The following is a 55787-nucleotide window of genomic DNA, read 5'->3' on the forward strand; positions in this document are numbered from 1 at the left end:
AACAACGGCACCCTGCTCTGCAGCCACCACCACCACCTCATCCACAAGGAGCAATGGCGCATCGACATGACAACAGGAATCCCCTGGTTCATCCCCCCACCCCACATCGACCCCCACCAAAAACCCCGACGCAACCACCACCACACACCCCACCAAATATGAGGGGGAGTTGCCGGCCTGGGATCTCACGGCTGCGAGCCTGACGTGGAACTTTAGCGGAGCATCATTGGCTGCCCGTGACAGATGCTTCGACACGTACTTCCGTGCGCACGTACTTCCGTGCGCACGCCGGCAACCGCACGCCCGCGGGGCGTTCCGGTTTTCCTAGGACTCACAGGGCCTGCCTTAGGGGCTGCACTCAACAGACGTGCCACATAGGCTGGAAAACCTAGTCACGCTGAACCGGCGAGGAATCGCGGGTTAGGTCCAGCTCCATATCCAGGAGCACTAAATGTCGAGGAGCACTAAATGAGGATTGCTGTCACGGGCGGAAGCGGGAAACTGGGCAGAAGCGTGGTCCGGCGGCTCACGCAGGACGGCCACCAAGTGCTCAACATTGACCGCGTCGGAGCACGGGGCCGTGGTTTTGTGAACGTGGACCTTCGCAACTACGGACAGGTTGTGGATGTCATCCTGGGCCTGGACGATCAGCACCACGGCTTGGACGCGATCGTTCACTTGGCCGCCATCCCGGCACCCGGCCTGGCTCCCGACGCCGCGATTTTCGAGAACAACATGGTCTCCACCTACAACGTCTTCCAGGCCGCACGGAGGGCCGGCATCAAGAAGGTGGTCTACGCGTCCAGTGAGACCGTGCTCGGTCTCCCCTTCGACGTTGATCCGCCTTACATTCCCGTGGATGAGGAGTACGCGGCGCGACCGGAAAGCACCTACTCGCTGGTCAAACACTTGGAGGAGCAGATGGCCATCCAGCTGACCCGGTGGGACCCTGACCTCAGCATCACAGCGCTTCGCTTCTCCAATGTCATGGATCCCGAGGACTACGATGCCTTCCCGGCTTTCGACTCCGACGCAACGCTCCGCAAGTGGAACCTCTGGGGTTACATCGACGCCCGGGATGGTGCGCTGGCAGTGGTCCGGGCCCTGGAACATGGTGAACCGGGCTTCGAGACCTTCATCATCGCTGCCGCCGATACCGTGATGAGCCGAAGCAGCGCCGAACTGGCAGCGGAAGTCTTCCCCGGCGTCGAGGTCCTTAAGGAACTGAGCCAGAACGAAACCATGCTGTCCATCGACAAAGCCCGCAGGCTGTTGGGCTTCGAGCCGGAGCACAGCTGGCGCAACGTCCACTCCAACCGCACCACGCCCACCGAAGATTAACGCGCGACGGCCCACCCCTTAGCTGCAGTTACCTGCAAGCACTCGTAAAGGGATGGGCCGCCGCAGCCTTTAACAAGTTAGATCATGGTCATGACCATGGCGGGGTCGGCCAGTATGGCGCCGAGATCCGCGAGGAACCGAGAACCCTGTTCGCCATCCACCAAGCGGTGGTCGAAGGACAGGCTGAGGGACATGACCTGGCGGACGGCGAGTTCGTCGTTGACAACCCATGGCGCCTTCCGCACCGCACCCAAAGCCACAATGGCGGCCTCCCCCGGATTCAGGATAGGAGTCCCGGCGTCGATGCCAAACACGCCGATGTTGGTGATGGAGATGGTGCCACCCGACAACTCCGACGGCGAGGTTTTGCCTGCACGCGCGGTGTCCGTCAGGTCAGTCAGCGCCGTGGAAAGCTCCCGCAGCGTTAGGCGGTCAGCGTCCTTGATGTTCGGAACGGTCAGGCCCCGGGGCGTTGCGGCGGCGATGCCCAGGTTCACGTAGTTGAACTGGACAATCTCCTGGCTAGCCTCATCCCACCGCGAATTCAGGGTGGGATTGTTCCGCACTGCCACCAGCACTGCCTTGGCCGCAATGGTGAGCGGCGTCAGCTTGTAGCCTTCGAACGCCTTGTTGCCCTTGAGCCTGGCCAGCAATTCCATGGTTGCCGTGACGTCCACTGTGAGGAACTCCGTCACGTGCGGTGCCGTGAAGGCACTCTGCACCATTGCGGCGGCCGTGAATTTGCGAACACCCTTGATGGGCGTGCGGCTTTCCCGCTCATTTTGCCCGTCAGAAACAGGAGTTGCCTGGGCAGTTTCCGCTGCGCCGATGTAGCTTTGGACGTCTTCACGGGTGATGAGCCCGCCCTGACCCGTACCGGGCACCAGCTGAAGGTCGATTCCGAGGTCGCGGGCCAGTTTGCGAACGGGTGGCGTAGAACGCGGACGCTCGGAGGCCACGTCCGCCTGACGTGACAGGACGGGCTCGGCGATCGCCGGAGCCTCCGGCGTCGGGGACTTAACGTCCTGAACGTTTCCGCGGGCACGCCGTGTTGGGCGACCGGAATGTTCGACGACGGCCCCGTACCCCACCAGGTTCGGCTCTCGTTTCGCCGGGCTCCCCACGGCTTCAGCGGCGACAGCGGCCGGCGCACCATTCGCAGCCGTGTCGACGACGGACCGGTCACCAGCGGACCGGTCACCAGCAGCCGGTGCGCCGCCCCCGTTGGAGGATCCGGCGTCGTCCACCTCGAACGAAACGATTGGCTTGCCAACCTCCACCACAGTGCCGGGCTGCTCATGAAGTTCTGCCACCACTCCCGCGAAGGGAGAGGGCAACTCGACAACGGCCTTGGCAGTTTCAACCTCGGCGATGACCTGGTTCAGAGTAACGGTATCCCCCACCGCCACCTTCCAGCTCAGGATTTCCGATTCGGTCAGGCCTTCGCCAAGGTCCGGCAGCCTGAATTCCTTGATCATGGTGGCGGTCATCCTTCCAGTCCACTCAACGAGTTGCTGCGGCCCAGTGCACGGTCCACGCCGTCGAGAATCCTGTCCAGATCCGGCAAGTGGTGCATCTCGAGCTTCGAGTACGGGTACGGGACGTCGAAGCCAGTGATGCGGACCGGAGCGGACTCCAGGTAATGGAAGCAGCGTTCGGTGATGCTGGCCGCGATCTCGGCGCCCAGGCCACCCGACTGGCCGGCTTCATGGGTGATGACCAGTCGCCCGGTCTTGCGAACAGAAGCTTCGACTACCGGGTAGTCCACGGGGGCCAGCGAGCGCAGATCGATGACTTCCACCGAAAGGCCTTCGTCGGCGGCAGCCATGGCAGCGTCCTTGGCCGTCTTCACAAGGGGACCGTAAGCGACCAGCGTGACATCCGAGCCGGAGGTCACCACGGCAGCCTTGTCCAAGGGAAGGGCGGTGGAGAGATCAAGGGTCTCATCCACATCGCCCTTGTCGTGATACCGGCGCTTAGGCTCGAAGTAGAGCGCGGGATCATCGGAGGCAATCGCCTGCTGAATCATCGTGTAGGCATCCTGAGGGTTGGAAACCGCCACCACGCGCAAGCCCGAGGTGTGGGTGAAGTACGCTTCGGGTGATTCGGAGTGGTGCTCCGGTGATCCGATCCCGCCACCGAAGGGGACCCGGATGGTAATGGGCATCTTGACCCGTCCCTGCGTGCGGTAGTGCATCTTGGCTACCTGGCTGACGATCTGGTCGAACGCCGGGTAGATGAAACCGTCGAACTGGATCTCGCACACCGGGCGGTAGCCGCGGTAGGCCAAGCCCACCGCGGTGCCGATAATGCCTGACTCAGCGAGCGGTGAATCGATGACCCTGTGCTTCCCGAAATCTTTCTGCAGACCATCAGTGACGCGGAAAACGCCGCCGAGCGAGCCGATGTCTTCGCCCATGAGGACCACTTTGGGGTCGTTTTCGAGGGACTTGCGGAGGCCGGCATTGATGGCACGGGCAAAAGTGAGCTTGGACATCAGAGTGCACCTTCCTCGACTGGCTGGTTGAAGCTGTTCAGGTAGCGGGAATAGTGATCCTTCTGGCGCTCGATCCAGGAATTGGGGGTGCTGTAGACGTGGTTGAAAACGTCCAACGGTTGCGGGTCCGGCATATCAATGCAGCTGGCACGAAGTTCTGCGGCCACAGCATCGGCCTTCGCCTTGACACGGGCTTCAACGTCGTCGGTCAGCAGGCCTTTGGCTTCCAGCAGCTTGCGCAGCCTCAGGATGGGATCCTTGGCCGCCCAATCCTCCAACTCGATGGGGTCACGGTACCGTGTGGGGTCATCGGCCGTGGTGTGCGGACCCATGCGGTAGGTAACAGCCTCAATAAAGGTGGGGCCCCCACCCTTGCGCGCCCGGTCCAAGGCCACACGAGTCGCGGCCATGACAGCCAGGACATCATTGCCATCCACCCGCATGCTCGGGATACCGAATCCGGTAGGCCTGTCAGCGAGCTGAACGTGGGACTGTATGCGGACGGGCTCGGAAATAGCCCAATGGTTGTTCTGGCAGAAGAACACCACAGGAGCCTGATAGCTCGCGGCGAACACCATGGCCTCGTTCACGTCGCCTTCACTCGTGGCACCATCACCAAAGTAGGCGAGGACCGCGGTGTTGGCACCGTCCAGCTGGACACCCATGGCGTATCCAGTGGCGTGCAGGCTCTGGGAACCAATGATGATCTGGGGCGTCGCCAGGTTGATGCGCAGGGGATCCCAACCATAGGAGGCGTTGCCACGCCACACGCGGGCTATCTCAGAGAGATGGGCGCCACGCACATAGGCCACCCCGCTTTCGCGGTAGCTCGGGAAGACGAAGTCATCGTCCCTCAACGAGCGGCTGGAGCCGATCTGGGCCGCTTCCTGACCAAGGAGCGGCGGCCACAACGCCAGCTCCCCTTGGCGTTGGAGTGCCGTAGCTTCGGCATCAATCCGGCGGATAACGGTCATGTCCTCATACAGGGAACATAATTGCTCGTCGCCGATGTCCTTGACCCAGATATCAAACTCGGGATGGCTGATGCGCTCGCCTTCCGGCGACACCAACTGCAGCAGATCGCCGCCAGTCCTCAAGGGATTTTGTGCACTATGTCCTGGGCCCGGAGCTTCTTGATGAACTCCCTTGCCCGCCTGATCCGTCAACACAGGTGATCGCAACCTTCCGGCTCGTTTTCGTCGGCGCTGGCTGGACTTGTGATCCTGCCGCAGACCGGCCCTCCGGCACCTTCGCCGGAGTTAATTGTGACCCTACTCACAACGGGCATCGGGTACAACTACCCTCGTCGAAATTGAGCATTCTGCCCTGTTTCGGGAGGCGCAGCCGTGCTAATCTTGCGCATTATGCAACCCTTGGATGGCACTGACACCCGGCTCCTTTCCGCCATGGCCAAGGACCCCCGCGGGACGGTTGTAGCACTCGCGCAGAAGCTGGGTTTGTCACGCAATACCGTGCAAGCCCGCATGGCCCAACTGGAGAAGAAACACGCGTTCCTCTCGTTCGAGCGGCGCATCAACCCGGTGGCGCTGGGCTACCCGCTCACCGCATTCATCACGGTTCATGTGCAACAGCAAAAACTAGCGTCACTGGCTGAAGACCTGGCGAACATTCCTGAGATCCTCGAGGGGTTCGGCCTGACCGGTTCCGCGGACCTGCTGTTACGCGTTGTTGCCTTGGATGCGGAGGACCTCTACCGCATCAATGGCAAGATTCTCGGCTGCGACGGCGTGGACCGGACGGATACGGCGCTTGCCATGCGGGAAATGATCCCGTACCGGGTGCAGCCACTGCTGGGGCGGCGCACCGAGGCCTGAAACCCCTCCGCTGGCTGCAGTTTATTCCGGGCGCACTCTTGCCCGTGGAACCTGACATGCGATTTGATGCAAGAGGACGCATCGGGGCCGGCCAGAGGTCCCCGGCCAGGTGGTGGCGCTGCCGAAGGCTGCCGAAAGGGGCACTACCGTGAGCAACCCGCAAGAACCCAGCAAGCCCAACAACTCTCAACCCGGGTACAACCCGCCTCCGGTTCCGCCCGCACCCGGTTACGCCCCGCAAAGCGGTGGCACACCAGAGAGCGGCGTGTCCCCGCAGTGGCAACAACCGCCGTCGCCCACTGCTCCCCAAGGCAACCCGGAGTACGCGTCTCCAGGCCACGGCCCCTACGCCCCTAACCCAAACCCCCAGGGCGAAAACCCGTATCCGCAGGGCGGCTACCAATACGGCCAGCAGCCACCCAAAAAGAGCCGCAAAGTGCTGTGGATCGTGCTCAGCATTGTTGCAGGTGTGATCGTGCTGGCCGTGGTGGGCGTTTTGATCCTGGTCAACCTCGTGGGCAACGCAACGTCCAAAGCGAGGTCCCTGGCCGACGAATTCACCAATCTGGTGGTGCAGGGCGAAACAGAGCGGGCATACGACAACTACCTCAGCCAGCCGCTGAAGGACCAGTTGGACAAACAGTCGTTCTTGGACGGTATAGCCAGCCTGGACCTGGACAGCTCATGCAAGCCGAACTATAACTCCGTGAGCGTGAACTCGGAGAACGGAAACAACGAGGCTGACCTGGCCGGTACCTTGCAATGCGACGGCAAGGCGATCGAACTCCACTACATCTTTGAGGGCAGCAACGACCTCAAGATCAGCAGCATCCTCCTGCGCCCCTAGGCCCCGGTCCCAGGCGTCGGAAAAATAATCCGGTCCACCACCCATCCACCTGCACCAATGGTCCGAATCACTGCTTGAGAGCCCCAGCCGGGGCTCAGCAGGACGGCCGGGATTTCCGGCCATCACCGGAAGGTTCGGACCATGCGTACTTCGCCCAATCGCCTGATCGCCACCATCTTCGGAGCCGTTTACCTCTTGGTAGGCGTGCTCGGATTCTTTGTCACCTCGGGAATCGGCTTCTTCGCCACCGAGGGCGCCAACTTGATCATCTTCGCCGTGAACCCGCTTCACAACATCATTCACTTGGCCATCGGCGCTGCACTTCTCTACGCCGGCATGAACAGCGTCACGCTGTCCAAGTCCGTGAACACCGCTGTTGGTGGCGTCTACCTGCTGGTGGGTATCCTCGGACTCTTCCTGGTGGGTTCGTCGCTGAACATCATCGCCCTCAACGGCGCAGACAACGTCCTGCACCTTGCCAGCGCAGTAGTCCTGCTGGGCGTGGCACTGTCCCAGGACAAGGCCGCCGTAGCTTCCGCCCGCGCCTGATCACCCACTACGCCAGCAAGAGCGAAAGGACGGCAGGAGCCATGGAAAGCAGAAACCACCCCACATTGAAGGCAGCCGCCCTGCTGTTCGTGTACTTCGCGGCCATGGCGGCCGGGATGGTTGAGCTTTCCGTTGCAGCCGGGTACCTCACCGGAACCAACTCCGTAACACCCGGCTTGGTGGTTGCGGGCGTGGCTACCCTCACAGCTGGCCTGGCCTTCCTGGCTTGGTCACTGTGGGGACTTCACCGCAACTCACTTGTCTTCGACCGTTACGCGGTTCCAGCCCTGGCAGCCGCTGCCGCTGCGCACATCGCAGTCATGGCTGCCGGCGTCTCCACCCAGCGCTCACTCGACGTGAGCCACCTTGCCGCCCTAGGCCTGACGCTCATGGCACTTGCCGGAGCGGGCTGGTTGAGGCGGCAGCACAAGACCAACGACGGCGGCGCCCACGGCCAGCCAAGGACCGGGCGGCTTCTGGCAGCCGCGTTCGGAGCCGCCGTCGTTGTTGCAACAGTGGCAACACCCGGCCTGGCAGCATCAATGGCCGGCCAGCATGCCGTCCCGCACGGCGAACACGGCCAGGCCCCGGACGGAAAGAACGGCCAGGGCTACAATCCCGCCCTGGACCCGGGTCGCCACCACTAGGCGGCGACTGGACCGGCGCACCATCAACACTGCCCACTGTTGATGGTGCGCCTGGTTCGTGGATCATGGAGCCATGGATCCCATCGAGGCGCTCGACGAAATTTCCTTCTGGCTGGAACGAAGCCAAGCACCCACTTTCAAGGTCCAGGCCTTCCGTAAAGCAGCCGACGCCGTCCGACAGCTTCAGCCGGAGGAACTGGCGAAGCTGGTCAACAGCGGGCGGATCACGAGCCTCAAGGGCGTCGGAAGCCGGAGTGCGGAAGTCATTACGCAGGCCATGGAGAACAGTGTCCCCGACTATTTGGCTGATCTGCGGACGCGTGGCACCGAAGCATTGGCTTCCGGAGGTGACACCATGCGGGCCGCATTGCGCGGGGACCTTCACAGCCACAGCAACTGGTCTGACGGCGGCTCCCCCATCGAAGCCATGGTTGCCGCAGCCCGCACCCTCGGACGCGAGTACCTGGCCCTGACTGACCATTCCCCCAACCTCACCATCGCCAATGGTCTCAGCGTCGAACGGCTGGAGAAACAGCTGGGTGTGGTGGAAGGAATCAATTCCTCACAGGATGGCTTCAGATTGCTCAAAGGAATCGAGGTGGACATCCTTGAGGACGGCACCCTGGACCAGACCGCAGACATGCTGGACAAGTTGGACGTAGTGGTTGCCAGCGTCCATTCCAAGCTTCGCAGCGATAAGAAAACCATGACCGCGAGGATGCTGGGTGGCATCAGTGATCCTCATACCAACGTTCTGGGGCACTGCACGGGCCGCTTGGTCCAGGGATCGCGGGGCACCCGGCCGGAGTCCGAGTTCGACGCCGCCAAAGTCTTCAAAGAGTGCGCGGAGTGGGGCGTTGCCGTGGAAATCAACTCCCGGCCCGAACGGCAGGACCCTCCTGACGATCTCATCAAGTTGGCCCTCGACGCCGGTTGCCTCTTCAGCATCGACAGCGACGCGCACGCGCCCGGTCAGCTTGATTTCCTGCAGTACGGGGCTGAGCGTGCCGAAACCCTGGGAGTGCCCAAGGAGAGGATTGTCACCACTTGGCCGCTGGAGCAGTTGAAGGAGTGGCTGAGCCTGAAAAAGTGAATGTTCGTCACGAAGAAAGGCTGACGCAAGGTGGCACACGCAAGAAGGCTCCCCCTGCGGTTCACAGGAGGAGCCTTCTTTGAGGTCCCGGCGTGGTGCCGGTGTTACGTTGGCCGGCCTAGTGGTCCACGGCCTTTTCAGCACCGACGCCGGTCAGCGAGCGCACCTCCATCTCCGCCTGCTTGGCCGGATCTTCACGCCGCTTGTCCAGGACCGTTCCGAGCCAGCCAAGGAAGAAGGCCAAAGGAATGGACACGATGCCCGGGTTGCTCAGCGGGAAGAACGCGAAGTTGGCTCCGGGAATCATGGACGTCTTGGCGCCCGAGACCACGGGCGAGAAGGTGATGAGCAGGATCGCCGCAGCCAGGCCGCCATACATGCTCCATACCGCGCCTTGGGTGGTGAACTTCCTCCAGAACAGGGAGTAGACGATCGTGGGCAGGTTCGCCGATGCTGCGACCGCGAAAGCCAGTGCCACCAGGAAGGCAACGTTCTGGCCGTTGGCGAAGATGCCACCCAGGATGGCGAGGACACCGATCACCAGTACAGTGCGGCGGGCCACCTTCACCTCGGTAATCGCATCGGCTTTGCCCTTGGCAATGACATTGGCGTAGATGTCGTGCGCAAAGGATGCAGCCGCCGTGATGGTCAGCCCGGCCACCACCGCAAGGATGGTGGCGAAGGCGACCGCCGAAATGAAGCCCAGGAGCAGCGGGCCACCGAGGTGGAAGGCCAGCAACGGTGCGGCGGAGTTGACGCCGCCGGGTGCGGACTTGATGGTTTCTGCACCGACCAGTGCCGCGGCGCCATAACCCAGTACCAGGGTGAAGAGGTAGAACAGGCCGATCAGCCAGATCGCCCACACAACGGATTTCCGTGCTTCCTTGGCGGTGGGGACGGTGTAGAAGCGCATCAGGACGTGCGGCAACGCCGCGGTTCCCAGGACCAAGGCAAGGCCGAGGGACATGAAGTCGAGCTTGGACGTTTCCGTCTTGCCATACTGCAGGCCCGGGTTGAGGATGTTCGGGTTGTTGGCGGCCTCAGCTGCGGAACCCAGCAGGTTGGACAGGTTGAAGCCGTAGATCGCAAGCACCATGGCCGTCATCACTGCGGCGCCTGCGATCAGCAGGATGGCTTTGATGATCTGCACCCAGGTGGTGCCTTTCATGCCGCCGATGAGCACGTACATGATCATCAAAGCGCCGACGACGATAATCACCAGGGCTTGACCGCCCCAGTCGCTGATGCCGAGCAGGAGCGAGATCAGGCTGCCAGCGCCGGCCATTTGGGCGAGGAGGTAGAAGAAGCAGACAGCGAGGGTGGATAGTGCCGCTGCGATCCGGACCGGGCGTTGACGCAACCGGAAGGACAATACGTCAGCCATGGTGAATTTGCCGGTGTTGCGAAGCAACTCAGCCACGAGCAGCAGCGCTACCAGCCACGCCACCAGGAAGCCGATGGAGTACAGGAAACCGTCGTATCCGTTGATGGCGATGGCACCGGTGATGCCCAGGAATGATGCCGCGGAAAGGTAGTCCCCCGCAATGGCCGTGCCGTTTTGGGAGCCCGTGAAAGAGCGCCCGGCTGCGTAGTAGTCAGCCGCGGTTTTGTTGTTCCGGCTGGCCCTGAAGACGATCACCATGGTGACAGCTACGAAGAGGGCGAAAATACCCATGTTGAGGAGCGTGGTGTCTTTCAGGGCTTCGACGTTGACTGCTGCGGGGACCATGGTGTTCATTTGGCTGCCCCGCTGATCACATTGCCATCCTTATCGAATTCGTGGCCCTCGATCTCGTTGCGGATTTCAGCCGCGATCGGGTCCAGGTTTTTGTTGGAGTAGCTCACGTACCATGCCGTGATGCCGAACGTAGTGACGAACTGAAGCAGGCCGAGAATCAGCCCGACGTTGATATTGCCCCACACTTTGGTGGACATGAAGCCGACCGCGTAGTCGGCCAAGAGAACGTACGCGAAATACCAGAGCAGGAATACGACTGCCATTGGAAAGACAAAGCTGCGGTGCCGCTTGCGCAGTGTCTTGAACCGTTCCGTCTGCTGGACTTCCTGGAAGTCCACGGACGCCGTTGCGTCCTGGGGTTGGGCCTCATTACCCATGGTTCCTCCTGATTGTGATGTGTCCACATCAGCTCCACACACCTAGCTAATGTGACTGCAATCACTATCGAACGCCGCCCGGTTCCTGTTCCAGAGATTCGCTCACTACCGTCGCTCAACGGTTGTGACGCTGCGCCAAACGGTGGCTGCGAGGGAGTAACCGGGCCAACGTCAGCGACGCGGCAGCGCGTCCGGTTACGCTGGCTTCATGCCCGATTCCCCGCTTTTCACCGCAGCCGCGATCGCAGTCATCGTGCTGGCCGTCGCCGTCGTCGTGGGTGTTGGCCTTAAGGTGATCCGTTCATTCCGCGAGCTGGGCACGGACGCCGAACGCGCTACGTACAACACATTGCATGCAGCGTCCAAGGCCGGGCAGCACCTTCGCGGCGGTCTTCACCCCGCCGGCGCAGCCAAGGCAAGCAAGCAGCTGCGCGTCCTGTTGGGCTGCGATGCCCTGGCCATCACGGACACGGACTCGGTACTCGCTTGGGATGGTGCCGCTGAGGAACTTCGGCTATCCCTGATGCGGCTCGCAGAGGAAGTTTTGACCACCGGGCGCACCGTAGTGGTCCCCCGCGCCGGACATCCTTCCACCTCCACGTCAGGTCACGGACACCACGATTTCAGCGCTGTTATCGCACCGATCCGGTCAGGGTCCAGGGTGGTTGGTTCAGTGGCTGCACTGGCACCTGCGGCCGGGGCCGGGTTGGTGCGGGCCACCAGCGAGGTTGCCGACTGGATTGCCGCCCAGCTTGATCTGGCAGAGCTGGAATCGTCGCGCACCCTTTTGATGGAAGCTGAAGTCAGGGCGCTGCGTGCGCAGATCAGCCCCCACTTCATCTACAACTCGCTGAACGCGATCGCCTCGTTCATCAACACCGATCCTGCCCGGGCAAGGGAGCTGGTGGTGGAGTTCGCAGACTTCACCAGATACTCGTTCCGGCGCCACGGTGACTTCACCACAGTGGCTGAAGAACTGCGCTGCATCGACCGATACCTTTTGCTGGAGCGGGCCAGGTTCGGCGAGCGCGTCCAAGTGAGCCTGCGGATCGCTCCAGAGGTCCTGAGCACGGTCATCCCGTTCCTCAGCCTCCAACCCCTCGTGGAGAACGCGGTCCGGCACGGCTTGGAAGCCAAGGAAGGCCCCGGACGCATCACCATTTGCGCCAACGATTCCGGGGCGTTCGCGGAAGTCACCATTGAGGACGACGGCGTGGGAATGGACCCGGAGCATCTGCGGTCAGTGCTGGCCGGGCACACGGACGGCGACCACGTGGGGCTTCGGAATGTGGACGCCCGCCTCCGGCAGGTATACGGGGACGAACATGGACTTGTCATCGACACGGCCCCTGGCGAAGGAACCATGATCACCATGAGGGTGCCGAAATCCCAGCCAGGACACGATGCCTGAGGTGGCGGTTAGTCTTTAATCATGATCAACGTGCTCGTCGCTGACGACGAACTGCCCGCAGTGGAGGAGCTTGCGTTCCTGCTGGGCCGGGATGAGCGGATTGGTGCCATCCACCGGGCATCGTCCGGGGCCGAGGCGCTGCGGACGTTGGAAACAGAGTCCGTTGACGCTGTCTTCCTGGACATCCATATGCCGGCGCTTTCCGGCTTGGACATCGCACGCGCCATTTCCCGCAGCAGCAGTCCGCCCGCCGTCGTTTTTGTCACCGCTGACGAAGACTGCGCCTTGGAAGCCTTCGACCTCGCCGCAATCGACTACCTCCTGAAGCCCCTCCGAGCGGAACGGCTTTCGCGTTCGGTGGACCGGATCAGCGAGCTCATTAAGGACGGAGCCCCCGCGCCGGAGATGATCACGGTGGACCTGGGCAGCACCACCCGCATGATCCGCCGCGACGACGTCACCTACGTGCAAGCCCAAGGCGACTACGCAAGGCTGCACACCGCCGAGGCCAGCTATCTCATCCGTGTTCCGCTCAGCGATCTTGAACAGAAGTGGGCGGACGCGGGATTCATCCGGATCCATCGCTCTTATCTCATCGCTTTGAAGCACGTGCAGCACCTCAAGCTCGCCGCAACGGGGCCGAGCGTGGCGGTGGCCGGTGCCGAGCTGCCCATCAGCAGGCGCCATCTGCCTTCCGTTCGGGACAAGCTGCAGTCCACCCGCATCCGGCCTCAGGGATGACGCGGGTCCGCGTCACCGCCCCACGCCGATCGGCCACGGCGGCTCCGGGCAGGGTGCCATACCCACGCGAGGTAGCCGAGGACTCGGATTCGGGACGACTTTTTGTCCGATCCCTCATCCGCTCCCAATTGCGGTTGGCCTTGGTGGTGGGCTGTGGCTTCCTGGTCATCCTCGCCGTGATCGCTTTGTTCTTGGTCTACGGGCCCGGTGTTGCGGAGACCCGCATCTTCGGCATCCCCTTGGACTGGCTGGTACTGGGAGCCGGTATTTACCCGGTGATCGGACTAAGTGCCTGGCTGTACAACCGCGGCGCTGCCCGCAATGAGGCCCGCTACCGGGACCTCGTGGAGGACAAGTGAACCCTGCTGTTGGGCTCTTCGCGTTTCTGGCCGTTTCCATTGCAACGGCGGTCATTGGCTTCTACGGCCTGCGCATCTCACGCACCACGGGCGACTTCTACGTTGCGTCACGAACGGTTCCGCCGTGGTGGAACGCTTCTGCGATTGGCGGCGAGTACCTGTCCGCCGCCAGCTTTCTGGGAGTCGCCGGGCTGATCCTGCTTTCAGGAACTGACGCGCTTTGGTTCCCGGTGGGCTACACCGCGGGTTACCTGATGCTGCTGCTCTTCGTCGCCGCTCCCCTGCGTCGATCCGGTGCCTACACCATTCCGGATTTCACCGAAGCCCGCCTTGACTCCAAACTGGTCCGCCGAGTGACCAGCCTCGTGGTGGTGGCCGTTGGATGGCTGTACATCGTGCCCCAACTCCACGGCGCGGCGCTCACCATCCGGATCACTACCGGCCTGCCGTCGTGGGTAGGTTCGACGGCGGTGGTACTGGTTGTGTGCCTCACGGTGGTAGCAGGCGGAATGCGCTCCATAACCTTTGTGCAGGCCTTCCAGTACTGGCTGAAGCTGACTGCTTTGGCAGTGCCTGTGGTGTTCGTCCTGCTGGTCTTATCAGGCAACGGTGCACAGCCGCAGGCGCCACTGCCTGTCAACCCCACCGGCCAAAGCGCTGCAGGGGCGTACCAACACATCTCCCTGTTGGTGGCACTGTTGTTCGGCACACTGGGCCTGCCGCACGTCCTGGTGAGGTTCTATACCAACCCGGACGGCCAATCGGCCCGACGGACAACGTTGATTGTGTTGGGACTACTCTCTGTTTTCTATCTGTTTCCCACGCTCTCCGGCGCCGTAGGACGGATGTTCGCGCCGGAGCTCGCACAGTCCGGCCAGGCCGATGCCCTGATCTTGCTGCTGCCCGGCAGGCTTGTGGGAGGCGTGGCCGGAGACATGCTCTCTGCCCTGGTTGTGGCCGGTGCCTTCGGCGCGTTCCTGTCCACGACGTCGGGACTGGTGGTTTCGCTGTCCGGCGTCATCAGCCAGGACCTCTTTGGAGGAAGCGTCAAGGGTTTCCGCCTCGCAGCGCTGCTCGCCGCCGTCGTGCCTTTGGGTTTTGCCTTGATGACGGACACCCTGGCCCTGGCTGGAAGCGTTGGACTGGTCTTCGCCTTCACTGCATCCACCATTTGCCCTGTGCTGTTGCTGGGGATCTGGTGGCGTGGGCTGACAGATACGGGCGCTATAGCGGGCATGCTGACCGGCGCGTTTCTTTGTGGCGGAGCCATGGTGGCAGGCACCCTCATGGGTCCCGGGAACGCGCCCGCGTGGCTGGCGCAGCCCGCGGCGTGGAGCGTTCCGGCCGCTTTCGCGGTGACCGTCACGGTGTCGATCATGACGAAGAACCGCGTGCCGGCCTCAGTGAATCGCGTGATGTCCCGCCTGCATGTGCCGGAGCGGCCGGTGGTCACGGAGAGATAGCGGCAGCGGACCGTTGTTCGCGGCCCCTACAGGGTGGACAATGACGCCATGTCCGAGGAACCGGGTACGGCCACTCCTGAGCCGCCTGCGCTCACACCGGAGCTCTCTCCCAGCGTCCGCGCGCAGTTGCTCGCCACGGAGCACTGGAGCCTGCTTGCTTCAAGGAGCACCACCCAAGGCGAAGTTCTCACCCGCATCAGCATGTTCCTGACGTTCACCTCGGCCAGCCTCTTGAGCTTGGCGCTGGTAGGCAACGCTACCCAGTTCTCAGATGCGTTCAGGGCTTTCGCGCTGACCATTCTCAGCATTGACGTCATGGTCGGTTTACTGACACAGGTCCGCGTACTGAACGTCGGCATGGAAGACCTGATGTACGTGATCGCCATGAACAGGCTGCGGGCTGCGTACGTGGAACTCGATCCGGGAATGGCCCGCTACCTTATGGCGGCCTACCACGACGATTTGGCCGGCTCCGACCAGACCTACTACTTTCTGGGCCCCCGGAGTTCGCTGAGCCAATTGGCAGGCAGCAGCATGATCTTCATGATGACTGCGAACTCCGCGTTGCTGGCGTTGTGGTCGGGTTCGGCGCTCCTGGCACTGGGACTTCCCATGGCAGTCTTCGTATCCATCGCGGTCTTCGTAGCCTTGGCCTTCTTCACCGTCTCCATGCTTGTGGGCAAGCGCGCCTATGACCAGGCCTACAAGAACAACCCGCCGATCTCGCCGACTCCCCGGCAGTCTTGAACAGACCTGCGTTGGTGATTAGTCGATGGCCGCCATGAGCTCTACGACACGCGCAAGGAAAGCGTCTACTTGGGCCTCTTCGTAGCCCTCCGCGCCCTTGGCTGCGCGGAAGACGGCACGTCGCACGGTGTCCACGCTCAGGGCTTGATCGTGCTCGAGGTAACCGATGAGCTCGGCGCACAGTGCATCAACGTCGTGGACGTTGTAGCTTCGGGCGCCTTTCCGGCTGGGGCGGCGGAACCGCTCGCCGTCGGGCCGGTGAAGCCTGCCTCGCAAGATGCCGGAGAGCTTGCCGATCTGTCGCAGCCAGGCTTCCTCGCCCTGCTGGTTAATAAGATCGTCCCTCTCCCGGCGGGCGAAAGCATCCTCCAGCCGGTCGAGTGCAGCATCGACGCTGTTGGCGTCGTAGCCACCCTTGATGGGGTCGAAAGCAACAGCCCTGACATCCACGCTTGCCACTTGGTCCGCAGTGCCCACGGGGTTCTCGAATGATGTCCTGGCTCGCTGAAGGAACTCGTCCACTTGCTTGGCGTTATAGCCGTACTTGCTGCGGTCCACGCGATCGAACGTTGCGGGAATCTGGCGTCGAATATCCAAGGCCACTAATTTTCCTTCATTGAGTTGTCAGACGCCGCTCAGCAGCGCGAACAGAACATAGGCTACAGGGGCTGCGAACACGATGGAGTCCAAGCGGTCCATCACGCCGCCGTGGCCGGGCAGGATGCTGCTCATGTCCTTGACGCCGAGTTCACGCTTGACCATGGACTCGGCGAGGTCGCCGGCGGTCGATGCGGCCACCATTCCAACGGCAAGCACCAGCCCTACCCACCAGGGTTTGTCGAGGAGGAAGATGCATGCCAGGACACCAATGACCATGGCCCCGCCGACTGACCCAGCAAAGCCCTCCCAGGACTTCTTGGGGCTGATCTTGGGCGCCATGGGGTGTTTCCCGAAGGTAGCACCAACGATGTAGCCGAACGTGTCATTGGAGACCACCAGCAGCAACATCGACGCGATCTGCCAGGCGCCGTCGGGAATCCCATCCGGCCAGAAGCCCACGGGAGTGGCACCACCGGTGGCATGGAGCGGCAACGCCGCGAAGCTGATGAGGAACGGAATCCAAGCCAGCGCGAAAACGCCGGCGAACACCGCCCGGGGCGCACCTGCAGCGCTCTCAATGGAGCGCCACAGCAGAACAGCCACGGAGCTCGCCGTCATCGTGAACAGCAAGCCCTCCAGTCCGCCGAAGTAGGCCGATACCGGCATCACCAGACTGCCGACCATCACAGGAATGATCGGCATCCGGGTCCCTTGCGCCTCAAGCGCCCGGAAAACTTCCCAAACACCCAGTACCGCGAAGGCGGTGGTGAGCAGGACGAATCCCAGCGGGAGGAAAAGCAATCCTCCCAAAACGGCCAAAAGCATGGAAAGCCCGACGCCGATAGCGGCCGGAAGATTGCGGCCTGCCTTGGGTGTGGGGTTCTTCCGCACGCGTCTGACGCGCTTGGGGGTATCGCGTGTCGGGACCCGCTCAGCGGGCGCCGGCTCAGCCTGGTTCATCAGACCTCGAGCAGCTCGGCTTCCTTGCGCTTGAGCAGCTCATCGATGCTGTCGACATGCTGCTTCGTCAGGGCGTCGAGTTCCTTCTCAGCGCGTGCACCCTCGTCTTCTCCGGCTTCGCCGTCCTTGACGAGCTTGTCCAGGGAGTCTTTGGCCTTGCGGCGGATGCTGCGGATGGAGACCTTGGCGTCCTCACCCTTGCCCTTGACGATCTTTACGTACTCCTTGCGGCGCTCTTTGGTGAGCTCCGGGATGGTCACGCGGATGACGTTGCCATCGTTGGAGGGGTTGGCGCCCACCTCAGAGTCGCTGAGGGCCTTCTCGATGTCACGCAGTGCGGTCTTGTCGTAGGGCGTGATGAGAATGGTCCGGGCATCCGGCACGCCGAAGGAGGCCAGCTGCTGCAGCGGAGTGGGTGTGCCGTAGTACTCGACGATCACCTTGTTGTAGAGGGCCGGGTTGGCGCGGCCAGTACGGATCGAGGCGAAATCGTCCTTGGCTACTTCCACCGCCTTATCCATCTTCTCGCCGGCTTCGAGCAAGGTCTCTTCGATCACGGGTTTCTCCTCAGAAATAGTTGCTGCCAACTGCAGGCGGCAATGCACAGTAAAGATCCGCCACCAGGGGCGGACGGTCCTAGAAATATCCTAGCCCTTGCTAGGGAGTAACCAGGGTTCCCAGCGTTTCGCCGAGGATGGCACGGGTTACGTTGCCTTCACCCTCCATACCGAAGACCACCATGGAGAGACTGTTGTCCTTGCACATGGTCATTGCGGTCTGGTCCATGACCCGGATGTCACGGCGCAGGGCGTCATCGTAACTGAGGACATCCAGCTTCTCGGCCGTGGGGTCCTTTTTGGGATCGGCGGTGTAGACGCCATCCACGCCACTCTTGGCCATGAGGACCACGTCTGCGTGCACTTCGAGGGCACGCTGCGCAGCGACTGTATCGGTGGAGAAGTAGGGCAAGCCCGCGCCCGCGCCGAAAATGACCACGCGGCCCTTTTCCATGTGGCGGATAGCCCGGCGGGGGATGTAGGCCTCTGCCACCTGGCCCATGGTGATGGCGCTCTGGACACGCGTTTCAACGCCGGCCTGCTCCAGGAAGTCCTGCAGCGCCAGGCAGTTCATGACAGTGCCCAGCATGCCCATGTAATCGGCGCGCGAGCGGTCCATGCCGCTCTGAGAGAGCTCGGCGCCACGGAAGAAGTTACCTCCGCCGACAACGATGGCCACTTCGACCTCGGTGACCGCTGCCGCGATCTGCTTGGCGATGGCACGGACGGTCTCAGGATCGACGCCGAGTTTGCCTCCGCCGATGACCTCGCCGGAAAGTTTCAGAAGTACACGTCGACGGGTCTTCTCGGGCTGGATAGCAGTGTTGACGGTTTCCATGGTGCCTTCCCGTTGGTGGACTCTGGCTAGATTATCGTGCTGTGGGTCCGCGCAGGTACTACCCGGACGGGTGCATGAAAAAGGGGCGGCCACCGAAGTGACCACCCCTTTTCATGAATTACTAGTTTCCGACGCGGAAACGGGTTACTGCGGTTGCCTTGACGCCGGCTTCTTCGAGGACCTGTGCAACAGTCTTCTTGGAATCCTTGGCGAATGCCTGGTCAACCAGAACTTCGCCCTTGTAGAAGCCCGTCACGCGGCCTTCCACGATCTTGGAGAGCGCAGCTTCGGGCTTGCCTTCAGCCTTTGCGGTCTCTTCGGCGATGCGACGCTCGGACTCGACCAGTTCGGCCGGGACATCCTCGCGGGTCAGGTAGTTCGGAGCCATGGCTGCAACGTGGACAGCGATGTCGTGTGCGGCGGTGGCAGCGGCTTCGCCTTCACCATCGACAGCGAACAGGACGCCGACCTGGGCCGGGAGGTCCTTGGACGTCTTGTGCAGGTAAGCGTCAACCGTGGTTCCCTCAACGCGGGAGATACGGCGGACAACAACCTTCTCGCCGAGGACAGCGCCCTCTTCGACGACAACCTCGGACAACGGCTTGCCGTCAACCTCGGTGGCCAGCAGGGTCTCGAGGTCGGCTGCGCCGGACTCGACTGCAACGTTGAGAACCTTGTCAGCCAGCTGGATGAACTTGTCAGCCTTGGCGACGAAGTCGGTCTCGCAGTTGACCTCGATCATTACGCCAACGCCGCCGTTGACCTTGGCAGCAACCAGGCCTTCAGCAGTCGAACGGCCTTCGCGCTTGGTAGCACCCTTGAGGCCCTTGATGCGGATGATCTCGATGGCCTTCTCGGCGTCACCGTTGGCCTCGTCAAGAGCCTTCTTGACGTCCATCATGCCGGCGCCGGTGCGCTCGCGCAGGGCCTTGATGTCAGCAGCAGTGTAGTTCGCCATGTGAACCCCTCTGTCTAGAAATTTGTGTGTTTACGGACTGACAGGACGGCAGCCCACCGTGTGAGCCGCCATCCTGTCAGTTGCCCCTGACGCTGTCTCCAGCGTCAGGGAAGGTCCAGATTTACTTGGCTTCAGCTTCGCCGGCTGCAGCTTCAGCAGCCTCGGGAGCTTCGGCTGCGGGAGCTTCTGCGGCCGGAGCCTCAGCAGTTGCTGCTTCTTCAGCCTTGCTGCCTTCGAGGAGCTCGCGCTCCCACTCGGCCAGCGGCTCTTCCGGAGCTTCGGTGGTGCCGGTTGCGCGCTGGTTGCGGGCGATGAGGCCCTCAGCTACGGCGTCGGCAACAACGCGGGTAAGCAGGTTGACAGAGCGGATGGCGTCGTCGTTACCCGGGATCGGGAAGTCAACTTCGTCGGGATCGCAGTTGGTGTCCAGGATGGCAACAACCGGGATGTTCAGCTTCTTGGCTTCGTCAACAGCAAGGTGTTCCTTCTTGGTGTCAACAACCCACAGAACCGAGGGAGCCTTGGTCAGGTTGCGGATACCACCGAGGTTGGACTCAAGCTTGGTGAGTTCGCGCTTGAGGAGCAGGAGCTCCTTCTTGGTGTAAGCCGAGCCTGCGACGTCGTCGAAGTTGATCTCTTCGAGTTCCTTCATGCGCTGGATACGCTTGGCGACGGTCTGGAAGTTGGTGAGCATACCGCCCAACCAACGCTGGTTGACGTACGGCTGGCCAACACGGGTAGCCTGCTCGGCAATTGCTTCCTGAGCCTGCTTCTTGGTGCCGACGAACAGGACGGTGCCGCCGTGGGCGACAGTAGCCTTGACGAACTCGTAGGCGCGGTCGATGTAGGACAGCGACTGCTGGAGGTCAATGATGTAGATGCCGTTGCGCTCCGTGAAGATGAAGCGCTTCATCTTCGGGTTCCAACGACGGGTCTGGTGTCCAAAGTGGACGCCGCTGTCAAGCAGCTGGCGCATAGTTACGACGGGCATGCCGACGCTCCTTCCGGCAGGTCATTCATGAGAGAGCCCATGGGGCTGCTCTTACCCTGCCAATAGTTGACGGTTGTTTAGCCTTTGCCCGGACGGGCGCGGCTCCTGGCATCCATTGCACTTCTCATCCGGCAGGGAACCAAAGGCTCAGCCGGACCGCAAGAGGCACAATCCTCCGCAGCTTGAAGCCAAGAGGCTTCGCTGGTGGAGGGCTGGATACGCGTAGTCAGCCTGGGACCCTCACATATCTGAATGAGACATGTTCCTGAACTAGCTTGAGGGCACAGCAAACTGCTCCACCTAGTGTACTACAGCGACCCCTGCTGTTTGACCGCGCGCGACCACCCGTTGTCCACATACGGAAGGCCGGGGATCGACCCGGGTTCGTGGTCACGGGAGGCTGGGTTCATGTCCGGTTTGAAGCTCATCGTGTCCACAATTCTTACCCTCGTTGTCGCAGGAGGGACGAGCAGCGCTGCGCCCGCGCCAGAGGCCCGGTGGAGCTGGCCGCTCTCCCCCAAGCCGTCCATCCTGCGAACATTTGACCCGCCGGACAAACCGTGGCTCAGCGGGCATCGAGGGGTGGACTTGGGACCAACGCCCGACGGCGGCCCGGTCACCGCGCCGTCGGATGGCGTGGTGACCTTTGCCGGCGTCGTAGTTGATCGCCCGGTGCTGACCATCGAGCAGGGCGATGGCCTCAAGAGCAGCTTTGAACCCGTCGCCAGTGAACTCAAGCCCGGCGACGCTGTCCGCAGGGGTCAGGTCATTGGCACCATTGAGCCCGGTCACTGCATTGGCGCTACGTGCCTGCACTGGGGCGTCCGCCGCGGCGAGGACTACGTCAATCCACTTGGCTTCGTGACGGACATGCGACCGTCCGTCCTGCTTCCGCTCAGCAGAGTCCCCGCTGCAGCAGCGAACGTCCTAGACGATGGCCGAAACTCCGGTGATCGCCCGGCCGGTTACCAGCGTGTTGATTTCGTGCGTGCCTTCGTAGGAGTAGATGGCTTCGGCGTCCGAGAAGATCTTGGCCATCCCATAGTCCGTAACGATGCCGTTGCCACCCAGGATGCTTCGTCCCAGGGCAACACTTTCGCGCATGCGGGCCGTCGTGAACGCCTTGGCCAGGGCCGACTGCTCGTCCTTGGCAGCTCCTGCGTCTTCGAGTTGGGCCAGGCGCACCATCATTCCCAGGGAGGCCACGGTGTTGCCGAGAATTTGAACCAACTGGTTCTGCACCAACTGGAACGCTGCCAGGGGCCGCCCGAACTGTTGACGCTCCACGGCGTAGCTGCGCGCGACATCGAAGGCTGCCATTTGAAGCCCGACCGCCTGCCATGCGACGGCCAGGCGGGTCACCTTGAGGACCTTGTTGGTATCGCGGAAGCTGTTCCCGTTGGCCAGCTTGAAGAAGTCTGGAACCACCACGTTGTCCAGGGTGATGTCCGCGTTCTGCACCGTGCGCAGCGAGATCTTGTTCTCAATCTTGCTGGCCGAGTAACCGGGCAGCTTGGTGTCCACCAGGAACGCCTTGACCTGGTTGTCGGCTACATCCTTGGCGTAGATGACTACCCAGTCGGAGAAAGTGGCATTGCCGATCCAGCGCTTGGCGCCGTTGAGGATCCAGTTGTCACCGTCGCGCATTGCGGTGGTCCGCGTCCCACCTGCAACATCGGAGCCACCCAGGGGCTCGGTCAGGCCGAACGCACCGATCTTCTTCAGGGAGTAGATGTCTGGCAGCCAAGCGTCCTTCTGCTCCTGGGACGCGAGCGCCTCGATGGAACCCGTGAAGAGTCCATCGTGGACACCCATGAACGTCGCAATGGAAGCATCTGCCCGGGTTACCTCCGCGTGGAGCATACCGGCGAACAGGTTCGAGTACCCCTGGCGACGAACGGGGCTGACCAAGTCCAGTTCCCCGAGCTTGGGAATGAGGTCCATGGGGAACTCGCCTCGGTTCCAGCAATCCACAGCGATGGGCTTGACCTCACGCGCAAGAAACTCCCGGACCTCGGCGAGGCGGTCCTGCTCTTTCCCTGTCAGCATCTCCTCAAAGGCGTAGAAGTCGCCGTCGGCATACGGAAGGTTGGTGGCGTCGAATGCAGCGTTGGACATATTCGCTCCTTCAGGGGTGGTCACCTGCGACCACGTCAGGTCCGGAGTGACTGAGCTGCACCAAGGGGCAATAGGGCAGCCAAGTTACCGGCGAGTAGTAAGTTACTGCTCAGTAACTTACCGCAGACTCTCCGGTCCCGCAACGGACAAGGTTTCATGAGGGTCCCAAAGCCGAGACTCCGAGCAGACAGTTCTGTAACGTCGGTTGTGCAACGCCGCAGACGAATTGGGGGACGTTCCGATGATCAATCCACGACGAGAGGCGATTCTGATCCGGAATCGTCAACACAACGGCCTTGAGGACAGGACCTCGGAAGTAGTGGCGTATCACGCCGCGGGGGCCTTCACGTATGTCTCGTTTGGTTCCGAAAAGAGATACAAGTACTCGGCTGACAAGGTCGTTGTTCTTCGGAATCCCGCCCCGAGACTCCTAGAGCCCCAGGACGGAGTATCCGTGCGGGGCAAGGTCATTGATGGCGTCACGGACGTCCTCCGCTTTGAATCGCCTCAGGGAACATGGTGGCGTGTTTTCCATGCGGGCGCATCAGGAATCGGCTATGAAACCTGTCCAGACAAGGAGATAGCGATCTCCCGACCGTCCGATGAAGAACTACGCGCGCAAGCCGTGTTGGATTATTGGCGGGACGTCGCATCCAAACTCCGGGAGGACGATGCGCTGCGCCGGCAGTACGAGAGTTTCAAGAGCGTCCCGAAAGGTAGCGTCCTTGATCTCTACCTTCGGGGCCAGGCCTTGGACGCCGCCGGGCATTTTCAACAACATCCGATACTGCCTTTTTCGTCAAACGTCAGCCAGCGTGAGGCCCTGTTGAAGGGGCTCAACCACCGAATCTCCGTCATCGACGGGCCTCCCGGAACAGGAAAAACCCAAACCATTCTGAACGTCGTCGCCAACATCGTCGCAATCCCAGGCAAGACGGTTGGAATCGTTTCCTTCAACAATGCAGCTGTTGAGAACGTTCGGGACAAACTCGCAGAGGAAGGCTACGGCTATATCGTGGCGGACCTTCGACGCAAAGAGAAAATGGACGAATTCTTCGCCCGTCAAGGAGCCAGGAATGCCATTGTCGATCATTTCGTCGGCAGCCCGCTCGACGAAGCCCCGCCGGCCGACCAGGTGGCCGATCTCGACAAACGCCTGCAAGACCTGCAAGGGACTGTCCGGCAGCTGGCCCTGTGGAAGCACGAGCTGGACGCGTTCAAACTCGAAAGGCGCCACTTTCTCCTCCAGGCAGACGCGGCTGGCCCGGCCGCGATGAATGAGGTGCCGCCTTGGCACGGTTCATCGCGCCGAATTCTCGAGTTCCTGGCTGATACGTCCTCCGTTCCCTTGGACGAAGGTCCACTCCGGAGGTTCTTCAGGCGCATCAAACTTCGTCTGCGATACGGGTCGTTGGGGAGAGTCGACACTGGCCAAACTGATGTTGTTCTGAGCCTGCAAGGTACTTACTACGATAAGAAAATCGCTGAGCTGGAGCTGCAAATTGACCAAGCCGAAAGGATTTTGGCGAGCGAGGACTACCGGCGTCTGGAACGCGATCATCAGCGGGCCTCACGGCAGACTCTGGAAGCGGCACTCCATCAGCGATACGCCCGGAAGCGGAGACGGATTTATACCGAAAGCAGGTACAAACCGGAATTTGCAGAGTTCACCTCGGACTACCCGGTAGTTCTCAGTACATGCCATTCCCTGCGAAGAAACGTCCCGGCAGGGAAATTCTTGGATTATTTAATCATCGACGAGGCTTCCCAAGTGGACCTGCTCGCTGCCGGGCTGGCGCTCTCTTGTGCCCGGAACGTCATCGTTGTCGGTGACCTGAAGCAGCTCCAGCACATAGCCGACGAAAAGGCGTCGAGGACCGCTCCTAGAGCGCCGTCGCCCAACTTTGATTACAGACTGCATAACGTCCTTTCCTCAATCATCGACCAATACGGTGCCGGCTTTCCCCGTACCATGCTCCGCGAGCACTACCGCTGTGATCCGGCGATCATCGAGTACTGCAACAGGAAGTTCTACGGAGGACAGCTTGTGCCGTATACCTCCGGCGACGTTGAGGGACAGCCGATGGTCGTGGTCCGTACAGCTGAGGGGAACCACATGCGTCAGCACCACAGCGGGGGGCGGACCAACCAGCGGGAGGCGGATGTCATTGCCAAGGAAGTGCTGGACCAATTTTGTTCAGGCATTCCCGATGACGAAATCGGCGTGGTGACCCCGTATCGAAGGCAAGTGGACAAGGTAGCCGAGGCCCTGGTCAACAACATCCAAGCGGACACGGTCCATAAGTTCCAGGGGCGCCAAAAGACCGTGATCATCATGAGCACCGTCCTGGACGAGACGAACCTCGGTAAATCGGGCATCAACTTCGTAGACGACCCCCACTTGGTAAACGTCGCCGTCTCCCGCGCAGTGAAGCGGTTTGTCCTCGTCACCAACAACGAGATGCTTCCCACAAGCCGCCATCTTCGGGACTTGGTTCAGTTCATTCGGTACCGAAACCCTGAAGATGGTGTGTTCGACAGCAGCGTCCTGTCTGTTTTCGACCTCTTGTACAGAGAATATTCTGCGCTGTTGAAACCACTGGCCAGCAGGCTGCAGGGCAATTCACAGTTCACTTCGGAAAACATCATCTGGACGTTATTGACTGAACTCATCGGGGATGAGCCTTTCACCGACCTGGCCATAGCGCCGCAGGTCCTGCTGAGGAACCTGCTGCCTGAGCTGTCCATGCTCACGCCCGAACAACGCTCCTACGTCCAGAACCGCGCAACCTTGGACTTTGTGGTCTACAACCGCATCAGCAACATGCCCGTCCTTGCAGTTGAGGTCGATGGTTTTGCCTTCCATGAAAACAACCCCGCGCAGCACGCCCGGGATGCCCACAAAGACGCCATCTGCCACGCGCACAAGATCCGCCTATTACGTCTACCCACGACAGGAAGTGGGGAGGAAGCCCGCATTCGCCACGAACTAACGGCTGCAGTCAACGGTCAGTGACAGCAAGAGAGCCGTGACCGACGTCTTGATCGTCGGCCACGGCTCCCGTGTGAATGTAGGGCTACTCGGACTTGAACCGAGGACCTTAGGATTATGAGTCCCGCGCTCTAACCAGCTGAGCTATAGCCCCGTGATGCCCGGTCCGGCCGCTGTGAAACAGCAGTACCGGGCAAAGCACTCTAGCAATACTAATAGCTAATGGGGAGTGCTTGTGTCACACCACTTTGTCCTCGTAGGAAGCCCCGCGGTAGAGGTCCTCAAACGTCTGGAGGGTGCCGTTGATGCTGTGCGGCTCAACCATCTCGCGGCTCAGCTTGCCCATGGCAACAAGTTCGTCCTTGGGAAGTTCCACCAGGTGGGTAATCTTGGCCGCGAGCTCATTGCTGTCGTTGGGCGTGAACAGGTAGCCGTTCTCCCCGTCACGGACCAGGTGCGGCAGTGCCATGGCGTTGGCCAGCAGCACAGGAGTGGAAGCCGACATGGCCTCCAGGGTCACCAGCGACTGCAGCTCGGCAGTACCGGGCATGCAGAAGATATCGGCCTTGATGTACGCCTCACGCAGGTCCTCGTCGCTCGCCAACCCAAGGAACCGCACCCGATCCCCCAGCCCAAGCTTCGCTACCTGGGCCTCAAGGGCGGGACGAACTTCGCCACCACCCACGATTTCCAGATTCACGTTCAACTCGCGCGGGGTCTTGGCCACGGCGTCGATCAGCACGTTGATGTGCTTCTCTTCGGCCAGGCGGCCCACGAACAGGACCGTTGGGTTGGCGTGCGGTTCGATGATTTCACCGGGCTGGAGCTCGTAGGCCGAAGAATCGATGCCGTTGGAAAGGGGCAGGACCTTACGCAGGAAGGCGTGCTGGTGCATGGCCTTGGCAGCGAGCGGCGTGGGTGTGGTGACCACGTCGGCCTGACCCATGACCTTGCCCATGTCCTTCCACGAAATCCGGCCCACGATGTCCTTGAACCACTGCGGGAACGGAAGGAAGGGGTTGAGGTTCTCCGGCATGAAGTGGTTGGTGGCTACAATCCGGATTCCGCGCTTAACAGCCTCGTAGAGGACGTGCTCGCCGATCATGTAGTGGCTCTGGATGTGGACGACATCCGGCTGGACTTTGTCGAAGAGGAGGCTGATTTCCTTCTTGATTTCCCACGGGAAGCAGATCCGGAAGTACTCGTGGGTGAAAACGCCATGGGAGCGAAGCCGGTGGACCGTGGCTTCGTCGCGGAACTCCGTGTAGCTCTTGCCCGTGTCCGGACGGCAGGCCAACACGTGCACGTTGTGTCCACGTGCCGTCATCCCCTTTGCAAGGCGGTAGCCGAACTGGGCGGCACCGTTGACGTGCGGCGGGTAGGTATCCGCCGCAATCAGAATAGTGAGGGGCTTGTTGGTGTCGGGAATGGTCACGTGGAGAACTCCTGATGGTCACGGTGCGGACAGCGTTGCTTGTGGCAATGCTGCGGTGTCGCCGGGTTGCCGACCGCAATAACGGTGGCGCAAGGTAAATCTCTGCCCTAAGCCTTCCGGCTGGCAGCCGCCTTCGCATCCTTCTTGCGTTTGGTGACTTCCGGATGGTGCCGGCTCAGGGCAATAACCCCCACGATAGCAAGCGTAGCGGCCGCAGCCATGGCGATGGCCATCACGGCGTGGACATCGGGACGAAGCTCACCGAGGATCACGATGCCGATTGCGATGCCCACCATCGGGTCAATGACGGTCAACCCGGCGATTACCAGGTCCGGCGGTCCTCCGGAGTAGGCACTCTGCACGAACCAGGAGCCCAGTCCCCCGGCGGCCACGATGGCGATGAGGGTGTACCACTGGACGTTCAGGAGGAACAGACCGTTGGGATCGAGCAGGTGCTTGCCGATGATGCGGGTCAGCACGGCGACGAAGCCGAAAAGGACACCGGCTCCCAGAATGTAGACGAAGGCACTCATTCGGTGCCTGAACACGACGGCCAGTGTTCCGAAGATGCCCACGGCCAAGGCAAGCAGGAGGACAATCGTCAGCTCGTCTTCGGTGTTAACGTGATGGTTTTCCTGAGTGACGTTGACTGCCAGCAGCACGAACAACGCCGAACCCGTAACACAGGCACTGATGGCCACCACAGTGGCACGGTTGATGCTCAGGCCCTGGTCCTTGGCGTTGACCACCGTGGTGATCACCAGTGCGATGGCACCTATGGGCTGCACCACTGTGAGGGGCGCGGAAACCAAAGCGACTGCGTTCATCACCATTCCGAGGGCAAGGAACAACAGCCCGAGCATCCAACGGGGATTTCGCAAGAGCCGCAGGAAGCCATTGGAGCTGAGCGCCAGGCCACCGGTATCGGCTTTCACCGCGCTGCCCTGCCGCTGGGCGCCGATGGCGAGGAAGAAAGCACCAAGTACCGCGAGAAAAACCGCCAGCCAGACCATCAGCCTCGTCCGCCGTCGTCGGTTTTCAATTCTTTACCCTTACGCAAGATGGCCCAAAAATAGTTGTAGGCCGCAACCCAATGGCCTAGCAGGCCGAAGCCCAAGAAGGTCCAAGCAGCCACGAAGTAGACCTCGGTAAGTGGAATCGGCAGCTTGGACAGGACAAGCAACGGTGTGCCGACCAGCAGCAGCGCCGTGCGGATCTTTCCAATGATGCTCACCGGAAGGTCCGGGTGGCTCCGGAAGTAGATCAGCGAGGCGATGGCCAATACGGCGTCCGGCACCAACAGTGCGGCCAAGTACCACCACTGCACGACGCCGGCAATCGCCAGCGTGAACGCGACAGCCAGCAACGCGGCCCGGTCGGCCATCGGATCCAGTATCCGGCCCAGCTTGGAGGTCTGGTCGAAGCGTCTGGCGATGTATCCATCCACCCAGTCGGTACTGCCCATGATGACGAGCACCAGGACCGCGAAGCCGTACTCCTGTTCTGACAACACGAGCCACACAAATAGCGGGACGCCCATGAAACGAAGGACTGTGAGGACGTTGGGGATCGTGAAGATGAGGTCATGATCAACCTGCGGCCGGTCAGGGTTCGACCCAGCTCCGATCAATCTCATTTTTGTCCCCCTTCCTCGTCTTCAGTCTTTGGTGCCCCGATTGGCTGCTACTTCTTCAGCAGCTTCCTCAGCGCAACAACGAAGACCACGGCAGCGGTGGCGAAAGCTGCGAGGTCCTTCCACCTGGCGGCAAGCCGTTCGGTGAGGCTTTCGGGTACGGAGTCTCCGAGGTCGGCAAGCTTCGCTGAAGCGAATTCCTTGCCGTCTCTGAACTTTCCGTTGGCGCTTTCCAGCAAAGCCTGACCCTGCTTCTTGACGTCCAGCTGCTCACCGAGTTCGTCGCGGACGCCGGTCAGGTGTTCACGCCGCCTCTTCAGTCGCGAGCGAAGTTCGGCTTCGGTGGGCGCCTTGACGGCGTCTGCTTCCTTGGCCGCTTCCTTTGCAGCCTTTTCTGCCTTGGCCTTCTCCGCGGCTGCTTCCTTTTCAGCCTTCGCGGCCTTGGCGGCAGGCGAGTTGGGATCCAGGATGGATTCGTCGAAGGCAGAACCTTCCTTGGCAATTCCGAGATCGTGCTTGATGCCCCTGATGGTGTCTTCGGGGACCAAGGGCATGGCTTTCTTGAATTTGGCTATGCCTATCAAGGATGCGATAGCCACAATCAGCAGGAAGAATGCTGCGACAATCAGAGCCGCCAGCCAGCCGGGCATAATTGTGGCCAAACCCAGGATGGCTGCGACAACCAGCGCAATCACCAGGAGCCCCAAGAACACAAGCGCTACTCCGAAGAATGCGCCAGCGATGCCAACCTGCGTGGCCTTTCGCTTGAGTTCTACCTTCGCCAGGGCGATTTCGTCGTTGAGTTGCCTCGGAACCAGCCTTGCTACGAGCTTGAGGGTCTTCGGCATAGTACGAATGGCTGGTCCTTGACTGGTCCGGCCGGTGTGACGTCCACTCATGGGTTCCGCCTAACTGCTTCCTCTGGGCATCGTGTAAGGCGAACGCGGCGCAAAAAACCATCGCAGCGTACACCTGTCCTCAAAGCTATCATTCAGGTTCCTGCTGAACTTTCGGGACGACAATGCGGCGCGCCCGTCATAGGTCCAATAAATATGATCCGGGCCATAGGATAGATGATCGTGACCTCTCCCATTGCTCCGGGCGATTCTCTGAGCCGACGCGAAAAACTTGTCTACATTCTCCTGCTGGGTGCCCTCACTGCCCTGGGTCCTTTCACTATTGACCTGTATCTTCCGGCGTTCCCCGCCTTGGAAGAGAGTTTTGACGTATCGGAAGCGGCAATCCAGCTCACACTGACCGGTACAACTGTGGGGTTCGGGCTCGGCCAGCTGCTGGTGGGCCCCTTCAGCGACAAGGTTGGACGTCGGCTGCCCCTGATTCTGGCCACGGCTTTGCACATCGGCTCTTCGCTCGGCGCGGCACTGGCCACGGACATCGGGATGCTCTCCCTCTTCCGCGTGCTCATGGGAATCGGCGCTGCCGGCGGTGGCGTGGTGGCCATGGCCATGGTCCGGGACCTCTTTCACGGCTACTCCATGGTCCGGATGTTCTCGCGGATGTCACTGGTCAACGGCCTCGCCCCCATCCTGGCGCCGGTCATCGGCTCCCAACTGCTGCTGGCGTTCCCGTGGCCGGGCATCTTCTACTTCCTGGCCGGTTATGGCCTGCTGGTCATCATCGCCTCCATCTTCTTCATTCGGGAGACACTTCCGGCCGACCAGCGCGGAAAGTCCGCCAACACGGTGGCTCAACGCTATAAGACCGTCCTGACGGACAGGATTTTCGTGGGCATGGTGCTGGTGGGAAGCCTGAACTTCGGCGGGCTTTTCGCATACCTATCGGCTTCCACCTTTCTCTTCCAGAACGTCTACGGCTTTTCGCCGCAGGAATACGGCATCCTGTTCGGGGTCAACTCCCTGGGCATCGTTGCAGGCGTGCAGATCAGCTCGCGCCTGATCCGACGGGTGGCGCCGCAGTGGATCGTGGCCGGGGCAACGGTGTTCATGCTGTTCACCGCCCTCCTGATCGTGGTCCTTGACCTGTTGCATGTGGGGTTGTGGGGCATCCTCATTCCTTTGTGGTTCTACATTTGCGCAACAGGCTTCATGTTCCCGTGTGTACAGGTCCTGTCCTTGGCGAACCACGGCGCGCAGGCAGGCACCGCAGCATCGCTCCTGGGCGCATCGCAGTTCATGATGGCCGGGATTGTCCCGCTGGTGGTCGGGTGGCTGGGCGTCAGTTCAGCCGTCCCCATGGGCGCCGTGATGGCCGCCTGCATCACCGGCGCGATCGCCGCGCTGTGGTTGATCGTCCGGCCACGGTCTGTTCCGTCCATCCATTAGAACCAGCCCCGTAGGCTGTGACCATGACTAATAAACCGCACCGCAACGGCAGGGGCCTCTTCCTCGGCGCTTTGCTCGGCGCCGTCGCCGGTGCTCTTTTGGGCCGCGCCGCCGGCAGCGCGCTGTTTGGTGCCATCCTGGGTGCCGTGATCGGCGCCGCCGTGCTGTACCGCGTGAATCCTGGCCCTTGGAAGAGGGACTAGGCCGGTCTCTCAGGCGACCCGCCGCCGTCGAGAGTCACCAAACCCTCCCGTAACTGCGCGCCGCAAGGCAGAATGGTGGCCAGCCGGGGTAACCGGTGCTTGAACCGGTGAAGGGGACATCACATGAGCACGGCTGTTGTATTTCGGGGCAGTGTGCGGGGCCTGGCCACCGTCCGGAGGTTGCCGCTGACGCTCGCTCTGGTGGTGATCCTCTGGGTACTGGGTGCCGTTTCCGGTAGCCTCATCAACGGCCCCGGCCAAGACTTGTTGGATCAAGTCGGAATCGGCTTGGCGGTAGAGCCCGGGCCGTGGTGGTCCATCTTCACGTCGGCGTTCTTTGCTTCCTCTCTTGTGGACTATCTGGCCTGCACGGCGGCAATCCTGGTGGGTGTCGGCATCGCCGAACGCGTCATGGGCCCTTGGATCGCCTTGGCTGCCTTCATAGCCGGCTCAGCCCTCAGCGCCTTGGTTCTTGTGGCGCTTGTAACCTTCGGAACGGACGCCAGCGACCAGTGGCTGAGCTTCTTGGGCGGCGAATATGTAGTGGGCGCCTATGGCGGCGCCGCCGCTGCATTGGGATGTTCGACGGCGGCACTCGAGGCACTGTGGCGTCGTCGCCTGAGGACGTGGTTGCTGGCCGCCACGCTGATGTTTGCCTTGTTCGTGGGCGTTGCCCAAACCCTGCAGGCGCTGGCCGGAGCCGTGATCGGGATCTTGGCGGGTTGGGCCGTCCAGTCGCTGGTGCTCCGCCGCAGGGCCGGATCGCTCCACTCGTCAAGCCTTCGCGAGACCCGTTTCCTGGTAGGCACAGTGGTGGGCGTCTTCGCCGTCGGACCTCTGCTCACGCAACTGACCGGAACCTGGGAAGTAGGGCCCCTCTCCGTCGTTTCCGAGGTCATGCTCCAGGCCAGTCCCGACGCCGATGAGGTTCAGGAAGCGTGCAACAACGACACCAACTGTGTCACCCTGCAGGGCATCGTTGGCGTCCAAAGCTTCGGCGCGGCCATCCTGACACTGATTCCGGTTCTTCTGTTGCTTGTCTGTGCCGAGGGCCTCAGGCGCGGCCGACGGCTCGCGTACCGGCTGACGCTTGTTATCCAGCTGTATCTTGCCGCTGTGACCGTCCTGTCCATCCTCCAATACGTCTATGATCCGGATGTCACGTTGGGCGATGACGACTTCGCGTACCTCCTCCTGTACGCGGTCCCAGCAGTCCTCGCCCCGCTCATCATCGTGGCGCTGCTGCTCGCAAACCGGCATAAGTTCCGCGTCGAGTCGAGCGACGCGGGTTATCGGGTCCTCGGCCGGACCTCGCTCATCCTGGCTGTCGCCGCCGTGATCTTCTATGTGGCGTTCTGGTTCATTGAAGGCAACCCGGGCCGCTCTACCCTGCTGGACCTTGCCGGGCAGCTAACCCACATCCTGGTTCCTTTCCCTGTCCCCTTCGTTGTGGCCCTCCCGCAAGGCCTGCTGAGCACGGTCCTTTACGGCCTGGGCGGGGACATCATCTGGCTGTGCATCCTGGTGCTGGTCCTGAATAACTTCCGGCGGTTCAGGATGCTCGCCACTGATCCGGCAGCCGATCTGGGGCACACCAGGGAGCTGTTGCATGATGGCGGCGGCACGCTGTCCTGGATGGCGCTGTGGGACAACAACCAGTACTGGTTCACCCCGGACAGGAAGGCCGGTATTGCCTATCAGGTCCATAACGGCGTGGCCCTTACGGTTGCGGGTCCTTTCGGCGCTGAAGAACACCATGCCGATGCGGCCGCTGGATTCCTGAAACACTGTTCGAACCTCGGGCTGATCCCGTGCTTCTACTCGGCAACGGCAGAGCTCGATGCGCCGCTCCTTCCCCGGGGCTTCAGGAAGCTGGAAGTGGCGGAAGAGACACTACTCAACGTCCAGGCCATGACCTTCAAGGGGAAGGAGTGGCAGAACGTCCGCACCGCCCTGAACCGTGCAGACAAGCTGTCCATCAAGGATCACTGGTACAACTACCCTGAGATGCCGCCGGGAATCAGGGCCCAGCTCGCTGAGATTTCCGAGGAATGGGTGGCTGATAAGGCACTTCCTGAGATGGGCTTCACCTTGGGTGGCCTGAATGAGCTCAAAGATCCCGAGGTGCTCTGCTGTGTTGCCGTGGATGACGCCGGCCTGGTCCATGGAGTCACCAGCTGGCTGCCCGTTTTCAGCCAAGGGACCGTCTCGGGGTGGACCTTGGACTTCATGCGCCGCCGCACCACGGGTTTCAAGGGCGTCATGGAGTTCCTTATTGCCTCCGCCGTGACCCACTTCAAGGATGAAGTCCCTCACATCTCCTTGTCCGGCTCTCCGCTGGCCAACGCAGGAGCCGGCGCCGGCGAGGGTGACCGCAGCACACTGGACCGCGTCCTCGCACTCCTCGGGAACGCCTTGGAACCCATGTATGGCTTCAAGTCGTTGGCCGCCTTCAAGTCGCGGTTCCAGCCGGAGCACCGGACTTTGTACATGTACTACCAAGACCCGTTGGCCCTACCGTCCATCGGTATTGCCGTGGGTTCCGCCTACTTGCCGGGACTCTCCCCCACGCAAAGCGCGGGGCTGTTGCGGCAGATGGTAGCCAAGGAGCCCGCCGCGTGACGCCGGAACGGACTTCCCGGCGATGAACGAGCTTTTGAAGCTTGAGATCAGCGGCCCTCTTGTCATGACGATTGCCGGAGTGATCGGCGCCGGGTTCTTCCTGCTTCTGTTCCTCAGGCCTTCGGCGCGCTGGGCCCTCACAGCGATCACGGCCATTGTGGTGGCTGCTCTGTTCGGGTGGTTGACTGTGTGGATCGTGGAGGACGTTTTGGATGTCTTCCATGTGGGGCTGACTCCCCGGGTGTGGTTCTGGGCGATCTCCTGCTTCGCCGCGTTGGGACTTGCCGTGGTGAGCTTCCGCCACAGTCCGCGATGGCGGAAGGTGGTGGCCGCAGTATCCGTCCCGGTATTCCTCCTGGTAGCCGCGCTTGGCATCAACACGGAGTTTGGACTCAACAAAACCCTGGGCTCGGCGCTGGGAATCTCCACTGAGGACGTCATCCAGTTGGCCAAGCCGGACCCGGATGCCTCCAGCCCGGCAGGTCCGCTATGGCAGAGCTGGAAACCCCCGGCTGACCAGCCCTCGAAGGGCGAAGCGGGCACCCAGGTCATTCCAGCCACAGCCTCCGGCTTCAACGCAAGGCCGGCGGGCATCTATCTGCCCCCTGCAGCCCTGGCGGCACATCCGCCCAAGCTGCCCTTGTTCGTCCTCATGATGGGTCAGCCTGGGCTTCCTGACCCGCAATACGTCTCCGCCGCACTGGACGAGTTCGCGGCAAAGAACAACGGCCTGGCCCCCATCGCGATCGTCGCAGACCAGATCGGGCCGGACCAGGATGACACCCTCTGCCTGGACACCGCCAAGTATGGAAATGTTGAAAAGTACATCAACGAGGACGTGGTGAACTGGGCCAAAGCCAACTTGAACATCCTTCCCGACCGCGAACACTGGACCATCGCCGGGTACTCCAACGGCGGCCAGTGTGCCATTTCCTTCGCGGTCAAGTACCCGGAGATGTGGGGCAACGTGGTGGACATCTCGGGCGAAGAATTCCCTGGCGCGGAAGACCCGGCCGGGAACCTCGCGGCGATCTTCAACGGCAACCAAGCCGCCTACGACGCCCAGAAGCCCATCAACATCATGAAGGGGAAGCAGTTCCCCAACACAACTGCAGTTTTCACCGTGGGCTCGGATGACACCACCTACGTAGCGGCTGCAAAGGCAGTCTCCGCAGCGGCCCGGAATGCCGGGATGACGGTGACCTACTACGAGGTGCCCAATGGTGGTCACGTAGGCCTGGCGCTGAATGCGGGACTTACTAAAGGCTTTGAGGTGCTGTATCCCAGGCTGGGTCTGTCCAGGTAGCGCTCCCTCTTCTCCGGGCCACGCGCTGGCGATAAAGTTGACATGTGCCACATTGGCAAGAGCTGCAGCCGCTTCCGGCACCGTGGCAGCGTCGGGATGAACGCATCCTGCCGCTGTGGTGGGACCGGCTGTGTTCGGTGACCAGCCCGCAGTCGGCCGCCCTCTACGCCGCAGGGCTTTTTACCGACGATCGCCGTCGCCCCATTGCCCAGTGGTACAACCCCGAAACGGACGCCGCGCTTTTGGTCGCCCCGGAGACCTCCCCTGAATGGCCGGTCCAGCGCTTCGGCATCTTCTATGCCCCGCCGGGCGGCGGCTTCACCCGCGTCTACTCGGCACCCCACGAATGGCATCCCCGCGAGCCCAGGACTCCGCCCACCGAGCAGGATTCGTTCCTCGCCGCCGTGGCCGAGGCCGCCCGTTTCCTGCAGGTGGAGATGGATTTCGTCTGATAAAAAGCGGACCCCGCACCAGCAGTGAAGCCGGTACGGGGTCCTTATGCTCCTCCGGACTGGACTTGAACCAGTAACCCTTCGATTAACAGTCGAATGCTCTGCCAATTGAGCTACGGAGGAATGAAGCGGTTATGACTTTAGCAAAGGTTCTACCGGAATGCGAAATCGGCATGGCATACCCCCTGGGGGTATAAAAATACCCCCGTTCCGAAAGCCCGGAACGGGGGTATTGTGCGCTCCTCCGACTGGACTTGAACCAGTAACCCTTCGATTAACAGTCGAATGCTCTGCCAATTGAGCTACGGAGGAATGAAGCGGTTACTAGCTTAACAGGGGCCCGCCGGAAAACGAAATCGGCGCTGTCAGCCGTCCGAACGCAGTGCCCTGCGCTCCATTTCAAGCTGCATCAGCTCCCGGTTCAGCCGCTGAAATTCTTCCGGATTGGCGCCCGCGTCCAAGCGCTGCAGCTGCCCCATCTTGTCTGCCTTGATGCGGGTGATCTGCAGTTCGAAGAGACGGGCCAGAATGTCGCGGCAGTACCGCTGCATGGCCTCAGGCGTACTGGCCGGCAAGGGTGTCACCGCGAGCTCCGAGACGAGCGACCTCAGGGGTTCCGGGACTTCCTGGCGGATCTGTTCCACCCAGGCCACAGGATCAGCCGCGTGGGCAAGCCCGGTGGCACGAATGGCAGCGTGGACCGCCGAGTAGGCAGGCGTGGCAAAGTGGGACGCCTCGAAGCGCTCCCACGACACGCCACCTAGGACAGCAGGATCCTGGAGCGCCACCTCAAGCGCCTGGCGCTCCATCCCGGCCACGGGGTCGCGCGGGTCGGGACGATGGAAAACCGGACTGCTCGACGGCGGTGCTACCGCCGTCGTCGACTGTTCTCCCGAGCCGCCCGCGGCGGCGCGCTTGGCAGCTCCGCCAACGAATCGGCTGACCTCTTCGATGGGCATCCCCAGCCACCCTGCAAGTTCGCGGGTGTAGCCCGGCCGCGCGGCAGAGTCCCTGATCTGCGCCACCACGGGGGCGGCCTCCCTCAGGGCAGCTACACGGCCTTCCACGGTGTCGAGGTTGTGCCTGCGGAGCGAGGCTTTGATGGCGAACTCAAAGAGGGGTTTCCGGCTGCTGATCAGGTCCCGCACCGCGGAGTCGCCCTTGAGTTGACGAAGATCACAGGGATCGGCACCGCTGGGTTCAACTGCCACGTACGTCTGGGCTTGGAAGCGCTGGTCTTCCTCGAACGCCCGCAGGGCTGCCTTCTGGCCGGCGGCGTCGCCGTCAAAGGTAAAGATGACCTCTCCCCCGCTGCCATCGTCCGAGAGCAGCCGCCGGGCCACTTTGATGTGCTCGGTACCGAACGCAGTACCGCAGGTGGCCACCGCCGTCGCGACTCCGGCAAGGTGGCAGGCCATGACGTCCGTGTAGCCCTCGACCACCACCAGTTGCCGTTCTTTAGCGATGTTCCGCTTGGCGAGGTCGATCCCGTAGAGGACCTGGGACTTCTTGTAGAGCGTGGTCTCAGGGGTGTTCAGGTATTTGGGCCCCTGGTCGTCTTCAAAGAGTTTGCGGGCACCGAACCCAATGGTGTCTCCCGCGATGTCCCTGATGGGCCAGATCAGCCTTCCGCGGAAGCGATCGTAAATCCTCTGTTGGTTTCCGGGTCCCCCGGCCGAGAACATCCCTGTGAGTTTCAACTCAGCATCCGTGAATCCACGGCCGCGGAGGTGCTTCAGCAGTCCGTCCCAGCCTTGGGGCGCGTATCCCACCCCGAAGTGTTCGGCGGCAGCGCGGTCAAAACCGCGGCCATCCAGGAAGTTGCGCCCTTCGGCTGCTCCGGGCGTCAACAGTTGGGCGCGGAAGAACTCGTCGGCGATCTTGTGGGCATCCAGGAGGCGCTGGCGCTTGCCTACTTCCTCGCGGCTGGGACCGGTGCCGCCGTCCTCGTAACGCAGCTCGTAGCCGATTCTGGCGGCCAGTTTCTCAACAGCCTCGTGGAAGGAGCTGTGGTCCATTTTTTGGACGAAGGAGATGGCGTCTCCGTCCTCGCCGCAGCCGAAGCAGTGGTACCTGCCCACTTGCGGGCGAACAGTGAAGGAAGGCGAGCGTTCGTCGTGGAAGGGGCAAAGGCCCTTGAAACTGCCCAGCCCGGCGCCCTTGAGGGTGACGTAACCGTCAACGACTTCCTTGATATCCGTGCGCTGGCGTACTTCGTCGATATCTTCACGTTTGATCAGGCCAGCCACGTGACCATCCTAGTCGCTTGGCCGAAGAGTCCCCGCCGTTAACTGAGCCTCGGAGGCGTTACCAGAGCGACGGAAGGCTGCCCACGAGGCGCTCATACATGGCCAACGCTGACACGTCCGTCAGCGACGCCACCTGGTCGATCACCACGCGCAGCCGTGCACCGTCGTCGACGGCGTCCCGCCAGTCCGCGGCGAACATCGGCTCCAGGTGACGGTCACCGGTGGCGTTCAAAACACCCACGAGCGCGTGCAGCACTTCGCGTTGGCGTTCGTACACCGGCTGGCGGTGGTCCGTTGAGATGACAAAGGTTGTGGCCAGGCCCTTGAGGACGGCAATCTCCGTGACGGTCTCCTCGGGGACCATGAGCTCAGCGTCGTAGCGGGTCAGATTGGCTGGACCGAAATGGGCACGCGTTGTTTCCATGGCGCTCTGGCAGAACCGGCCGATGAGCTGACTGGTCATGTCCTTCAACGCCGCCATGGATTTCCGGCTGCCATCAGCTTCGCGGACCCAGACCTTGGTGGCCTCAAGGCGGGCGAGGGCGGCATCAATTTCTGCGGGATCGTTATGCGGCAGGTACCACTGTTTGGTGTATCCCACCACGCGAGCCCGGTGGTCCGGGTTCTCCATCCACTTCAGCTGGAAATGGCCGGCGACGATCGCATCCTCAACGTCGTGGACCGAGTACGAAATGTCGTCGGCAAGGTCCATTACTTGAGCTTCGATGCACGAACGGTTTCCCGGAGCGCCTTCGCGCAGCCATTCGAAGACGGGAAGATCGTCTTCGTAAGCGCCGAACTTACTGGTGCGGTGGCCATGGATCACAGGGGCATCGACGGCGGACCATGGGTATTTGGACGCGGCGTCCAGGCTGGCACGGGTCAAGTTGAGTCCAGCCGGCCGTCCGTCCTCTGCCAGAACCTTGGGTTCCAGGCGGGTCAGGAGCCTGAGGGTTTGGGCATTGCCCTCGAAGCCGCCGATGGTGTGCGCAACTTCATTGAGCGCGGACTCGCCGTTGTGGCCGAAGGGCGGATGACCGAGATCGTGGCTCAGGCATGCAGTGTCCACGACGTCAGGATCGCAGCCCAGGGAGCGCCCAAGCTCACGGCCCACTTGCGCCACTTCCAGGCTGTGGGTCAGCCTGGTTCGGACAAAGTCGTCCGTATCCGGGGCAACTACCTGCGTTTTTGCACCGAGCCTGCGCAAGGCCGAGGAGTGCAGGACCCTGGCGCGGTCCCGTTCAAAGTCCGAGCGATAGTTGCTCTTGCGAGGCTCTTCGACCCACCTCGCGGAATCTGCCTCAGCGTAACCGGGGATGGCCAGCACAAAATCGTGAGTCGTCCCGTCATGGCCAAGTATCGCTTCGGTTCCCATGGGTATCTGCCTCCTTCAAGCGCCGGGGTGTGGAGCTTCTTGAGTCAGTCTTACACGTGTGAGGCTAGCCGCCCGAAACGTCAAGCTCCGCGGCCGAGATATCCGCGCTCTGTTCAGCGTTCAGCTGACGGCTCACCAGCCAGTCCTTGGGCAAGGCAGGCTTCTTGGGCGAGCCCGCACGGCCGCGGGGTCCTTCGGAATCCACACCCGGGTAGGGCGAGTCCATATCCAGTTCATCGAGGTATTCGCGCAGCACCTCGAGGGTGGGTACGGTGGCCAGCTTGGCGCGGAGTTCGCCGCCCACCACGTAGCCCTTGAAGTACCAGGCCATGTGCTTGCGGATCTCGCGGAGAGCCTTGTATTCGTCGTTCCCGAACGTTTCCACCATCAGCTCGGCGTGACGGTAGACGCCTTCAGCCACTTCGCGAAGTCCTGGCCGGTGCCGCTGGTCGCTTCCTTCGAAAGCGGCCTGCAGATCGCCGAACAGCCAAGGCCTGCCCTGGCAGCCACGGCCAACCACGACGCCGTCCACGCCGGTCTCCCGCACCATGCGGACTGCGTCCTCGGCGGACCAAATATCGCCGTTGCCCAGCACCGGGATATCCGGCAGGGCCTCGCGGAGGCGGGCGATGGCAGACCAATCGGCCTGGCCGGAATAGAACTGCGCGGCAGTGCGGCCGTGAAGGGCGACGGCGGCCACCCCCTCGTCGCGGGCGATGCGGCCGGCGTCGAGGTACGTCAGGTGGTCCTCATCGATGCCCTTGCGCATCTTGATGGTCAGTGGAATGCCGCCCTTGGACGCTTCCTTGACCGCTGTCTGGACGATGGATGTGAAGAGGTCGATTTTCCACGGAAGCGCTGAGCCGCCACCGCGCCGGGTGACTTTGGGCACGGGGCAGCCGAAGTTGAGGTCAATGTGATCGGCGCGGTCCTCTTCCACGAGCATGCGGACCGCTGCGCCCACCGTCACAGGGTCCACGCCGTAGAGCTGTACGGAACGGACTTTCTCGTCCCCATCATGCGAGATGATGCGCAACGATTCCGGTGTCCGCTCCACAAGGGCACGGGACGTCACCATCTCGGCCACGTACATGCCGCCGCCGTATTCACGGCAAAGCCTGCGGAAGGCCGAGTTGGTGATGCCCGCCATGGGGGCAAGGATCACCGGGGTGTCCACGGTGATCCCGCCGAGCTTCAATGGCGGGAGTTCAAGCTTTGGTGCGGGGGGCGTTGCTACAACAGTCACCCATCCATTGTTACAAATCCGCGCAAATCGGCCCCCTTTTGGCCGAAACCCGGTGTTGTTTGCCCAGCACACCGTACTCGGGCGGGCCCTGCGGAAAAGATCCGGACCCGGCGTCAGGTGGCCTTGTCGGTGCTTCCGCCGCGGCGCTCCGCTTCCCGCTGGGCGCGTCGGCTACCCGGGCGTGCCGGTTTGCCGGGAGCGTCAAGGCGCGTATCGGCGTCGTACGTGTCCTTCGAACCGGAACCCACGACGGCGGCGGCCGCTGCCAGCGAACCGGTGTCGTTAAGCTCGTCAGCAGTTACGGTCGGCCCGCCAGCGGCGGCGAGGCGCTTCATGCCGGTGGCTTTGACCACCAGGACGGCGATAAGCGTCGTGACCGGGATGGCAAGGACGAGGCCGATGGAACCCACCAACGTGCGGATGACTTCCTCGGACAATTCCGCGCTGGTGAGTGCTTCATCGAGCGGCCGGTCATAAAGCATCACGATGATGAGGATCGGAAGGGCGGCGCCTGCGTAGGCAAATGCGATGGTGTAGACCGTGGACGCGATGTGGTCCCGGCCGATCCTCATGGCCGAGGAGAACAGCTTGCGGGCACTGGTGTTGGGGGCGAGTTCGTAGAGTTCCCACACCGCGGAGGACTGCGTGATGGTCACGTCATTGAGCACGCCCAAGCCTGAGATGATGAGGCCGCAGAGGATGATCCCGGAGATGGAGATCTGGGGTGACATGTTCACCAGCGTTGAGGCGTCGTGGTTCCCAACGCCGGCCAGATTGGCCGCATCCGTAGCCCAGGCCGCCAGCAACGCCGTGATGCTGAGCCCGAAAATGGTGCCCAGCAAGGCCGTGGACGTTCGCGCCGAGAATCCATGCGCGAAATACAGGACCCCGATCATGATCACCGTGGAACCCACCAAGGCAAGCAGAAGCGGCGGCTTACCCTCCACCAAACCCGGCAGGATGAAGCTGACCAGGACGAAGTAGGCACCCACCAGGCCCAGGAGTGCGCGGAAGCCGCGCCAACGGGCAACCGCGATGACAACGGCTGCGTACAAGACGGCCAGGAGCGCGATGGGAATGCTGCGGACGAAATCCACGAAAACATAGGCTGGGGCGCCGCTTCCGGAGTTCGCACCTTGGACCCCTGAAAGGTTGAGGTACCGGATGGAGTCCCCCACGTCCACGCCGTGGGACATGGCAACATCAGGGTTGATGACCACCTTGACCACGTCCCCGCCCTTATCAGGCTCCGTAAAGGCGAAGGTGCACTGGGACCCCCCGGACTGGTTGTTCTGGCCTGTGTCCGTCTGTCCTGTGTCTGTTTGTCCGCTGTTGGGCTGGCCGGTGTTGCTTTGGCCCGTCTGCGTGCAGCTTTCCACCACCACGCTCTGAATCCTGCCAGTGTCGAAGGTCACCCCGGGGGCAGCCTGGTAGGGGCTCGAGAACGAGATTCCCTCCCGGCTGCCCGAGGGCCACATGACCATCATGGCCACGAGCGTCAGGACGCCCAGCGGAACAAGGATGGCCGCCAAAATCCAGTTGGCCCTCTTCCGCGACGCGAGAGCCTGCGGGGTTGGCTCGGAATCTTCAGAATGACCGTGGGAGTGACCGTGGCCCATCAGCAGCAAAACCTCATGCCTTAACCCTACGCGGGACCGCAGGCGTGCTTTGCCCTAGGCGGGTGCGATGTTCTGGTTGACGCGGAAAAGGTTTCCGGGATCGTATTTGGCTTTGATCGCAACCAGCCGTTCCCAGTTGGGACCGTAGTTATCGGCTACGCGGTTCTGGTCCTCCGAGTCCATGAAGTTGATGTAGCCGCCGGCCTCCGAGTGCGGGGCCAGAGCCGCGGCATACCCGCGTGCCCAGGCAATGTTTGCTTCGTTGTCTGCAGGATCGGGCCACTGGGTTGCGATGACCGGGGAGAACTTCATGTCGCGGTGGGCGAAGGCAGTGTCCTGGACAGCTACGCGGGACACCGCTCCGTCGATGGGATAAACATGCACCGCGGTGTTAACGCTGGTGACGGTCGCCCCGAACTCGGCGTGGGCACCGATTGCGCCGTCATTGAGCTCACGCAGGAAGTTGGCCTTCCAATAGCCCTGCATGCCTTTCTGGTTCAGTCCGTCGAAGGCCACATTAAGGGCCGGATAGGGCATGGGCCCCACCATGGATCCCGCAACAGGCGCGGCATCCAGGAACGGTTGCCAGCGCGCCTGCCCCTCAGCCAGGTCGCCCGTCCACATTCCCACCACGACGCACACGGATTTCCCATGCCATTCCTCAGGCAGGAAAGGTACGGGCGGTCCTTGGTGGAAGCCCAGGAAAGCACCGAACTCCTCGGGCGCGGAGGCAATGTAGTCACGGTAGAACCGGGCAACTGTGGGGATGTTCTCAGCGCCGTAGATGATGATGCCTGCGTAGACCGTGTCCACTGGATGGAGCTGGAATTCCAAGGAAGTCACTACCCCGAAGTTTCCACCTCCGCCGCGGATCGCCCAGAACAGGTCCTCGTTACGTTCCTTGCTGGCAATAAGGAAATTGCCGTCAGCCGTGACGACGTCGGCCGAGACAAGGTTGTCGCACGACAGTCCGTACTTTCGGGTCAGGTAACCGATTCCGCCACCCAGCGTCAGGCCGGCAACACCGGTGGAACCGACGATTCCGCCTGTGGTCGCGAGTCCGAAGGCGTGCGTAGCATGGTTGAAGTCCGCCCACGTGGTGCCTGCCTCGGCTCGTGCCGTTCGTGCTTCCGGATCCACGCGCACACCGTTGCGATTGACGAAGTCCAACACCAAGGCGTCGTCCCACGTTCCGAAGCCAGGGGCACTGTGTCCGCCACCCCTGATAGCCAGGGGCATGGAGTTCTCGCGGGCGAAGTTCACACCGGCGATGACGTCCGACACCTGGGCCACGCGGACGATTCCCGCAGGACGCTTGTCCACCATCGCATTGAAGACGGCACGGGCAGCGTCATAGTCAGGGTCTTCGGGAGTGATGAGTGGCCCGTGCAATTGCTCCCGTAGCCCATCGAGGGCTCTTTGGTTCATTTTGATTTACCACCGATTCAGAAGTGAGACCGGATTGTTCCCCGCCGCTCCCTCCAGCAGTGACGGCGTGGGTTTACGTCGATAGGCCTACTCCTGCCGGTGTGCCACGTCAATCATTTTTATTTGGCTGACATCGGAGGGATTAAACGCAGGATCCCACGCCGCCCGAACGTTACGGGCAGCGTGGGATCCTGACGTGCGGGAACCGCGATCAGTCGCTGACGATCAGGGTGTCTGCACCCCGCACGTGGGCCTTGCCGGATTCCAGCACCGGCTTTAGAACTGAGCGCAGCGCCGTCATGGACTCGTCAACTTCCAGCAGGACCGGGTGCTGGTAGGCAATGAGTGCCAGCAGGTCCCGGACCGCGGCCGCTGCGTCCTCGGCGGACAGCTCGGGATCGTGCCCCAGGAAGACATCCGAAGGCTCATCGGAGTTGCCCTGGGCATAGCTGATGGCAAACGCCTGGATTTTGCCCTTGCGGCTCGCCGGAACGCCTTGGCCGAAAGCACTGGCCTTGGGCGCACGCAGGACGATTGCCCCGTGGGCACCGGTCAGGTCATGCAGGAACAAGCGCTGAACCGTGGCGATGCTGAGCTCCCCCGGGCTGTCCCAGTGGTGGACGTGCGAGTAGTACTTACCCACCACATCGCTCAACTCCACTGAACCCGTAGCCAGGTCCTCCACGCGCTCGGAAGCAGCTTCCTCGGAACCGTCGCCGAAGCGCGGAAGCGACAGCGGTTCAGGATCCACAACCACCAACTGAGAGCGCTGGATGGGTGCCAGTCCGGCGGCCGCAGCAAATGCCGCGCCCGCGGTATCCGGCTCTACCTTGCTGCGCAGCTTGGAAACGCCCGACGGCGAGTTCCCGGCTTCCCGGCGAAGCATGGTCAGCAGGGTGGCGCCCACGCCTTCACGGCGGTGGTCCTTGGCAACCTCGATATACGCCCAGAGTCGTTCGGGGTGCAGTGATGCTTCGTGGACGACGCCTGCGGCGACGGGAATACGTACTCCGTCCACCACGTCCTCGGCCACGATGCAGCGGCGCCATGGTTGATTGCTGGAGGGCGCCAGAGCTGCACGGAACTGCTCAGCGGGAAGGGTCTCCGGGCCGCCCCAGATTTCCAGGAGGGCGAGGTCGTCGCCCTCCTTCCATTCGCGATATTCCAAAGCCACCGCTAGGCGCCGATCAGGCGTGCGGCCAGGTAGCCCTCAACCTTGTCCAAGGACACGCGTTCCTGGCTCATGGTGTCGCGCTCACGAATGGTGACGGCTTGGTCTTCCAGGGTGTCGAAGTCCACGGTGATGCAGAACGGAGTACCGATCTCGTCCTGGCGACGGTAGCGGCGGCCGATGGCGCCGGCGTCGTCGAAGTCGATGTTCCAGTTCTTTCGCAGCTGGGCTCCCAGCGCTTTTGCCTTCGGGGACAGGTCCTCGTTGCGGCTCAGCGGCAGGACGGCGGCCTTGACCGGGGCCAGGCGCGGATCCAGCTTCAGCACAGTGCGGACATCGACGCCGCCCTTGGCGTTGGGTGCCTCGTCCTCGGTGTAAGCGTCAATCAGGAACGCCATGAAGGAGCGGGTCAGGCCTGCGGCGGGCTCGATGACGAACGGCGTGTAGCGCTCGTTGGTGGCCTGGTTGAAGTAGCTCAGATCCGTGCCGGAGGCCTTGGCGTGCGTTGAGAGGTCAAAGTCCGTGCGGTTGGCGATGCCCTCGAGCTCGCCCCACTCGGAGCCTTGGAAACCGAAGCGGTACTCAATGTCCGTGGTGCCCTTGGAGTAGTGGCTCAGCTTCTCCAGGGGGTGCTCAAAGAAGCGCAGGTTGTCTTCGCGGATGCCAAGGTCCGTGTACCAAGACATGCGTTCCTTCATCCAGTACTGGTGCCACTCTTCGTCCGTGCCGGGCTCGACGAAGAACTCCATCTCCATCTGCTCGAATTCGCGGGTACGGAAAATGAAGTTACCCGGGGTGATCTCGTTGCGGAAGGACTTACCGATCTGGCCGATGCCGAACGGGGGCTTCTTCCGCGACGTGGTGAGCACGTTGTTGAAGTTCACAAAGATGCCCTGTGCCGTTTCGGGGCGCAGGTAGTGCATGCCTTCGTCATTGGCCACGGGGCCGAGGAAGGTCTTCAGGAGACCGGAGAATTCCTGCGGCTCGGTCCATTCGCCACGGGTGCCGCAGTTTGCGCAGGCGATGTCCTTCAGGCCGTTTTCTGGCGGGCGGCCCTTCTTTTCCTCGTACTCTTCCTCGAGGTGGTCGGCGCGGTATCGCTTGTGGCAGGAAAGGCATTCAACCAGGGGGTCGGAGAAGACTTCTACGTGGCCGGATGCTTCCCATACCTGGCGGGGAAGGATCACGGAGGAATCCAGGCCTACAACGTCTTCGCGGCCGCGGACCATGCTCTGCCACCACTGGCGCTTGATGTTCTCCTTCAGCTCCGCACCGAGGGGACCGTAGTCCCACGCAGAACGGGAGCCACCATAGATTTCACCGGCCTGGAAGACAAAGCCCCTCCGCTTGGAGAGGGAAATGACCTGGTCAAGGACGGATTTTGCTGCCATGGGTACTCCATTTGTTCTACAGGGCCGCTGGGTGCGGTCCGCGGTGGTTGCCCCGGACCCGGACGAGGTTGTCCGGCGGGGTGCTGGGGGAAATTTACTGCAAAGTACTTGAGACTACTGGAAAAAGTACTGCAGGGCACTGCGTCTCCTAGCCTACCGGCCTTTGGCCGCACCTCTCCGTGCGAAGGCTCCCTTGGGCCACGGCAACGTGGCCACGACGATCGCGGCGAGCGTCAGGACGGTACCCAGGACCGTGGGCAAGGCGACCACCGCGCCGGGACTGGGGATCACGACGTCGAGCACCAACGATCCCACCAGCTGCCCGGCAATCATGCCCAAACCGGTGATCAGGACGCCAAGGCTACGGACCAGCAGTGCTGCCAAGCCGATGAACAGGCAGCCCATGGGACCGCCAAGGTAGTACCACCACTCGCCGGGAAGCGGGTTTCCCGGCCCGGCCACAGCCAGCTTGATCATCCACGCAATCCACAGAATGGCTGACCCGGCAATGAAGTTGACCAGGGTGGCTGCGATGGGCGTCCCGTAATGGACTGTGGCGGTTCCGTTCATGGCCTGCTGGAAGCTCATGAAGAAGCCGGCAGCCAGCGGCAGGAGAACCGGCAGCACGAGCGATGCGATGTCGGCGTCGCCGCCAAACCGTGGCGAAACAGCCCAAGCCACCGCGGCAACGGTCAGGACACTGCCGAGGACCCGGACACCGGTGATAGCGCGTTTTCCTCCCGGACCGATGCCCATCCGGTCCACGAGCAGTCCGCTCAACGTTTGGCCCGTTACGGCCGCGACTGTGAACAACGCGACACCCAGCAGGGCAACCGTGAACGACTGGGCAAAGACGAACAACGCACCGATGGCGCCGGCCATGACATAGAACCTGGGAAAGCTGCGGTTCCGGACAGCGGGAATGATGCGCCGGAGCCCGGCCCTGCCCCGGGGAGTGGCAAAGGAAATAGCGCTGATGAGCAGGAGTCCTGTGGTGAAGCTCACCACAGCCGCGGCGATTCCGTCGTCCAGTTTGGCCCCGAGGGCCCCATTGATCCTCCCTTGAAGCGGGATGACCAAGCCGGTTGCTACTGCAATAGGAAGGCCAATGACCAGTGGAAGGGCGGGACGGGGAGGAGACTGCGGCACCGTCACCACACTACTTCAGGCATCATTGCTGTATGAGCAACCCCGAAATTGAAGAGATCCCCATCCGCGACGACATGATCCGCCTGGGCCAGCTGCTGAAGCTCGCCAACTTGGTGGAGGACGGCGTTGAAGCCACGGAGCTCATCAAGAACGGCTTGGTCAAAGTCAACAACGAAATTGACGACCGCCGAGGCCGCCAACTCCACGTCGGCGATACCGTAACCGTCAACGGCCAGACGGTCCGGATCACCAGAGCCTAGTCAGTCAGGACTTTGTGGGTGAGGAACTCGCCCACGTGTCCGATCTCCTGCTGGTTAATGCCGTGCCACATCCCCGTGTAGAGCACTTTGGTGAGGTCAACGTGCTTGCGGACCCATCCCATGGTGTATTCGATCTTGTCCTGGGTGATGACGGGATCCTGCTGGTCACGGCCCCAGAACATCGGTAACGATCCGTCCAGTTCATCGTCCCGGAAGGCGGCGTCAGCACCGGCGTCGATCACAAAGCCTGAAAGCCCGACGACGGCGGCGAAGTCTGCGGGTCGGTAGCGGAGCATGGTGGTAGCCATCGCCATGCCCATGGAGAAACCGAGCAATGTCACTGACGAGTGGTTTGCTTTGACCGTGTCCAGCCATTCGAGCGCATACTCGGCTGCGTGCTTCACGGCTTCCAGCGAATAGTCGATGGACGCCGTGAGAGGGAACCAGGTGAAGCCCGGCCCCATGGGCATCGGTGCGCGAAGGGCGGCGACAACAAAGCCGTCGGGCAGCAATCCGGCCAGGCTGAAGAGATCGTCCTCGTTGGATCCATAGCCGTGAAGCAGGACCAGGAGCGGCTTGCCTGCACGCTCGGCTTCATCGTGGGACCACAGGACTACGGGGGCGGGAAATGTGGGTGCTTCAGTCATGGGTCCATTCTTGCAGTTACCCACAAGTAACAACCTACGGTGGCGTAGGGTCGCCGTCACGGTGCAGGATATGAGCGTGAGTGAGAACAATCCTTTACTGAAGCCGGGCGAGTCCGTTCAAAAGCATCCTTGGAGCCGTTACGTGGCACTGGGTGACTCGTTCACGGAGGGCATCGGCGACCCCGAGCCCCGGAACCCGGGTGGTCACCGAGGTTGGGCTGACCGGGTCGCTGAGGAGCTGAGCCGCGGACAGGAAGACTTCGCCTATGCCAACCTCGCTATCCGTGGCAGGCTGCTGCAGCAAATCATCGATGAACAGGTGACGCCCTGCCTGGAATTGCAGCCGGACCTCGTGTCCATTTCGGCCGGCGGCAACGACCTCATCCGCCCCGGCGGCGATCCCGATCTGTTGGCCGAAAAGCTCGATGCCGCGGTGGCGCAGCTGGGCTCCGGCGGCGCCACCGTGGTGCTCTTCAACGGTCCGGATACTGCCGCGTCGGTCTTGGGGCGTATCCGCGGCAAAGTTGCCATCTACAACGAAAACCTCCGTACGGTGGCCGCCCGCCACGACGCCATCATCGCCGACATGTGGTCCCTGCGGCAGCTGGCTGATACCCAGATGTGGGACGCGGACCGCCTGCACTTCTCGCCGCTGGGCCATCACACCATCGCCATGATGGTCCTGGAGGCACTGAACGTCCAACACACGCTCGAGCCCCTGATGCCCAAGGCCCTTCCGCCGCGTACATGGCGCGAAGCCCGCTCATCGGACCTCGTGTGGGCTCGTGAGTACTTTGTCCCCTGGGTCATCCGGCGGCTTCGGCACCGGTCCTCAGGCGACGGCATCACGCCAAAGCGTCCGACGCCGGGACCTGTCTTCGGCTCTACCGGCACCCTGGTGCCGCGCAGCTGACGTGACGCTTCTTCACTGCGAGGTCCGCCGTGCCGGGTGACAGCTCCCTGTCCGCGGAGACTATCAGGCGGACACGGCTACGGAGGCAGCAGTTGCGGGCCCCCTTTGCCGGAAATCCCGGGGACGTGGTCCGGAACCTCCTGGCCGTGCAGTCGCAAGAATTCCCCTATGCCAGATGGACCCTTGCTCAGAGAAGCTCCGCCAGCACTTCACCGATGGTCACGGCCGCAGACGTTGAGCAGGCTGTATCCGACGGGGTCATCCTGCGGACCCACATCCTCCGGCCCACCTGGCACTTTGTGCATCGGGACGATCTTGGCTGGCTGATGGGATTGTCCGCAGATCGCCTCCACCAGGGCAACAAAGGCATGTACCGTCAGACGGGAATCGATGAGGGGGCTGCTGCAAAGAGTGGCCGGATCCTGGCCGCTGCCGTGGCCGGAGGAGCCCACAAGACGCGCGAGGAACTCGCCGAAGTCTTGGAACAAGCAGGCTTCCCCGGAAAGGGCCTGGGGTTCATCTACCACCTCATGCACGCGGAAATCAGCCGGATACTGGTGAGTGGCTCCCCCGTCCGCTCCGCCGGAGGTGCCCTGAAACAGACATATGCCCTGTTCGAGGAACGCGTTCCCGGTTCGGTTCTGTCACCGCTGACTGCCGAAGCCCGCGAACAGGCCCTTGGACAGTTGGCACTCCGGTACTTCACCAGCCGGGGACCCGCCACGATCAAGGACTGTGCCGTGTGGTCCGGGCTGACCATGAAAGACGTGAAGCGGGGGATCGGCGTGTCTGAGGAGATCTCCCCCGGGAGCCTGGGCACCGTTCACTTCGATGGTCTGGAGTTCTATCTGGCCTCTGAGGAAGCGGAGGCTCTCACCAACGGCGACGATCCTTCAGCGATGGAGGACCCCGGGCTCCCCCGCCTGGACCTCATTCAGTGCTACGACGAATACGTGATGGGCTACTCACAGTCCCGGCACTTCCTTGGTGGAACGGCGCCATACTTCCCCGAGGACAACGGACCCATGCACGTGGTCCTGCTGAACGGCAGGTTGGCCGGATGGTGGCGCCACAGTTTCTCCGGCATGACCTGCGAACTCGATGTCCGAATGAACCGGCCGGCAACGGCGGAAGAACAAGACGCCTTGGAGGCCGAGGCGGATCGTTACGGCCGGTTCTTGGGCATGGAGACCACGCTGGTGTGAATTAGCCGGGCTGGTTCCGGGAGACGGGCCGCGTCCAGGTGGCAGGACTAAGCTGGGATGAGACCTAGGAGGCCTGCACTGTGAACAATCTGATCTTCTGGATCATCGTCTGCTCGTGGCTGATTCCACTCGGCATCCGCATGTACAACCGCTCCCGGGCGCGTCGGATCCAGAATGACACGTTCCGCGGCCCCGGGTACCCGCCGCAGAATCTGCCGGGCCCGGGGTACCCGCCGCAGAATTACCCCGGGTACCCGTCGGAGCCGATCGTCGTACGCCCCGCGGATGAGACACCGCAGGCCGGGCCGCCGTCGAACTCTTCGTCCCCCACGCCGTTTCCCGCAACGGGAAGCTCGCAGCCGCAAGGCTACCGTGCGCGCAAGCTGGCCGAGCTGGATGCGAAGTTCAGCAACGGCGAGATCGCCATGGAGGATTACATGAAGCAGCGCGGCGACATCATGAACGGCTAGGCCACCCTGAACGTGAGCCTGGCTTAGCCGAAGAAGGCTTCGCGGAGCTGCGCCGAGAGCTGGCCGATCTCGGTGAGGAAGCCATCGTGTCCAATCGGCGCCTCAATGAGGTGGACCGATACGTCTCCCGGGAGTGCCGCGGCGAGTTCCCGCGACTGTGCCGGGAAGTAGAGCCTGTCGCTGTCCACGGCCGCCACAAAGAACTCAGCCTTGGTGCGCGACAATGCCGCTTCCAACGTGCCGCGACCACGAGTGACGTCATGGGACATCAAGGCCTCGGTAATGGCGATGTAGCTGTTGGCATCGAAACGGCGGACCAGCTTTGTCCCCTGGTGGTCCAGGTAGCTTTCCACTTGGTAGCGCCCGCGCTCCCCCAGCACAGCAGCTGTCAGCGGCGTCTCCTGGTGCTGGGCTTGCCGGCCGAAGCGGAAGTCCAACTCCAACGCTGAGCGGTAAGTGATGTGGGCGATACGTCGGGCCAACGCCAAACCATGCTCAGGCGCGGTACCACCGTAGTAGTCGCCGTGATTGAAGTTCGGGTCCTGCCGGATGGCCAGGGTTTGGGCCTGCGCGAAGGCAATCTGCTCGGCCGTGCTGTAGGCGCCCACCGAGATCACGGCGCAGCGCTCCACCCGCTCGGGGAACGTCACGGCCCACTCGAGCGCACGGGCGCCGCCCATCGACCCACCCAACACGGCGTGCCAGGAGTCGATGCCCAAAGCATCGGCAAGGCGTGACTCAGCCACCGTGCTGTCGCGCAGAGTGACCAACGGGAAACGAGAACCCCAGGGCTTGCCATCGGGTGCTGCTGATGATGGGCCGGTGCTGCCGTAACAGCCGCCCACGATGTTGATGGAGATGACGAAGAACTTGTTGGTGTCGATGGTGGCACCTGGTCCAACAAGTTGCTCCCACCAGCCTTCTTCATCCGTGGCGCCGCGGGCTACGTGTGTACTGCCCGTGAGCGCGTGCTGGACGAGTACGGCATTGGATGCGTCGGAGTTCAGCTGCCCCCAGGTCTCGTACGCAAGGACAACGTCGGGAAGGAATCCGCCGGCTTCAAGTTCCAGCGGCCCTATGCCGGCGTACTTGACGATTCCGTCTTCTTCTCCGGATTTTGGAAGGGCTGTAGCAGTAATGGTCATTCCTTTGACACCTTAACCTCGCGCTTGCCCGTCGCCTTGCGTGCGAACAGGCCAGGTCTTCACCCGGGGCACCCCACCGCGGAGGAGGGTTGCCGGCCAGCAAGCCGGGGCTGTGTGCTGGCACTCATGACCTAATACGAAGAGTCTAGGAAATACAGGGCGGTTCTGGCGAAGAATGTGACAACAGTGTGACGGTTTGGGGTGCCTTCGTTCACGAATGAGCACCCTGAACTGCCGCCCGGCGAATAATCGTCGACGCGGGCGGCAGTCGGGCTGAGACTTTGAACCGCAGCGTTAGGCGCCCTTGGCAGCCCGGAAGCCGGCTTCGAGGTCGGCGATGATGTCATCCACGTTCTCGATGCCCACGGACAACCGCACCAGGCCGGGGTTGACGCCTGCAGCCACCTGCTGCTCCACCGTCAACTGACTGTGCGTAGTGGACGCCGGGTGGATGACCAGCGAGCGGACGTCACCGATGTTGGCAACGTGCGAGTGCAGCTCCAGTCCGTCCACAAAGCGCTTGCCCGCTTCTACGCCGCCCTTGATGTTGAAGGCAACAATGGCGCCCGTGCCCTTGGGGCCGTATTTCCGGCCCCGGCTGTACCACGGGCTGGATGGCAGGCCCGCATAGGCGACCGACTCGACGTCGTCGTGGCTTTCCAGCCATTCGGCCACCTTGGTGGCGTTGGCAACGTGACGCTCCACGCGCAGGCTCAAGGTCTCCAAACCCTGGGCAATGAGGAAGGCGTTGAACGGAGACACGGCGGAGCCGAGATCGCGAAGCAACTGGACGCGGGCCTTGAGGATGTAGGAGAGGTTGGCGCCCAGGGCGCCGTCCTTGCCGAGATCCCGGGCATAGACCAGTCCGTTGTAGCTGGGGTCCGGGGTATTGAACCCAGGGAAGCGCTCCGGGTCCTTGCCGAAGTCGAAGTTGCCGGAGTCCACAATCACACCGGCGATTGCTGAACCGTGACCACCCAGGTATTTGGTGGCCGAGTGAACCACGATGTCCGCGCCCCACTCGATGGGACGAATAAGGTAGGGCGTTGACAGGGTGTTGTCGACGATCAGGGGCACACCGGCCTCGTGAGCGGTGCGGGCGATGCCCTCAATGTCCAGCACGTCCTGGCGGGGGTTGGACACAACCTCGCCGAAGAACAGCTTGGTGTTCGGCTGGACGGCGTCACGCCACTGCTCCAGATTGTCGGGGTCCTCCACGAAGGTGACCGCAATTCCGAACTTCTTCAGCGTGTGCGCCAGCAGGTTGTACGTGCCGCCGTACAGGCTGGGGCTCGCCACGATGTGGTCCCCGGCCTCAGCGATGTTCAGGATGGCGAACGTCTCCGCGGCCTGTCCGGAGCTGAGCAGAAGTGCCCCTAGGCCACCTTCAAGGCTCGCGACCCGCTGCTCCACAACATCCTGCGTCGGGTTGCCGATCCGGGTGTAGATGGGTGCAAGCTCCGCCAACGCGAAGCGGTTGGCAGCACTCTCGGCACTGGGGAACACGAAGGACGTGGTCTGGTAGATCGGAAGCGAGCGAGCTCCGGTGGCGGCGTCAGGCTCCTGGCCTGCATGGATCTGGCGGGTTTCGAAAGACCATCCTTGGGACATCGGGTTCTCCTGTTCGTAACGCATGGGTTTGGCAGGCAATGTGGTGCGGTGTGAGCTGGGGCCAGTCTAGGAACTGTCCGGAAGCTAAGACAGCTTTATGACGCCGGTGGAATCTACAGGTCTCTTAGCGTCCTTCCATGACGCTCATAGCGAAAGTTACGTACATCCCACCTTAGTTAGGCTTGACTTAGCTGAGACCCTGATCACAAAGTGCCAAGATGAAGCCATGCGCATGGATCACGTCTCTTACGCCTGTGAACGAGATGGCCTTTTGGCCACTACCGAACGAATTTCCGCGGCATTGGGAGTGGACGCTGTCCGGGGCGGAGTGCACCCGCGCTTCGGTACCCGGAACATGATCATTCCCCTTGCGGATAACAAGTACCTGGAAGTGGTGGAGGTCCTGGACCACCCCGCTTCCGACAAAGCACCCTTTGGCCAGGCCGTCCGCGCCCGTTCGGCTGCAGGGGGCGGATGGATGGGCTGGTGCGTCGCCGTTGACGACCTCGCCCCCTTCGAAGACCGCCTTGGCCGCTCCGCTGTTCCGGGCAACCGCAAGTTCCCTGACGGCCGCGAATTGGTGTGGCAGCAAATCGGAATCCTCGGCCTGATCGCCGATCCCCAGGTACCGTACCTGCTCAAGTGGGAGGGCGACCCCTCACTGCACCCGTCCAGGATCTACGAAAGCGACGTCAAGATGTCCAGCCTCACCATTGCGGGCTCGGCTGAACGCGTCACCGAGTGGTTGGGCGAGCCGGTGGAAAAGCCGCTTGAGGATGTCGCAGTCCAGTGGATGGCACCGCACGGCACCCCCGGCATCCTGGCTGTCACTTTCGAAACCGCTACCGGAGCCGTCACCATCTGACCGCTCCATCCATCCGGGCTTGTCCCGGCCCCGGTCCATCATGTCCGGGTTGAACTTCGGCCGCCATCAGCGGGTGCCAATGACGTCACCCACCGATGGCGGCCGAATATTTTTAACGCCATCAGCCGAGGCCCATTGCCTTGCCGAACAGGCTGAATCCAACAAACGCCACGATGTCCAGCAATGCGTGGGCAATCACCAAGGGCATGACCCGCTTGGTCTTTGTATAAATCCATGCGAACACCAGGCCCATGACCACATTCCCGATGAACGGCCCAAAGCCCTGGTACAGGTGGTAGCTCCCCCGCAGCACGGCACTGACCACAATGGCCACCGGCATGCTCCACCCGAACTTACCGAAGCGGTCCATGAGGTACCCCACCACGATCACTTCTTCCACGACCGCGTGGCGCATGGCCGAGAGAATCAGTACGGGCACGGTCCACCAGTAGGCATCCAGGCCGCTGGGCACAATGGCTGTTGTAATTCCCAGCGCCCGACCGGCCGCGTACAAGCCGAGCGAGGGAATGCCAATCGCTGCAGCCAGTCCCACGCCTTGCAGTAGGTCCTTACCGGGCCGGGCGAAGTTGAACCCAAGCCGGGCGAACGCCGAAGCGCCCCCGCCTTCCCGACCTCCGGGGGCATACGTGGACAGGAAGTAGAACACCAGGGCCACGGGCACCAGTGCGAACACAATATCCAGCAACTGGTATGTGAGATCGAAGTACTCGCGAGCGCTTTGGGACCTGTTCAAGGTTGATGTGGCATCAGCCAAGGGAGCACGCGTCATCTTGTCCAAGAGCTGCACTACGGAGTAGACGGCTGACTGGCCCAAGGACAGGCCCAGCACAATAAGTACTTCGGCGCGCAGCCGGCGGCGGGAAGCAAGGAACATGTACCTATCTTGCCCTCACTACCTGCCACTTTGCCGGGAAGCGCACACCTCGCCGGACCACGCATGGCGGCCACCTATGCTTGGTGGGATGGGTGCCCCTGAGAGAATCTTCATGATCCGGCACGGCCAGTCAGCCGCGAATGCCGACACGTCCATCTACAACCGTGTGCCGGACTACCGGATCCCGCTGACGGATAGCGGTGTGGAGCAGGCACGGATCGCCGGGGAGGACCTGCGCAGGAAGCTCGATGGCGAGCAGGTTTGCGTGTACGTGTCCCCCTATTTGCGCGCTTACCAGACCTTGGAAGCCATGAACTTGGGGCCGCTGATCGAGCGGGTCATTGAGGAACCCAGGCTTCGCGAGCAGGACTGGGCGAACTTTCAGATCGCCGGGGAGATCGAGGACCAAAAGGAACTGCGCAACCTCTACGGGCACTTCTTCTACCGATTCCGCGAGGGCGAGTCCGGCTCAGATGTTTACGACCGGGTGTCATCCTTCATGGAGACCCTGTATCGGCACTGGCAAAAGCCCACG

51 protein-coding genes, 3 tRNA genes, 2 pseudogenes and 1 riboswitch (1 of these 57 running past the window's edge) are annotated in these 55787 nt (G+C 62.2%); of the genes and pseudogenes, 25 read left to right on the forward strand and 31 right to left on the reverse strand.

Annotated features, from left to right (window positions below; genetic code table 11):
• Together AC1RJY_RS00005 and AC1RJY_RS00010 are read left to right on the forward strand one after the other, a co-directional pair.
• Positions 1 to 162 (forward strand): annotated as a pseudogene (locus AC1RJY_RS00005) (DUF222 domain-containing protein); the annotation flags it as partial.
• Positions 163 to 468: 306 nt separating this feature from the next.
• Positions 469 to 1341 carry an NAD-dependent epimerase/dehydratase family protein gene (locus tag AC1RJY_RS00010; RefSeq protein ID WP_498600840.1) on the forward strand — a complete coding sequence of 291 codons (873 nt, stop codon included), beginning with the start codon at positions 469 to 471 and terminating at the stop codon, positions 1339 to 1341.
• A gap of 77 nt (positions 1342 to 1418) precedes the next feature.
• Here the strand turns inward: AC1RJY_RS00010 and AC1RJY_RS00015 are convergent, their stop codons facing one another.
• Genes AC1RJY_RS00015 through pdhA form a run of 3 tightly spaced genes read right to left on the reverse strand, consistent with a single transcriptional unit; the run spans position 1419 to position 5007 of the window.
• Positions 1419 to 2831, reverse strand: a complete 1413-nt coding sequence (locus AC1RJY_RS00015) for a dihydrolipoamide acetyltransferase family protein (RefSeq protein ID WP_498600842.1) — start codon at positions 2829 to 2831, stop codon at positions 1419 to 1421.
• The gene (locus AC1RJY_RS00020; RefSeq protein ID WP_498600843.1) at positions 2828 to 3838 is read right to left on the reverse strand and encodes an alpha-ketoacid dehydrogenase subunit beta; all 1011 of its coding nucleotides are present in this window, start codon (positions 3836 to 3838) and stop codon (positions 2828 to 2830) included. The genes AC1RJY_RS00015 and AC1RJY_RS00020 overlap by 4 nt, the downstream gene beginning before the upstream one ends.
• On the reverse strand, positions 3838 to 5007 hold the full coding sequence (gene pdhA, locus AC1RJY_RS00025; RefSeq protein WP_014921245.1) for a pyruvate dehydrogenase (acetyl-transferring) E1 component subunit alpha: 1170 nt from the start codon (positions 5005 to 5007) through the stop codon (positions 3838 to 3840). The genes AC1RJY_RS00020 and pdhA overlap by 1 nt, the downstream gene beginning before the upstream one ends.
• A gap of 195 nt (positions 5008 to 5202) precedes the next feature.
• Here pdhA and AC1RJY_RS00030 point away from each other — a divergent pair, with 195 nt between their 5' ends.
• From AC1RJY_RS00030 to AC1RJY_RS00050, 5 genes are all read left to right on the forward strand, one after another.
• Entirely contained in the window at positions 5203 to 5673 is a 471-nt protein-coding gene (locus AC1RJY_RS00030) for an Lrp/AsnC family transcriptional regulator (RefSeq protein ID WP_014921244.1), read from the forward strand.
• Positions 5674 to 5821: 148 nt separating this feature from the next.
• A complete protein-coding gene (locus AC1RJY_RS00035) occupies positions 5822 to 6520 on the forward strand; it encodes a hypothetical protein (protein ID WP_498600844.1) in 699 nt (232 codons plus the stop codon).
• Between the two features lie 141 nt (positions 6521 to 6661).
• Positions 6662 to 7069, forward strand: coding sequence for a DUF4383 domain-containing protein (locus AC1RJY_RS00040; RefSeq protein ID WP_011774231.1), 408 nt, complete (start codon positions 6662 to 6664; stop codon positions 7067 to 7069).
• 41 nt (positions 7070 to 7110) lie between these two features.
• On the forward strand, positions 7111 to 7716 hold the full coding sequence (locus AC1RJY_RS00045; protein WP_014921242.1) for a hypothetical protein: 606 nt from the start codon (positions 7111 to 7113) through the stop codon (positions 7714 to 7716).
• A 73-nt stretch (positions 7717 to 7789) separates the two neighbouring features.
• Positions 7790 to 8809, forward strand: coding sequence for a PHP domain-containing protein (locus AC1RJY_RS00050; protein WP_011774229.1), 1020 nt, complete (start codon positions 7790 to 7792; stop codon positions 8807 to 8809).
• A 118-nt stretch (positions 8810 to 8927) separates the two neighbouring features.
• Here AC1RJY_RS00050 and AC1RJY_RS00055 read toward each other — a convergent pair whose 3' ends face one another.
• Both AC1RJY_RS00055 and AC1RJY_RS00060 read right to left on the reverse strand, forming a co-directional pair.
• Complete coding sequence (locus AC1RJY_RS00055) at positions 8928 to 10547, reverse strand: monocarboxylic acid transporter (RefSeq protein ID WP_011774228.1); 1620 nt, start codon at positions 10545 to 10547, stop codon at positions 8928 to 8930.
• Positions 10544 to 10924, reverse strand: a complete 381-nt coding sequence (locus AC1RJY_RS00060) for a DUF485 domain-containing protein (protein ID WP_498600847.1) — start codon at positions 10922 to 10924, stop codon at positions 10544 to 10546. The genes AC1RJY_RS00055 and AC1RJY_RS00060 overlap by 4 nt, the downstream gene beginning before the upstream one ends.
• 208 nt (positions 10925 to 11132) lie before the next feature.
• Between AC1RJY_RS00060 and AC1RJY_RS00065 the strand changes: the two genes are divergently transcribed.
• Genes AC1RJY_RS00065 through AC1RJY_RS00085 form a run of 5 tightly spaced genes read left to right on the forward strand, consistent with a single transcriptional unit; the run spans position 11133 to position 15645 of the window.
• A complete protein-coding gene (locus AC1RJY_RS00065; protein WP_011774226.1) occupies positions 11133 to 12335 on the forward strand; it encodes a histidine kinase in 1203 nt (400 codons plus the stop codon).
• Between the two features lie 21 nt (positions 12336 to 12356).
• Positions 12357 to 13076 carry a LytR/AlgR family response regulator transcription factor gene (locus AC1RJY_RS00070; protein ID WP_014921240.1) on the forward strand — a complete coding sequence of 240 codons (720 nt, stop codon included), beginning with the start codon at positions 12357 to 12359 and terminating at the stop codon, positions 13074 to 13076.
• Positions 13073 to 13435: a hypothetical protein gene (locus AC1RJY_RS00075; protein WP_011774224.1), complete on the forward strand. Its 363-nt coding sequence runs from the start codon at positions 13073 to 13075 to the stop codon at positions 13433 to 13435. Before AC1RJY_RS00070 ends, AC1RJY_RS00075 begins: the two co-directional genes overlap by 4 nt.
• Positions 13432 to 14898: a sodium/solute symporter gene (locus AC1RJY_RS00080; protein ID WP_011774223.1), complete on the forward strand. Its 1467-nt coding sequence runs from the start codon at positions 13432 to 13434 to the stop codon at positions 14896 to 14898. The genes AC1RJY_RS00075 and AC1RJY_RS00080 overlap by 4 nt, the downstream gene beginning before the upstream one ends.
• A gap of 48 nt (positions 14899 to 14946) precedes the next feature.
• Positions 14947 to 15645 (forward strand): hypothetical protein, encoded by a 699-nt coding sequence (locus AC1RJY_RS00085; RefSeq protein WP_210064286.1) that lies wholly within the window; start codon positions 14947 to 14949, stop codon positions 15643 to 15645.
• Positions 15646 to 15663: 18 nt separating this feature from the next.
• Here the strand turns inward: AC1RJY_RS00085 and AC1RJY_RS00090 are convergent, their stop codons facing one another.
• The 6 genes from AC1RJY_RS00090 to rpsB form a co-directional block, all read right to left on the reverse strand.
• Positions 15664 to 16248, reverse strand: coding sequence for a DivIVA domain-containing protein (locus AC1RJY_RS00090; RefSeq protein WP_011774221.1), 585 nt, complete (start codon positions 16246 to 16248; stop codon positions 15664 to 15666).
• A 21-nt stretch (positions 16249 to 16269) separates the two neighbouring features.
• Positions 16270 to 17205: a phosphatidate cytidylyltransferase gene (locus AC1RJY_RS00095; RefSeq protein ID WP_011774220.1), complete on the reverse strand. Its 936-nt coding sequence runs from the start codon at positions 17203 to 17205 to the stop codon at positions 16270 to 16272.
• Positions 17205 to 17762 carry a ribosome recycling factor gene (gene frr / locus AC1RJY_RS00100; RefSeq protein ID WP_011774219.1) on the reverse strand — a complete coding sequence of 186 codons (558 nt, stop codon included), beginning with the start codon at positions 17760 to 17762 and terminating at the stop codon, positions 17205 to 17207. Before frr ends, AC1RJY_RS00095 begins: the two co-directional genes overlap by 1 nt.
• Positions 17763 to 17862: 100 nt before the next feature.
• A complete protein-coding gene (gene pyrH / locus AC1RJY_RS00105; protein ID WP_014921238.1) occupies positions 17863 to 18600 on the reverse strand; it encodes a UMP kinase in 738 nt (245 codons plus the stop codon).
• A 121-nt stretch (positions 18601 to 18721) separates the two neighbouring features.
• The gene (gene tsf, locus AC1RJY_RS00110; protein WP_011774217.1) at positions 18722 to 19558 is read right to left on the reverse strand and encodes a translation elongation factor Ts; all 837 of its coding nucleotides are present in this window, start codon (positions 19556 to 19558) and stop codon (positions 18722 to 18724) included.
• 121 nt (positions 19559 to 19679) lie between these two features.
• On the reverse strand, positions 19680 to 20549 hold the full coding sequence (gene rpsB / locus AC1RJY_RS00115; protein ID WP_043469978.1) for a 30S ribosomal protein S2: 870 nt from the start codon (positions 20547 to 20549) through the stop codon (positions 19680 to 19682).
• Positions 20550 to 20957: 408 nt separating this feature from the next.
• Between rpsB and AC1RJY_RS00120 the strand changes: the two are divergent.
• Positions 20958 to 21341 (forward strand): annotated as a pseudogene (locus tag AC1RJY_RS00120) (M23 family metallopeptidase); the annotation flags it as partial.
• A gap of 135 nt (positions 21342 to 21476) precedes the next feature.
• Here AC1RJY_RS00120 and AC1RJY_RS00125 read toward each other — a convergent pair.
• Positions 21477 to 22667, reverse strand: coding sequence for an acyl-CoA dehydrogenase family protein (locus AC1RJY_RS00125; RefSeq protein ID WP_043805947.1), 1191 nt, complete (start codon positions 22665 to 22667; stop codon positions 21477 to 21479).
• A 241-nt stretch (positions 22668 to 22908) separates the two neighbouring features.
• On the opposite strand from AC1RJY_RS00125, the gene AC1RJY_RS00130 reads away from it, so the two are divergent.
• Positions 22909 to 25683, forward strand: coding sequence for an AAA domain-containing protein (locus tag AC1RJY_RS00130; protein ID WP_498600850.1), 2775 nt, complete (start codon positions 22909 to 22911; stop codon positions 25681 to 25683).
• 56 nt (positions 25684 to 25739) lie between these two features.
• On the opposite strand, the gene AC1RJY_RS00135 is transcribed toward AC1RJY_RS00130, so the two are convergent.
• The 5 genes from AC1RJY_RS00135 to AC1RJY_RS00155 all read right to left on the reverse strand — a co-directional run bounded on the left by AC1RJY_RS00135 (position 25740) and on the right by AC1RJY_RS00155 (position 29626).
• Positions 25740 to 25813, reverse strand: a tRNA-Ile gene (locus AC1RJY_RS00135).
• 84 nt (positions 25814 to 25897) lie between these two features.
• Positions 25898 to 27094, reverse strand: a complete 1197-nt coding sequence (locus AC1RJY_RS00140; protein WP_011774215.1) for a glycosyltransferase — start codon at positions 27092 to 27094, stop codon at positions 25898 to 25900.
• A gap of 107 nt (positions 27095 to 27201) precedes the next feature.
• Positions 27202 to 28107 (reverse strand): DMT family transporter, encoded by a 906-nt coding sequence (locus tag AC1RJY_RS00145; protein ID WP_011774214.1) that lies wholly within the window; start codon positions 28105 to 28107, stop codon positions 27202 to 27204.
• Entirely contained in the window at positions 28107 to 28730 is a 624-nt protein-coding gene (locus tag AC1RJY_RS00150) for a CDP-alcohol phosphatidyltransferase family protein (RefSeq protein WP_498600851.1), read from the reverse strand. The genes AC1RJY_RS00145 and AC1RJY_RS00150 overlap by 1 nt, the downstream gene beginning before the upstream one ends.
• Before the next feature lie 47 nt (positions 28731 to 28777).
• Positions 28778 to 29626: a phage holin family protein gene (locus tag AC1RJY_RS00155; RefSeq protein WP_498600853.1), complete on the reverse strand. Its 849-nt coding sequence runs from the start codon at positions 29624 to 29626 to the stop codon at positions 28778 to 28780.
• Between the two features lie 174 nt (positions 29627 to 29800).
• Here AC1RJY_RS00155 and AC1RJY_RS00160 point away from each other — a divergent pair, with 174 nt between their 5' ends.
• The 5 genes from AC1RJY_RS00160 to AC1RJY_RS00180 all read left to right on the forward strand — a co-directional run bounded on the left by AC1RJY_RS00160 (position 29801) and on the right by AC1RJY_RS00180 (position 35613).
• Complete coding sequence (locus tag AC1RJY_RS00160) at positions 29801 to 31030, forward strand: multidrug effflux MFS transporter (RefSeq protein ID WP_014921233.1); 1230 nt, start codon at positions 29801 to 29803, stop codon at positions 31028 to 31030.
• A gap of 23 nt (positions 31031 to 31053) precedes the next feature.
• Positions 31054 to 31233 carry a YMGG-like glycine zipper-containing protein gene (locus AC1RJY_RS00165; protein WP_017199401.1) on the forward strand — a complete coding sequence of 60 codons (180 nt, stop codon included), beginning with the start codon at positions 31054 to 31056 and terminating at the stop codon, positions 31231 to 31233.
• Between the two features lie 123 nt (positions 31234 to 31356).
• The gene (locus AC1RJY_RS00170) at positions 31357 to 33855 is read left to right on the forward strand and encodes a phosphatidylglycerol lysyltransferase domain-containing protein (RefSeq protein ID WP_498600854.1); all 2499 of its coding nucleotides are present in this window, start codon (positions 31357 to 31359) and stop codon (positions 33853 to 33855) included.
• Between the two features lie 22 nt (positions 33856 to 33877).
• Positions 33878 to 35161: an alpha/beta hydrolase gene (locus AC1RJY_RS00175; RefSeq protein WP_498600855.1), complete on the forward strand. Its 1284-nt coding sequence runs from the start codon at positions 33878 to 33880 to the stop codon at positions 35159 to 35161.
• Between the two features lie 44 nt (positions 35162 to 35205).
• The gene (locus AC1RJY_RS00180; RefSeq protein ID WP_011774207.1) at positions 35206 to 35613 is read left to right on the forward strand and encodes a hypothetical protein; all 408 of its coding nucleotides are present in this window, start codon (positions 35206 to 35208) and stop codon (positions 35611 to 35613) included.
• Positions 35614 to 35662: 49 nt separating this feature from the next.
• On the opposite strand, the gene AC1RJY_RS00185 is transcribed toward AC1RJY_RS00180, so the two are convergent.
• The 10 genes from AC1RJY_RS00185 to AC1RJY_RS00230 form a co-directional block, all read right to left on the reverse strand.
• Positions 35663 to 35736, reverse strand: a tRNA-Asn gene (locus AC1RJY_RS00185).
• 116 nt (positions 35737 to 35852) lie between these two features.
• Positions 35853 to 35925: transfer RNA gene (locus tag AC1RJY_RS00190), tRNA-Asn, on the reverse strand.
• 53 nt (positions 35926 to 35978) lie between these two features.
• A complete protein-coding gene (dnaG, locus tag AC1RJY_RS00195) occupies positions 35979 to 37862 on the reverse strand; it encodes a DNA primase (protein ID WP_498600857.1) in 1884 nt (627 codons plus the stop codon).
• Between the two features lie 58 nt (positions 37863 to 37920).
• On the reverse strand, positions 37921 to 39237 hold the full coding sequence (locus tag AC1RJY_RS00200; RefSeq protein ID WP_011774205.1) for a deoxyguanosinetriphosphate triphosphohydrolase: 1317 nt from the start codon (positions 39235 to 39237) through the stop codon (positions 37921 to 37923).
• Between the two features lie 64 nt (positions 39238 to 39301).
• A complete protein-coding gene (gene dusB / locus AC1RJY_RS00205; RefSeq protein ID WP_498600858.1) occupies positions 39302 to 40483 on the reverse strand; it encodes a tRNA dihydrouridine synthase DusB in 1182 nt (393 codons plus the stop codon).
• A 113-nt stretch (positions 40484 to 40596) separates the two neighbouring features.
• The gene (locus AC1RJY_RS00210; protein ID WP_498600859.1) at positions 40597 to 42102 is read right to left on the reverse strand and encodes a YibE/F family protein; all 1506 of its coding nucleotides are present in this window, start codon (positions 42100 to 42102) and stop codon (positions 40597 to 40599) included.
• 54 nt (positions 42103 to 42156) lie between these two features.
• Positions 42157 to 43530 carry an FAD-binding oxidoreductase gene (locus AC1RJY_RS00215; protein WP_210064293.1) on the reverse strand — a complete coding sequence of 458 codons (1374 nt, stop codon included), beginning with the start codon at positions 43528 to 43530 and terminating at the stop codon, positions 42157 to 42159.
• Between the two features lie 211 nt (positions 43531 to 43741).
• On the reverse strand, positions 43742 to 44704 hold the full coding sequence (locus tag AC1RJY_RS00220; RefSeq protein WP_498600860.1) for a GNAT family N-acetyltransferase: 963 nt from the start codon (positions 44702 to 44704) through the stop codon (positions 43742 to 43744).
• Positions 44705 to 44706: 2 nt separating this feature from the next.
• Positions 44707 to 46092 carry a glycine--tRNA ligase gene (locus AC1RJY_RS00225; RefSeq protein ID WP_014921225.1) on the reverse strand — a complete coding sequence of 462 codons (1386 nt, stop codon included), beginning with the start codon at positions 46090 to 46092 and terminating at the stop codon, positions 44707 to 44709.
• A gap of 153 nt (positions 46093 to 46245) precedes the next feature.
• Complete coding sequence (locus AC1RJY_RS00230; RefSeq protein ID WP_014921224.1) at positions 46246 to 47250, reverse strand: DMT family transporter; 1005 nt, start codon at positions 47248 to 47250, stop codon at positions 46246 to 46248.
• Between the two features lie 23 nt (positions 47251 to 47273).
• On the opposite strand from AC1RJY_RS00230, the gene AC1RJY_RS00235 reads away from it, so the two are divergent.
• Positions 47274 to 47501, forward strand: coding sequence for an RNA-binding S4 domain-containing protein (locus tag AC1RJY_RS00235; RefSeq protein WP_011774199.1), 228 nt, complete (start codon positions 47274 to 47276; stop codon positions 47499 to 47501).
• Here AC1RJY_RS00235 and AC1RJY_RS00240 read toward each other — a convergent pair.
• Positions 47498 to 48148: an alpha/beta hydrolase gene (locus tag AC1RJY_RS00240; protein ID WP_014921223.1), complete on the reverse strand. Its 651-nt coding sequence runs from the start codon at positions 48146 to 48148 to the stop codon at positions 47498 to 47500. The two genes, AC1RJY_RS00235 and AC1RJY_RS00240, sit on opposite strands and share 4 nt — an antisense overlap.
• A 70-nt stretch (positions 48149 to 48218) precedes the next feature.
• Between AC1RJY_RS00240 and AC1RJY_RS00245 the strand changes: the two genes are divergently transcribed.
• From AC1RJY_RS00245 to AC1RJY_RS00255, 3 genes are all read left to right on the forward strand, one after another.
• A complete protein-coding gene (locus AC1RJY_RS00245) occupies positions 48219 to 49061 on the forward strand; it encodes an SGNH/GDSL hydrolase family protein (RefSeq protein ID WP_498600862.1) in 843 nt (280 codons plus the stop codon).
• A 29-nt stretch (positions 49062 to 49090) separates the two neighbouring features.
• Positions 49091 to 50266 carry a winged helix DNA-binding domain-containing protein gene (locus AC1RJY_RS00250; protein WP_498600863.1) on the forward strand — a complete coding sequence of 392 codons (1176 nt, stop codon included), beginning with the start codon at positions 49091 to 49093 and terminating at the stop codon, positions 50264 to 50266.
• Positions 50267 to 50346: 80 nt separating this feature from the next.
• Entirely contained in the window at positions 50347 to 50736 is a 390-nt protein-coding gene (locus tag AC1RJY_RS00255; protein ID WP_011774195.1) for a hypothetical protein, read from the forward strand.
• A 23-nt stretch (positions 50737 to 50759) separates the two neighbouring features.
• Here the strand turns inward: AC1RJY_RS00255 and metX are convergent, their stop codons facing one another.
• Both metX and AC1RJY_RS00265 read right to left on the reverse strand, forming a co-directional pair.
• Positions 50760 to 51881: a homoserine O-acetyltransferase MetX gene (gene metX, locus AC1RJY_RS00260; RefSeq protein ID WP_498600864.1), complete on the reverse strand. Its 1122-nt coding sequence runs from the start codon at positions 51879 to 51881 to the stop codon at positions 50760 to 50762.
• A 15-nt stretch (positions 51882 to 51896) separates the two neighbouring features.
• Positions 51897 to 52013, reverse strand: a riboswitch (SAM riboswitch).
• A 162-nt stretch (positions 52014 to 52175) separates the two neighbouring features.
• Positions 52176 to 53516, reverse strand: coding sequence for a bifunctional o-acetylhomoserine/o-acetylserine sulfhydrylase (locus tag AC1RJY_RS00265; RefSeq protein ID WP_286176260.1), 1341 nt, complete (start codon positions 53514 to 53516; stop codon positions 52176 to 52178).
• A 202-nt stretch (positions 53517 to 53718) separates the two neighbouring features.
• Here AC1RJY_RS00265 and AC1RJY_RS00270 point away from each other — a divergent pair, with 202 nt between their 5' ends.
• The gene (locus AC1RJY_RS00270; protein ID WP_043469963.1) at positions 53719 to 54357 is read left to right on the forward strand and encodes a VOC family protein; all 639 of its coding nucleotides are present in this window, start codon (positions 53719 to 53721) and stop codon (positions 54355 to 54357) included.
• A 121-nt stretch (positions 54358 to 54478) separates the two neighbouring features.
• Here the strand turns inward: AC1RJY_RS00270 and AC1RJY_RS00275 are convergent, their stop codons facing one another.
• Positions 54479 to 55252 (reverse strand): CPBP family intramembrane glutamic endopeptidase, encoded by a 774-nt coding sequence (locus AC1RJY_RS00275; protein ID WP_011774191.1) that lies wholly within the window; start codon positions 55250 to 55252, stop codon positions 54479 to 54481.
• Between the two features lie 88 nt (positions 55253 to 55340).
• On the opposite strand from AC1RJY_RS00275, the gene AC1RJY_RS00280 reads away from it, so the two are divergent.
• On the forward strand, positions 55341 to 55787 hold the 5' portion of the coding sequence (locus tag AC1RJY_RS00280) for a histidine phosphatase family protein (protein ID WP_238324560.1). The gene runs 234 nt beyond the window's last position; 447 of the gene's 681 nt are visible here — the first part of the coding sequence; the start codon lies at positions 55341 to 55343; its stop codon lies off the right edge, out of view.

Source organism: Arthrobacter sp. GW822-FHT05G07 (assembly GCF_058799755.1).

What these genes read in the sequence shown, in the direction of transcription:
- AC1RJY_RS00010 (WP_498600840.1), top strand. Translation starts at nt 469, where the DNA reads ATGAGGATTGCTGTCACGGGCGGAAGCGGGAAACTGGGCAGAAGCGTG.
- AC1RJY_RS00015 (WP_498600842.1), bottom strand. Translation starts at nt 2,831, where the DNA reads ATGACCGCCACCATGATCAAGGAATTCAGGCTGCCGGACCTTGGCGAA.
- AC1RJY_RS00020 (WP_498600843.1), bottom strand. Translation starts at nt 3,838, where the DNA reads ATGTCCAAGCTCACTTTTGCCCGTGCCATCAATGCCGGCCTCCGCAAG.
- AC1RJY_RS00030 (WP_014921244.1), top strand. Translation starts at nt 5,203, where the DNA reads ATGCAACCCTTGGATGGCACTGACACCCGGCTCCTTTCCGCCATGGCC.
- AC1RJY_RS00040 (WP_011774231.1), top strand. Translation starts at nt 6,662, where the DNA reads ATGCGTACTTCGCCCAATCGCCTGATCGCCACCATCTTCGGAGCCGTT.
- AC1RJY_RS00045 (WP_014921242.1), top strand. Translation starts at nt 7,111, where the DNA reads ATGGAAAGCAGAAACCACCCCACATTGAAGGCAGCCGCCCTGCTGTTC.
- AC1RJY_RS00050 (WP_011774229.1), top strand. Translation starts at nt 7,790, where the DNA reads ATGGATCCCATCGAGGCGCTCGACGAAATTTCCTTCTGGCTGGAACGA.
- AC1RJY_RS00055 (WP_011774228.1), bottom strand. Translation starts at nt 10,547, where the DNA reads ATGAACACCATGGTCCCCGCAGCAGTCAACGTCGAAGCCCTGAAAGAC.
- AC1RJY_RS00060 (WP_498600847.1), bottom strand. Translation starts at nt 10,924, where the DNA reads ATGGGTAATGAGGCCCAACCCCAGGACGCAACGGCGTCCGTGGACTTC.
- AC1RJY_RS00065 (WP_011774226.1), top strand. Translation starts at nt 11,133, where the DNA reads ATGCCCGATTCCCCGCTTTTCACCGCAGCCGCGATCGCAGTCATCGTG.
- AC1RJY_RS00070 (WP_014921240.1), top strand. Translation starts at nt 12,357, where the DNA reads ATGATCAACGTGCTCGTCGCTGACGACGAACTGCCCGCAGTGGAGGAG.
- AC1RJY_RS00075 (WP_011774224.1), top strand. Translation starts at nt 13,073, where the DNA reads ATGACGCGGGTCCGCGTCACCGCCCCACGCCGATCGGCCACGGCGGCT.
- AC1RJY_RS00085 (WP_210064286.1), top strand. Translation starts at nt 14,947, where the DNA reads ATGTCCGAGGAACCGGGTACGGCCACTCCTGAGCCGCCTGCGCTCACA.
- AC1RJY_RS00095 (WP_011774220.1), bottom strand. Translation starts at nt 17,205, where the DNA reads ATGAACCAGGCTGAGCCGGCGCCCGCTGAGCGGGTCCCGACACGCGAT.
- pyrH (WP_014921238.1), bottom strand. Translation starts at nt 18,600, where the DNA reads ATGGAAACCGTCAACACTGCTATCCAGCCCGAGAAGACCCGTCGACGT.
- tsf (WP_011774217.1), bottom strand. Translation starts at nt 19,558, where the DNA reads ATGGCGAACTACACTGCTGCTGACATCAAGGCCCTGCGCGAGCGCACC.
- rpsB (WP_043469978.1), bottom strand. Translation starts at nt 20,549, where the DNA reads ATGCCCGTCGTAACTATGCGCCAGCTGCTTGACAGCGGCGTCCACTTT.
- AC1RJY_RS00125 (WP_043805947.1), bottom strand. Translation starts at nt 22,667, where the DNA reads ATGTCCAACGCTGCATTCGACGCCACCAACCTTCCGTATGCCGACGGC.
- AC1RJY_RS00130 (WP_498600850.1), top strand. Translation starts at nt 22,909, where the DNA reads ATGATCAATCCACGACGAGAGGCGATTCTGATCCGGAATCGTCAACAC.
- AC1RJY_RS00145 (WP_011774214.1), bottom strand. Translation starts at nt 28,107, where the DNA reads ATGGTCTGGCTGGCGGTTTTTCTCGCGGTACTTGGTGCTTTCTTCCTC.
- AC1RJY_RS00150 (WP_498600851.1), bottom strand. Translation starts at nt 28,730, where the DNA reads ATGAGATTGATCGGAGCTGGGTCGAACCCTGACCGGCCGCAGGTTGAT.
- AC1RJY_RS00155 (WP_498600853.1), bottom strand. Translation starts at nt 29,626, where the DNA reads ATGAGTGGACGTCACACCGGCCGGACCAGTCAAGGACCAGCCATTCGT.
- AC1RJY_RS00160 (WP_014921233.1), top strand. Translation starts at nt 29,801, where the DNA reads ATGATCGTGACCTCTCCCATTGCTCCGGGCGATTCTCTGAGCCGACGC.
- AC1RJY_RS00165 (WP_017199401.1), top strand. Translation starts at nt 31,054, where the DNA reads ATGACTAATAAACCGCACCGCAACGGCAGGGGCCTCTTCCTCGGCGCT.
- AC1RJY_RS00170 (WP_498600854.1), top strand. Translation starts at nt 31,357, where the DNA reads ATGAGCACGGCTGTTGTATTTCGGGGCAGTGTGCGGGGCCTGGCCACC.
- AC1RJY_RS00175 (WP_498600855.1), top strand. Translation starts at nt 33,878, where the DNA reads ATGAACGAGCTTTTGAAGCTTGAGATCAGCGGCCCTCTTGTCATGACG.
- AC1RJY_RS00200 (WP_011774205.1), bottom strand. Translation starts at nt 39,237, where the DNA reads ATGGGAACCGAAGCGATACTTGGCCATGACGGGACGACTCACGATTTT.
- AC1RJY_RS00210 (WP_498600859.1), bottom strand. Translation starts at nt 42,102, where the DNA reads ATGGGCCACGGTCACTCCCACGGTCATTCTGAAGATTCCGAGCCAACC.
- AC1RJY_RS00215 (WP_210064293.1), bottom strand. Translation starts at nt 43,530, where the DNA reads ATGAACCAAAGAGCCCTCGATGGGCTACGGGAGCAATTGCACGGGCCA.
- AC1RJY_RS00225 (WP_014921225.1), bottom strand. Translation starts at nt 46,092, where the DNA reads ATGGCAGCAAAATCCGTCCTTGACCAGGTCATTTCCCTCTCCAAGCGG.
- AC1RJY_RS00235 (WP_011774199.1), top strand. Translation starts at nt 47,274, where the DNA reads ATGAGCAACCCCGAAATTGAAGAGATCCCCATCCGCGACGACATGATC.
- AC1RJY_RS00240 (WP_014921223.1), bottom strand. Translation starts at nt 48,148, where the DNA reads ATGACTGAAGCACCCACATTTCCCGCCCCCGTAGTCCTGTGGTCCCAC.
- AC1RJY_RS00245 (WP_498600862.1), top strand. Translation starts at nt 48,219, where the DNA reads ATGAGCGTGAGTGAGAACAATCCTTTACTGAAGCCGGGCGAGTCCGTT.
- metX (WP_498600864.1), bottom strand. Translation starts at nt 51,881, where the DNA reads ATGACCATTACTGCTACAGCCCTTCCAAAATCCGGAGAAGAAGACGGA.
- AC1RJY_RS00265 (WP_286176260.1), bottom strand. Translation starts at nt 53,516, where the DNA reads ATGCGTTACGAACAGGAGAACCCGATGTCCCAAGGATGGTCTTTCGAA.
- AC1RJY_RS00270 (WP_043469963.1), top strand. Translation starts at nt 53,719, where the DNA reads ATGCGCATGGATCACGTCTCTTACGCCTGTGAACGAGATGGCCTTTTG.
- AC1RJY_RS00275 (WP_011774191.1), bottom strand. Translation starts at nt 55,252, where the DNA reads ATGTTCCTTGCTTCCCGCCGCCGGCTGCGCGCCGAAGTACTTATTGTG.